The sequence below is a fragment of the Catonella massiliensis genome, assembly GCF_016651435.1.
GTDB classification, from domain to species: domain Bacteria; phylum Bacillota; class Clostridia; order Lachnospirales; family Lachnospiraceae; genus Catonella; species Catonella massiliensis.
In genome coordinates this window covers 1,267,441-1,325,111 of record NZ_JAEPRJ010000001.1, presented here as the reverse complement: position 1 = coordinate 1,325,111, position 57,671 = coordinate 1,267,441, and the positions used below count along the sequence as shown (strand labels likewise).

59 protein-coding genes (2 of these 59 only partly in view) are annotated in these 57,671 nt (G+C 38.2%); all 59 read left to right on the top strand.

All coding sequences use genetic code 11. The features are described 5' to 3' along the window. On the top strand, positions 1-105 hold the final stretch of the coding sequence (locus JJN12_RS05950) for a YARHG domain-containing protein (protein ID WP_208428824.1). 666 nt of this gene lie to the left of the window's left edge; only the last 105 of its 771 coding nucleotides appear in the window; the start codon falls outside the window, past its left edge; it ends in the stop codon at positions 103-105. Between the two features lie 136 nt (positions 106-241). Further along, complete coding sequence (gene pcp / locus JJN12_RS05945) at positions 242-883, top strand: pyroglutamyl-peptidase I (RefSeq protein ID WP_208428823.1); 642 nt, start codon at positions 242-244, stop codon at positions 881-883. A gap of 125 nt (positions 884-1,008) precedes the next feature. Continuing rightward, the gene (locus JJN12_RS05940; RefSeq protein WP_208428822.1) at positions 1,009-2,457 is read left to right on the top strand and encodes an ISLre2 family transposase; all 1,449 of its coding nucleotides are present in this window, start codon (positions 1,009-1,011) and stop codon (positions 2,455-2,457) included. A gap of 240 nt (positions 2,458-2,697) precedes the next feature. Beyond that, positions 2,698-3,039, top strand: a complete 342-nt coding sequence (gene rplS, locus JJN12_RS05935) for a 50S ribosomal protein L19 (protein WP_208428821.1) — start codon at positions 2,698-2,700, stop codon at positions 3,037-3,039. Between the two features lie 113 nt (positions 3,040-3,152). After that, positions 3,153-3,749, top strand: coding sequence for a signal peptidase I (gene lepB, locus JJN12_RS05930; RefSeq protein ID WP_208428820.1), 597 nt, complete (start codon positions 3,153-3,155; stop codon positions 3,747-3,749). A 17-nt stretch (positions 3,750-3,766) separates the two neighbouring features. Beyond that, on the top strand, positions 3,767-4,636 hold the full coding sequence (gene ylqF / locus JJN12_RS05925) for a ribosome biogenesis GTPase YlqF (RefSeq protein ID WP_208428819.1): 870 nt from the start codon (positions 3,767-3,769) through the stop codon (positions 4,634-4,636). 4 nt (positions 4,637-4,640) lie between these two features. Continuing rightward, the gene (gene lepB / locus JJN12_RS05920) at positions 4,641-5,357 is read left to right on the top strand and encodes a signal peptidase I (RefSeq protein WP_236013714.1); all 717 of its coding nucleotides are present in this window, start codon (positions 4,641-4,643) and stop codon (positions 5,355-5,357) included. After that, the gene (locus JJN12_RS05915) at positions 5,357-6,109 is read left to right on the top strand and encodes a ribonuclease HII (protein WP_208428818.1); all 753 of its coding nucleotides are present in this window, start codon (positions 5,357-5,359) and stop codon (positions 6,107-6,109) included. Before lepB (JJN12_RS05920) ends, JJN12_RS05915 begins: the two co-directional genes overlap by 1 nt. A gap of 8 nt (positions 6,110-6,117) precedes the next feature. Then, positions 6,118-6,417 (top strand): EscU/YscU/HrcU family type III secretion system export apparatus switch protein, encoded by a 300-nt coding sequence (locus JJN12_RS05910; RefSeq protein ID WP_208428817.1) that lies wholly within the window; start codon positions 6,118-6,120, stop codon positions 6,415-6,417. Then, positions 6,359-6,778 (top strand): YraN family protein, encoded by a 420-nt coding sequence (locus tag JJN12_RS05905; RefSeq protein ID WP_236013713.1) that lies wholly within the window; start codon positions 6,359-6,361, stop codon positions 6,776-6,778. Before JJN12_RS05910 ends, JJN12_RS05905 begins: the two co-directional genes overlap by 59 nt. 80 nt (positions 6,779-6,858) lie before the next feature. After that, positions 6,859-7,740 (top strand): glucose-1-phosphate thymidylyltransferase RfbA, encoded by an 882-nt coding sequence (gene rfbA, locus JJN12_RS05900; RefSeq protein ID WP_208428815.1) that lies wholly within the window; start codon positions 6,859-6,861, stop codon positions 7,738-7,740. Positions 7,741-7,754: 14 nt separating this feature from the next. Beyond that, entirely contained in the window at positions 7,755-8,672 is a 918-nt protein-coding gene (locus JJN12_RS05895) for a S1 RNA-binding domain-containing protein (protein ID WP_236013712.1), read from the top strand. 29 nt (positions 8,673-8,701) lie between these two features. Continuing rightward, complete coding sequence (locus JJN12_RS05890) at positions 8,702-9,025, top strand: hypothetical protein (RefSeq protein ID WP_208428814.1); 324 nt, start codon at positions 8,702-8,704, stop codon at positions 9,023-9,025. 41 nt (positions 9,026-9,066) lie between these two features. Beyond that, positions 9,067-10,233 carry a galactokinase gene (locus JJN12_RS05885; RefSeq protein ID WP_208428813.1) on the top strand — a complete coding sequence of 389 codons (1,167 nt, stop codon included), beginning with the start codon at positions 9,067-9,069 and terminating at the stop codon, positions 10,231-10,233. Beyond that, positions 10,233-10,940 (top strand): arginase, encoded by a 708-nt coding sequence (locus JJN12_RS05880; RefSeq protein ID WP_208428812.1) that lies wholly within the window; start codon positions 10,233-10,235, stop codon positions 10,938-10,940. Before JJN12_RS05885 ends, JJN12_RS05880 begins: the two co-directional genes overlap by 1 nt. 47 nt (positions 10,941-10,987) lie before the next feature. Beyond that, the gene (locus tag JJN12_RS05875) at positions 10,988-11,926 is read left to right on the top strand and encodes a polysaccharide deacetylase family protein (protein ID WP_208428811.1); all 939 of its coding nucleotides are present in this window, start codon (positions 10,988-10,990) and stop codon (positions 11,924-11,926) included. 13 nt (positions 11,927-11,939) lie between these two features. After that, positions 11,940-12,791 carry a polysaccharide deacetylase family protein gene (locus JJN12_RS05870; RefSeq protein ID WP_208428810.1) on the top strand — a complete coding sequence of 284 codons (852 nt, stop codon included), beginning with the start codon at positions 11,940-11,942 and terminating at the stop codon, positions 12,789-12,791. A gap of 13 nt (positions 12,792-12,804) precedes the next feature. Next, positions 12,805-13,656 (top strand): bactofilin family protein, encoded by an 852-nt coding sequence (locus tag JJN12_RS05865; RefSeq protein WP_208428809.1) that lies wholly within the window; start codon positions 12,805-12,807, stop codon positions 13,654-13,656. Next, the gene (gene pyrH, locus JJN12_RS05860) at positions 13,656-14,360 is read left to right on the top strand and encodes a UMP kinase (protein ID WP_208428808.1); all 705 of its coding nucleotides are present in this window, start codon (positions 13,656-13,658) and stop codon (positions 14,358-14,360) included. Before JJN12_RS05865 ends, pyrH begins: the two co-directional genes overlap by 1 nt. 38 nt (positions 14,361-14,398) lie before the next feature. Further along, complete coding sequence (gene frr / locus JJN12_RS05855; RefSeq protein WP_208428807.1) at positions 14,399-14,953, top strand: ribosome recycling factor; 555 nt, start codon at positions 14,399-14,401, stop codon at positions 14,951-14,953. A 48-nt stretch (positions 14,954-15,001) separates the two neighbouring features. Further along, the gene (locus JJN12_RS05850) at positions 15,002-15,733 is read left to right on the top strand and encodes an isoprenyl transferase (RefSeq protein ID WP_208428806.1); all 732 of its coding nucleotides are present in this window, start codon (positions 15,002-15,004) and stop codon (positions 15,731-15,733) included. A 3-nt stretch (positions 15,734-15,736) separates the two neighbouring features. Continuing rightward, positions 15,737-16,567: a phosphatidate cytidylyltransferase gene (locus JJN12_RS05845; protein ID WP_208428805.1), complete on the top strand. Its 831-nt coding sequence runs from the start codon at positions 15,737-15,739 to the stop codon at positions 16,565-16,567. Beyond that, positions 16,567-17,733 (top strand): 1-deoxy-D-xylulose-5-phosphate reductoisomerase, encoded by a 1,167-nt coding sequence (dxr, locus tag JJN12_RS05840; protein ID WP_208428804.1) that lies wholly within the window; start codon positions 16,567-16,569, stop codon positions 17,731-17,733. The genes JJN12_RS05845 and dxr overlap by 1 nt, the downstream gene beginning before the upstream one ends. A gap of 14 nt (positions 17,734-17,747) precedes the next feature. Then, positions 17,748-19,046, top strand: coding sequence for an RIP metalloprotease RseP (gene rseP / locus JJN12_RS05835; protein WP_208428803.1), 1,299 nt, complete (start codon positions 17,748-17,750; stop codon positions 19,044-19,046). Between the two features lie 3 nt (positions 19,047-19,049). After that, positions 19,050-20,126 (top strand): flavodoxin-dependent (E)-4-hydroxy-3-methylbut-2-enyl-diphosphate synthase, encoded by a 1,077-nt coding sequence (ispG, locus tag JJN12_RS05830; protein WP_208428802.1) that lies wholly within the window; start codon positions 19,050-19,052, stop codon positions 20,124-20,126. 1 nt (position 20,127) lies between these two features. Further along, the gene (locus JJN12_RS05825; RefSeq protein ID WP_208428801.1) at positions 20,128-24,522 is read left to right on the top strand and encodes a PolC-type DNA polymerase III; all 4,395 of its coding nucleotides are present in this window, start codon (positions 20,128-20,130) and stop codon (positions 24,520-24,522) included. Positions 24,523-24,695: 173 nt separating this feature from the next. Then, on the top strand, positions 24,696-25,478 hold the full coding sequence (udp, locus tag JJN12_RS05820; protein ID WP_236013711.1) for a uridine phosphorylase: 783 nt from the start codon (positions 24,696-24,698) through the stop codon (positions 25,476-25,478). A 121-nt stretch (positions 25,479-25,599) separates the two neighbouring features. Next, complete coding sequence (locus tag JJN12_RS05815; protein ID WP_208428800.1) at positions 25,600-26,751, top strand: BMP family lipoprotein; 1,152 nt, start codon at positions 25,600-25,602, stop codon at positions 26,749-26,751. 264 nt (positions 26,752-27,015) lie between these two features. Then, complete coding sequence (locus JJN12_RS05810; protein WP_334298338.1) at positions 27,016-28,515, top strand: ABC transporter ATP-binding protein; 1,500 nt, start codon at positions 27,016-27,018, stop codon at positions 28,513-28,515. Then, positions 28,508-29,572 (top strand): ABC transporter permease, encoded by a 1,065-nt coding sequence (locus tag JJN12_RS05805; RefSeq protein ID WP_208428798.1) that lies wholly within the window; start codon positions 28,508-28,510, stop codon positions 29,570-29,572. Before JJN12_RS05810 ends, JJN12_RS05805 begins: the two co-directional genes overlap by 8 nt. A gap of 2 nt (positions 29,573-29,574) precedes the next feature. Then, positions 29,575-30,507, top strand: coding sequence for an ABC transporter permease (locus JJN12_RS05800; RefSeq protein WP_208428797.1), 933 nt, complete (start codon positions 29,575-29,577; stop codon positions 30,505-30,507). Positions 30,508-30,516: 9 nt separating this feature from the next. Further along, on the top strand, positions 30,517-30,936 hold the full coding sequence (gene cdd / locus JJN12_RS05795) for a cytidine deaminase (protein WP_208428796.1): 420 nt from the start codon (positions 30,517-30,519) through the stop codon (positions 30,934-30,936). A gap of 17 nt (positions 30,937-30,953) precedes the next feature. Then, a complete protein-coding gene (locus JJN12_RS05790) occupies positions 30,954-31,667 on the top strand; it encodes a Crp/Fnr family transcriptional regulator (protein WP_208428795.1) in 714 nt (237 codons plus the stop codon). 38 nt (positions 31,668-31,705) lie between these two features. After that, the gene (gene deoD / locus JJN12_RS05785) at positions 31,706-32,413 is read left to right on the top strand and encodes a purine-nucleoside phosphorylase (RefSeq protein ID WP_208428794.1); all 708 of its coding nucleotides are present in this window, start codon (positions 31,706-31,708) and stop codon (positions 32,411-32,413) included. Between the two features lie 70 nt (positions 32,414-32,483). Then, positions 32,484-33,149, top strand: coding sequence for a deoxyribose-phosphate aldolase (gene deoC, locus JJN12_RS05780; protein WP_208428793.1), 666 nt, complete (start codon positions 32,484-32,486; stop codon positions 33,147-33,149). Then, positions 33,149-34,339, top strand: coding sequence for a phosphopentomutase (locus tag JJN12_RS05775; RefSeq protein WP_208428792.1), 1,191 nt, complete (start codon positions 33,149-33,151; stop codon positions 34,337-34,339). The genes deoC and JJN12_RS05775 overlap by 1 nt, the downstream gene beginning before the upstream one ends. A gap of 179 nt (positions 34,340-34,518) precedes the next feature. Beyond that, positions 34,519-34,758: a Fur family transcriptional regulator gene (locus JJN12_RS05770; protein ID WP_208428791.1), complete on the top strand. Its 240-nt coding sequence runs from the start codon at positions 34,519-34,521 to the stop codon at positions 34,756-34,758. Between the two features lie 104 nt (positions 34,759-34,862). After that, positions 34,863-35,708: a metallophosphoesterase gene (locus JJN12_RS05765; RefSeq protein WP_208428790.1), complete on the top strand. Its 846-nt coding sequence runs from the start codon at positions 34,863-34,865 to the stop codon at positions 35,706-35,708. Beyond that, positions 35,698-36,483 carry a segregation and condensation protein A gene (locus JJN12_RS05760; RefSeq protein WP_208428789.1) on the top strand — a complete coding sequence of 262 codons (786 nt, stop codon included), beginning with the start codon at positions 35,698-35,700 and terminating at the stop codon, positions 36,481-36,483. Before JJN12_RS05765 ends, JJN12_RS05760 begins: the two co-directional genes overlap by 11 nt. Positions 36,484-36,489: 6 nt before the next feature. Beyond that, positions 36,490-37,074, top strand: coding sequence for an SMC-Scp complex subunit ScpB (gene scpB / locus JJN12_RS05755; RefSeq protein ID WP_208428788.1), 585 nt, complete (start codon positions 36,490-36,492; stop codon positions 37,072-37,074). A 145-nt stretch (positions 37,075-37,219) separates the two neighbouring features. Further along, complete coding sequence (locus JJN12_RS05750) at positions 37,220-38,656, top strand: acyl-CoA carboxylase subunit beta (RefSeq protein WP_208428787.1); 1,437 nt, start codon at positions 37,220-37,222, stop codon at positions 38,654-38,656. A gap of 18 nt (positions 38,657-38,674) precedes the next feature. Next, positions 38,675-39,436 carry an OadG family protein gene (locus JJN12_RS05745; protein ID WP_208428786.1) on the top strand — a complete coding sequence of 254 codons (762 nt, stop codon included), beginning with the start codon at positions 38,675-38,677 and terminating at the stop codon, positions 39,434-39,436. Between the two features lie 51 nt (positions 39,437-39,487). Next, positions 39,488-39,856, top strand: coding sequence for a biotin/lipoyl-containing protein (locus tag JJN12_RS05740; protein ID WP_208428785.1), 369 nt, complete (start codon positions 39,488-39,490; stop codon positions 39,854-39,856). A 36-nt stretch (positions 39,857-39,892) separates the two neighbouring features. After that, positions 39,893-41,020 (top strand): sodium ion-translocating decarboxylase subunit beta, encoded by a 1,128-nt coding sequence (locus tag JJN12_RS05735; RefSeq protein WP_208428784.1) that lies wholly within the window; start codon positions 39,893-39,895, stop codon positions 41,018-41,020. Positions 41,021-41,172: 152 nt separating this feature from the next. Further along, a complete protein-coding gene (locus JJN12_RS05730) occupies positions 41,173-42,585 on the top strand; it encodes an oxaloacetate decarboxylase subunit alpha (protein WP_208428783.1) in 1,413 nt (470 codons plus the stop codon). 474 nt (positions 42,586-43,059) lie between these two features. After that, a complete protein-coding gene (locus tag JJN12_RS05725) occupies positions 43,060-43,788 on the top strand; it encodes an N-acetylmuramoyl-L-alanine amidase family protein (protein ID WP_208428782.1) in 729 nt (242 codons plus the stop codon). 199 nt (positions 43,789-43,987) lie between these two features. Beyond that, complete coding sequence (locus JJN12_RS05720) at positions 43,988-44,932, top strand: L-lactate dehydrogenase (protein WP_208428781.1); 945 nt, start codon at positions 43,988-43,990, stop codon at positions 44,930-44,932. Between the two features lie 178 nt (positions 44,933-45,110). Beyond that, positions 45,111-46,850 (top strand): sensor histidine kinase, encoded by a 1,740-nt coding sequence (locus tag JJN12_RS05715; RefSeq protein WP_208428780.1) that lies wholly within the window; start codon positions 45,111-45,113, stop codon positions 46,848-46,850. A gap of 27 nt (positions 46,851-46,877) precedes the next feature. Next, the gene (locus tag JJN12_RS05710) at positions 46,878-47,624 is read left to right on the top strand and encodes a response regulator transcription factor (RefSeq protein ID WP_208428779.1); all 747 of its coding nucleotides are present in this window, start codon (positions 46,878-46,880) and stop codon (positions 47,622-47,624) included. Position 47,625: 1 nt separating this feature from the next. After that, complete coding sequence (locus tag JJN12_RS05705; RefSeq protein ID WP_208428778.1) at positions 47,626-48,717, top strand: ABC transporter substrate-binding protein; 1,092 nt, start codon at positions 47,626-47,628, stop codon at positions 48,715-48,717. A gap of 151 nt (positions 48,718-48,868) precedes the next feature. Then, positions 48,869-50,152: an ABC transporter substrate-binding protein gene (locus JJN12_RS05700; protein ID WP_208428777.1), complete on the top strand. Its 1,284-nt coding sequence runs from the start codon at positions 48,869-48,871 to the stop codon at positions 50,150-50,152. 117 nt (positions 50,153-50,269) lie between these two features. Then, complete coding sequence (locus JJN12_RS05695; RefSeq protein WP_208428776.1) at positions 50,270-51,163, top strand: carbohydrate ABC transporter permease; 894 nt, start codon at positions 50,270-50,272, stop codon at positions 51,161-51,163. An 8-nt stretch (positions 51,164-51,171) separates the two neighbouring features. Continuing rightward, positions 51,172-51,999, top strand: a complete 828-nt coding sequence (locus JJN12_RS05690; protein ID WP_208428775.1) for a carbohydrate ABC transporter permease — start codon at positions 51,172-51,174, stop codon at positions 51,997-51,999. A gap of 49 nt (positions 52,000-52,048) precedes the next feature. Then, on the top strand, positions 52,049-53,248 hold the full coding sequence (locus JJN12_RS05685; RefSeq protein WP_208428774.1) for a Gfo/Idh/MocA family protein: 1,200 nt from the start codon (positions 52,049-52,051) through the stop codon (positions 53,246-53,248). Between the two features lie 8 nt (positions 53,249-53,256). Beyond that, positions 53,257-55,545 carry a glycosyl hydrolase family 95 catalytic domain-containing protein gene (locus tag JJN12_RS05680; protein ID WP_208428773.1) on the top strand — a complete coding sequence of 763 codons (2,289 nt, stop codon included), beginning with the start codon at positions 53,257-53,259 and terminating at the stop codon, positions 55,543-55,545. A 108-nt stretch (positions 55,546-55,653) separates the two neighbouring features. Next, positions 55,654-55,962: a 50S ribosomal protein L21 gene (gene rplU / locus JJN12_RS05675; protein WP_208428772.1), complete on the top strand. Its 309-nt coding sequence runs from the start codon at positions 55,654-55,656 to the stop codon at positions 55,960-55,962. 2 nt (positions 55,963-55,964) lie between these two features. Further along, positions 55,965-56,294, top strand: a complete 330-nt coding sequence (locus tag JJN12_RS05670; RefSeq protein ID WP_208428771.1) for a ribosomal-processing cysteine protease Prp — start codon at positions 55,965-55,967, stop codon at positions 56,292-56,294. Between the two features lie 4 nt (positions 56,295-56,298). After that, positions 56,299-56,589 carry a 50S ribosomal protein L27 gene (gene rpmA / locus JJN12_RS05665; protein WP_208428770.1) on the top strand — a complete coding sequence of 97 codons (291 nt, stop codon included), beginning with the start codon at positions 56,299-56,301 and terminating at the stop codon, positions 56,587-56,589. 81 nt (positions 56,590-56,670) lie between these two features. Then, positions 56,671-57,671, top strand: the 5' portion of a protein-coding gene (gene obgE, locus JJN12_RS05660; protein ID WP_208428769.1) for a GTPase ObgE. Its footprint extends 286 nt past the window's final position; 1,001 of the gene's 1,287 nt are visible here — the first part of the coding sequence; it begins with the start codon at positions 56,671-56,673; the stop codon falls past the right edge of the window.

Sequence of the window (57,671 nt, the reverse complement as noted above, 5' to 3'; positions counted from 1 at the left end):
TCTAAGAGTTGGTATACACCTTCCATAAGACCGGAAGATTTTAATGAGCATTGGCTTAATGAATATGAAAAAGCAAATGCTAAACTTATAAAGAGCTTTGAATAAAATTTACAAAAACGTATTGTGCAGATACTTAATATTGCATAATACGTTTTTGCATTGTATAATTTACAATCTAGGGATTTAACCTGTTCATTAAACCTATAAACTAGCATACCAGTTACTCATAAAGGAGGTCACCATGAAGCTGTTACTCACAGCCTTTACACCATTTGGAGGAGAAAGCATTAATCCTGCTCTGGAAGCAGTAAAAGAGGTTAAAGATAAGATAGCTAATCTGGATATAATTAAGCTTGAAGTTCCAACTGTATTTAATAAGTCTATTCAAACTGTAATAGAAGCTATGGAAAAAGAAAAGCCTGACTTTGTGCTCTGTGTAGGGCAAGCAGGTGGGAGAGCGGGTATTACTCCTGAAAGGGTTGCAATCAATGTAGATGATGCCAGAATCCCAGATAATGACGGTAATCAGCCTATAGACAGAACTATTTACCTTGACGGAGAAAATGCATACTTTTCCAACCTTCCTGTAAAAGCTATGGTTGAAGCTATAAAAAAAGCAGGATTAACATCAAGCCTTTCCAATTCTGCTGGCACCTATGTGTGCAATCACTTGATGTATGGTGTGTTATATCATATTGATAAAATATATAAAGGAATGAAGGGAGGCTTCATCCATGTTCCGTATATACCCGAGCAGACAGTAGATAAGCCTGATAAACCTTCCATGCCACTTAATGACATTGTGAGAGGACTTGAAGCTACGATAAGTGCAATTGCTGAAAACAAAGAGGACATAAGTGTTGTAGGTGGTGCTGAGTGTTAATATAAAAGTTAGTGTATAATTATAATTGGCAATAGCAAAAAAAGAAGGGGTTGCCCCCTTCCCAATCATACAGTTTTATTTTATTATTGATTTGAGAAAAAAATAACATAAAGGAAAAAAACTGTATGACTAATGCTATTGTAAAAGAAAAAAAGATTTCATTCAAGACCTTAGAGAAGAAAATTTTTGAAGAGGCCTGCAAGCTTGCCAGGGAACACACTAAAATCATACTTGAAAACTATGATGATATTCTTTCAAAAGAGAGGGATACTTCTAAATATAGGAATAAAGGAAAGAGAAAGACTTCGATAAGAACCGTATATGGAGATGTCGAGTATGAAAGAAGGGTGTACCAGACAAGGCTTAGAGATGGAACGAAAGCCCATGTTTATCTTCTTGATGAACAAATGGGTATGGAGAAGATAGGCTTAATATCTACTAATCTTGCAGAGAAGATCGCCAATTCAGTTACGGAACTCCCGTACAGGGCATCTGCTGAGATGTTAAGCTCTTCTACAGGACAGACCATAAGTGCGGGAGGCGTGTGGAATATAGCCCAGAAGCTTGGCCAGAGGATAACATCAGAGGAAGACCTTGATGTGAAGAAGATGAAGGCAGGCAGACCTGATGGGAAAAGGGAAATCGGAGTTCTTTTTGAGGAAATGGATGGAGTATGGCTTTCGATGCAGGGCAGAGGGCATAAACGCATGGGTAAAAAGGAGATGAAGGTCTTTACCATGTATGAAGGCTGGGATGCGGAGAAGGAAAAGGAAGGGCGCAGCACTCTAGTGGAGAAAGTGGTGTTTGCAGGCATGGATGGAAGCAGCGGATTCCACAATAAAAGAGAGGCCGTGATACAGAAGAAATATAACCCTGACGAAATAGGCAGGCGTATCTTAAATGGAGATGGTGGCAGCTGGATAAAAGAGCCTTATGATGACGAGGCGGTGTTTCAGCTTGACAGATACCATATTTATCAGGAAATTTTAAGGAAAATAAGCAGTAAAGCTGTACAAAAGGATATACGAAGGCTCTTTGATTCTGAGAAGATTGAAGAAATGTTTGCTTATATACGTGAGTATATAAGAGTAAGTAAAAGCGAAGATGAAAGCGATAAAACCTGTAAAAAAGCCGAGGAACTGTACGCCTACCTTCACAATAACAGAGAAGGGCTGCTGCCGTACTACAAGCGGGGAATAAAACTCCCAGAACCTGTAGAAGGCATCATTTATAAAAACATGGGTATACAGGAAACACAAAACTGTACACTGATAACGCTGAGAATGAAGCACAGGCGCATGAGATGGTCAGAATCAGGAGCTGATAACCTTGCGAAGCTTCTGTGCAGGAAAGAAAACAAAGACCTTATAGAGACCGTCTGCCGTTACTCTGGGGAATTGATATTTGATGAGAGTCAGAGCGAGATAAAAGAGCCTCTCAGCGCTTCAAAATCACCGTTACGAGACGGTAAAGGGCTTCCATATATGGAAGTAGGCAGAGGAAGCCTTCCACTAACCGGTACGCCATTAACAGCAGGTAGAAAGGCATTAAGAAATTTTATACTTGGCAACTAAAGAAAAAATATCTGTTCAGTGCATAATCTGGGCTTGTTTGTGATACAAAAAAATAAAAAAACAATGATAAAAGAAAAAGGTAAGGAAATTTGCCAACGAGTACTTGACACAAACAATATAAAAATAAGTCTTGATTTATTGATAAAATTATGTTAAAGTAAATTGTTATGTAATTCGGATGGTCCTCTGACGCCTCATAGTGAGAGTGCTAAGAACATCTATGATAAAAGGAGAATAGAAATGAACGAATTAATCAGAGAGATTGAAAAAGAACAGCTCAAATCAAACGTGGATGAATTCAGAGTAGGTGATACTGTTAAAGTTCACGCAAAGGTAAAGGAAGGTCAGAGAGAAAGAATTCAGATCTTCGAAGGAACTGTACTTAAGAGACAGGGTGGCGGCGCAAGAGAGACTTTCACAGTTAGAAAGCTTTCAGGCGGCGTAGGTGTAGAAAGAACCTGGCCTGTACATTCTCCAAACGTTGACAGAATCGAAGTTGTTCGTCACGGTAAGGTAAGAAGAGCTAAACTTACATTCCTCCGTGGAAGAGTTGGTAAGTCAGCTAAGCTTAAAGAGGTATAATTGTTCTAATCGAACAGAGCGTAATCAAAAGGAGCAACTACTTGCAGTTGTTCCTTTTTTATTGTATCATAGAATCGGAGTTTAGTAACCTGGCGTAATTGGAAGGAAAATATATGGCTAGAAAATCTTATTTTCATAAAAAGGCTCGTATCGAGACGACGCCAACAGTGAAAAAGATAATTAAAGAGATAATTGTATGGCTGTTACTTATTGTATTAACTATTACAGCTTCTTACTTTATAACAACTAATATCTTTGTAAAGACTGCAGTTGCAGGAGTTTCCATGGAGCCTACTCTTATGGAAGGTCAGGTGGTAATCGTCAACAAGATAGAGTATTACCTAAAATCTCCAAGGAGAAACGATGTAATAGTTTATAAACAAAGTAACAGAGAGCATAGTTACTATGAAATAAAGAGGGTTATAGGACTTCCCGGTGAGACAGTTAAGATTAAAAACGGAATAATATACATAAACGATGAAGCCTTAAAAGAAAAGGTAAAGACAGAGACAATCGAAAACGCAGGTCTTGCAGAAGAAGGTATAAAACTGGATGATAACGAGTATTTTGTACTTGGAGATAATAGAAATGACAGTGAAGACAGCCGATTTGCAAGTGTGGGCAATGTACTTAAAAATGAGATACTCGGAAAAGCTGTTGCAACAGAAAAGCCATTTACTCTTGTGGACAGCTTAAATTTAGCCGATTAATAATATGGAGGATAGATATGCCTGATTTACACTGGTATCCCGGTCATATGACAAAGGCAGTTCGTCAGATGAAGGAGGATATAAAACTAATAGATATAGTTATTGAACTTGTGGATGCACGCATACCTATAAGTTCCAGAAATCCAGATATAGACAGCCTTGCAGCAGGCAAATCAAGGGTGATTATACTGAACAAGGCTGATATGGCGGATGATAGAGAGACAGAAAACTGGGTTAAACATTTTACCGATGAAGGTATGATTGCAGTTAAGCTTAATTCAAGAAGCGGTAATGGTATGAAGCAGGTCAAAGATGCCATAGCAAAGGCAGCCGAGGCTAAGATGGCAAGAGATAGAGCCAGGGGGATACTTAACCGCCCTGTAAGAGCCATAGTTGGTGGTATTCCCAATGTTGGCAAGTCCACCTTTATCAATTCATTTGCAGGAAGAGCAGTTACAAAGACAGGAAATAAGCCTGGTGTCACAAAGGGTAAACAGTGGATAAAGCTTAATAAACAGGTTGAATTGCTTGATACTCCGGGTATACTTTGGCCAAAGTTTGAGGATAGAAAGACAGCCGAGCACCTTGCTTTTATAGGCTCTATTAAAGATGAGGTAATTGAAAAAATGGAGCTTGTCCTTAACCTTATAACAGAGCTTGAGGAGAATTATTGTGGACTTGTAGCTTCTTACTATGGATTTGATAACTGTGAAAAGACTGAAAATAAGATTGATTTTGCCGTAAAGACTCTTGAAGAAGTTGCTAAGAAAAGAGCTCTGCTTAAAAAAGGCGGCGAAACAGATACTGATAAGGCTTCTAAGCTTATTCTTGATGATTTTAAAAACGGAAGACTAGGTAAAATAACCCTCGAAAATGTAGGAGAATAGCTAAATGGCTGATAACAAATATGATCAGAACAAGGATATGATCGAAGACAGTTTGGATTTTTGTAAGGATATACAAAGATACTATGAACTCGAGGAAGTAGACAAGCTGGATTTTAGAGGTTATTCACATAGAAAGGAAAGCCCAAAGGAAACAAAGGTTGAAACTATTGTTGTAACTAAAGAAACCAACAATGATGAAGCAGGACTGAGGGTTTATACTAAAATAGTAGCTATAATACTGTTTGCATTGATTTTTGTGAGAATTGTCAATGCATATATAGTTGAAGAAACCATAGTCAGCGGTACATCTATGAACCCTACCTTGCAGGGTTCAGATACTTTGCTGATAGATAAAATCTTTTATAAAATAGGTGATTTAAAAAGGTTTGACGTAATTGTTTTTGATTATAATGAGTCTGCCTTATATATAAAAAGGATTATAGGCCTCCCGGGTGACAGGATTAAGATAAATGACGGGCATGTATATATCAATGGGAGTTTACTAAATGATGATCCTCTTATAAATGATAAGATGACTTATGCAGGTATTGCTGAAAATGAAATAACGTTAGGGGAAGACGAATACTTTGTCTTAGGCGATAATAGGAACAACAGCTACGATTCCAGATATGAACAGGTTGGGGTTGTAAAAGGTAAATACATAATCGGAAGAGTATGGCTTAGGATTTTCCCTATTTCAAAGTTTGGGAGTGTTAATTAATGAAAAATATTTCGGAGATTAGGGATGAATGTGCAAGATGTGGCATTCATAACTTGGGTGAATTTGTTACTAACTATAGTTTAGATGAGAGAAGTGGTGTAAAAAAGCTTGTCGAGAAGGCAAGGAAGATGCTTGCAGATTACGAACTTGAAATAATGAGAATCAATTCGATGTCAAAGTTTGAAAGGCAATTTTGTGAACACGGATACATTTGCGGTGTTGATGAGGTAGGCAGGGGACCGCTTGCAGGACCTGTGGTTGCGGCTGCTGTAGTATTTCCCAAAGACCTAATCATACCTTATGTAAATGATTCCAAGAAACTTACTGAAACTAAGAGGGAAGAGCTTTTCAATCATATAATGTGTGAGGCTATCAGCGTAGGCTTTGGCAGTGTAGACAATAGCAGAATAGATGAAATCAACATTTTGGAATCGACTTTTGAAGCGATGAGGCAGGCTGTATCGGAGTTAAATGTTAAGCCTGACATAGTTTTAGTAGATGGCAACAAGAAGATACCGGGCCTTGATATCACACAGCACGCCCTGGTCGGAGGAGATGCAAAATGTCTCTCAATAGCTGCAGCCAGCATAGTTGCAAAGGTTGTAAGAGACAGGTACATGAAGGAAATGGATATAAAATATCCAATGTATGATTTTGCATCAAACAAAGGCTATGGCTCTAAAAAGCATATAAACGGAATCAAAGAATTTGGAATTTCTCCTATACACAGGAGAACCTTTGTACATAATTAGGAGTAAACATGGAAAAGAAAAAAGATGTAAAAACCGCTGTAGCCCTTGCGTACGATACAGAAAGCGGAGATGCGCCTTATGTAATAGCGGCTGGAAAAGGAGCTTTGGCTGAGAAAATAATTGCTGAGTCAAAAAAGAGTGATATACCGCAGTATGAAGACGAAAAGCTTGCCAAATCCCTCTCTCAGCTTGAAATTGGTGAGAATATACCACCTGAGCTATATGAAGTGGTGGCTCAGGTACTTCTCTTTGTGGATAAAATGGATAGAATCAAGTCAGCTGTCGCTGAAAAGAGAGATAGGAAGTGATAATATCAACAAACGTATACTTGGAAAAGAACAGGAAAACAAAGCAGTAGACTATCTGCTATCTAAAGGATATACCATTTTAGAAAAGAACTATCTTAGAAGAACAGGTGAAATAGACATAGTTGTTAAAAGTCCTGATGATTATCTCGTGGCTGTAGAGGTCAAGTACAGAAGCTCAGATAGATTTGGAAGCCCCTTTAGTGCGGTAAATTATACAAAGCAGAGGAAAATATATAAAACCCTGCTTTTTTACATGAGTGAGCATAATATACCAATGGATGCAAAATGCAGGTTTGACGTAGTGGGGATATACGGAGATAACAGACTTGAACATTTAATTAATGCTTTTGAAGCCTGTTAACTCCTTGTCAAATAGTAAGTTATGGCTTATACTGTATAGGAAAGTTTTGCAAAATAAAAAAACTATTTTTGGGGGAATTTATGAAAGGTATTATTCTGGCCGGTGGTTCAGGCACAAGGCTGTATCCACTTACAGAGGTTACAAGCAAACAGCTCTTACCTGTTTATGATAAACCGATGATATTTTATCCTTTATCCACGCTTATGCTCGCAGGGATAAGAGACATTTTGATTATATCAACTCCTAGAGACTTACCTAACTTTGAGAAACTCTTGGGGGATGGTTCGGAATGTGGTATTAGGTTGTCATATAAGATTCAGGAAAAGCCAAATGGACTTGCTGAAGCTTTTATTATAGGTGAAGAATTTATAGGAAAAGACAGTGTCGCAATGATTTTGGGTGATAATATTTTCTACGGTAACGGTTTATCATTAAACCTTAAGAAGGCAGTAGACTGTACTGAACATGGTGCTGCTGTATTTGGATACTATGTGGATGATCCTGAGAGATTTGGAATTGTTGAATTTAATGATAAGGGTGAAGCCGTATCCATCGAAGAAAAGCCTGAACATCCTAAATCAAATTATTGTGTGACGGGTCTTTATTTTTATGATAATTCAGTGGTAAAATATGCTAAGTCGCTTAAACCGTCAAAAAGAGGCGAGCTTGAAATTACTGACTTAAACAGAATCTATCTTGAAGAAGGAAGACTTAATGTAATTACCCTTGGAAGAGGCTATGCGTGGCTTGATACAGGTACTGTGGACACTCTTTCAGATGCAACTGAGTTTGTTAAAGTCATAGAAAAGAGACAGGGTGTTATGATTTCAGCAATAGAGGAAATAGCCTATAAAAATGGGTGGATAAGCAGGGAAAAGCTGCTTGAAAGTGCTGATAAATATGGGAAATCATCTTACGGTGCCCATCTTATGAAGGTTGCTCTTGGCAAGATTTTATATTGATAAGGAGAAGATAAATGTCGGATAATGAGAAGATGGAGAGTATGGACGACTATTTGGAGGAACTTGAAAAGTCATTTCATAGGCTTAAAAACGGTGATATGGTAAAAGGTCCTGTCATTGGAATAGGAGAAACCGAAGTAACTGTAGACCTTGGCTCCTACGCTGAAGGAATTGTTCCCATAGATGAGCTTAGCAATGACCCTAGGTTTTCTATTAAGACAGACATAGCAGTGGGAGATGTAGTAAATGCCATGGTTATTTCACCTGACAATGGGATAGGGCAGGTACTTCTTTCTATAAAACGTGCAGATAACATACTGGCTTGGGATTTCCTCGAAGAAGCAAAAGAAAACGGTCAGGTATTTAACGTAAAGATTACTGAAGCAGTCAAGGGTGGAGTGGTCACTTATCTAAAAGGCATAAGGGCATTTATACCTGCTTCGGGACTGGCGCTAAACTATGTTGAAGATACAGAGAGCTTTATCGGAAAGCATATTTCCGTAAGGATAATAGAAGTCGATGAAGATGATAAAAAGCTAATTCTTTCTGCAAAAAGTGTGCTAAGAGAAGAAGAAGCAAAAAAGACAGAAGAAAAAATGTCTAAGATAGCTATAGGAACAGTAGTTACCGGAAAGGTTGAAAGAATTGAGAACTATGGAGCCTTTGTAAGACTACCTGACGGACTTTCAGGACTTGTTCACATCTCGCAGATGTCTGAAAGAAGAATAAAACATCCTAAAGAAGTGGTTAGTGAAAATGATGAAGTAAAGGTAATGATTACTGAGATTAAGGATGGTAAACTAAGTCTTAGTATGACAAGAGCAGCTGAAAGCGAAGCCACAGATGATATCGACTCTACTCCTGTAGAATACAGTACAGGGGATGCACCAACCACAAGCTTTGCTGATTTATTAAAGGGAATCAAGCTGTAATACATTATAAAATAATAAAGGAGTTAGCTATGAGTAAGGAAAAAGTTGAGAAGTATAAAATGGAAAAAGCAGGAAGAAAGCTTAGTCTTAAGAAAGAGAAACGTATAAAAACACTTATTGGATGTGCCTGTGTTGTTGGTGCTGTTGTCTTGGCGGGTGCGGTAGGATATTACTCCGGTAACAAAAACGGCTATAATAATGGTTATACTGATGGCTTCACCTTTGCGGGACAGATTTATCAAAGCGCTAATGCGTCAAGCAGTGCTATTACTTCAGGCGCAGCAGTAGACACTAACAAAGCTGCAAGCGCTTCGGATGGCGCAGTCAAAACCGAGAAGAAATCAGGAAAGTAGTTTTTACTTAGTGTCTTTATAGAGTATTAAAGGAGAATGGTATGAAGGACAGACTTTATGAAGGATTTAGGAAATATTATGGAGATTCCAATGGGGCAGAGCTTTTCTTTTCACCGGGACGTGTGAATCTGATTGGAGAGCATACTGATTATAACGGCGGGCATGTATTTCCTTGTGCCCTTACCATGGGAACCTATGCCCTGGTAAGGAAACGAGGTGACAATAAGATGAACTTTGTTTCGCTAAACTTTAACAATGCTGAAGTTACAACTGTAGAACTTCCTGAGCTTTCATATCAGAAAAAGAACGGCTGGGCTAACTACCTGATAGGAGTGGTTTGGGCATTCTTAGGGAAAGGATATAAGATTGATAAGGGCTTTGACCTTGCTATGCTTGGTAATATTCCTTCGGGTGCCGGACTTTCATCTTCTGCATCCATAGAAGTCCTTATGGGTACAGCTCTTAAATATTTGTACGATATTGATATCGACATGGTAGAGATAGCAAAGATAGGACAAACTTCAGAAAACCAATTCAACGGTATGAACTGCGGTATTATGGATCAGTTTGCAGTGGCTATGGGCAAAAAGGACAACGCCATATTCTTAGATACAGCGGACTTGTCCTATGAATATGCGCCTGTGAAGCTAAAGGACGCCAAGGTGCTTATCACAAACAGCCATGTAAAGCACAGCTTGGTAGACTCTGCCTACAATGACAGAAGAAATGAAAGTACAGCTGCGCTTAAGGCACTTCAAACCAAGCTTAATATCTCCGGACTTGGCGACTTAACAGAGGAAGAATTTGAAGAGAACCAATATCTTATAACCGATGAGGTTCAGAGAAAAAGAGCAAAGCACGCGGTTTATGAAAATCAGCGTACAATAAAGGCTGTAAATGCTCTTAAAAATAATGATATTGAGACCTTTGGCAAACTTATGAATGCTTCACATATATCGCTAAGAGATGATTATGAGGTATCTTGCCCAGAGGTTGACAAGTTGGTCGAGATTGCTTGGAATATACCTGGGGTGATTGGCTCAAGAATAACAGGCGGTGGTTTTGGTGGCTGTACAGTCAGTATAGTTAAAAACGATGCAATTGAGAATTTTAGAAAAGAAGTCATTTCAAAGTATAAAGAGGCTACAGGTATCGATGCTGAGATATACGAGGCAGAGATAGGCGATGGTGCAGGAAGGATTCAGTAATGCTCTGTCTTCATAATTTTACCGGAGTCTATGAAAAGCAGGATTTTTACAAGGATTATCCTCATAAGTTATTTGATGACAAAGCTTTATGTGGAGTAAGGGGATATATGGATGAAGAAGCTAGAAAATATCTTCTTGAGGAAATAAAAGTGAGGTCAAAGCTTACTTCCATCCACCTCCTAGACTCCGGTAATTATCACCACTTAAGCCGGGTTTACCTTGATTTGATTAAGGAACCCTACAATCTTGTGGTGTATGATAACCATACGGATATGCAGTTTTCAGCCTTTGGAAATATATTGTCCTGTGGTTCTTGGATAGCTGATGCATATGAAACTCTTCATAATCTTAATAAAATTATAGTAGTTGGAGCAAAAAGCAGCTACATAGAGGAATGTGCATTTAAAAAAGACAAGAGAGTTGTTTTTGCAGATAGTATAAGTGATGTATATTTAGAAAGCCTGCTTCCTATCTACATTTCGATAGATAAAGATGTGCTTTCTGCAAATGAATTCATATCTGACTGGGATCAGGGAAATATGTCACTAGCTGTGCTTAAGAAAGAGATGGAATTTTTAACAGACAGATTCCGCATTATAGGAACAGATATCTGTGGGGAGCCTGATATCTGCGACGATATCAATATTAGTTTAAGTAATAATATAAATAAAGAATTGGTAAATATATTTGTAGATATTTTATATTAAATATGATACAATGAGATGATACCATTTTTGTTTAGGAGTTAGGTTTGATGGATAAGGACAATAAAGACGAAAAAAATGAGAATAGTCACATCTCTAGAAAGCTCTTAATCCTGATTGTTGTTATCCTGTTTCTTATACCAACTGTTTTATGCGTTGTATTGTTTGTAAAATACAACAAATTAAGCGATGAGATTGATAGAATCAGACAGCTTAAAATAGAGCGTATCCTGGTTGCACAAAAGAGGAATTCTGAAACAGAGATGCTTGCATCTATGTTAAGATTTGCTCAGTTTGAAGCCGATAAGAAAAAGGCTCTCATGCTTAAAGCAGAAGAGGAAGAACGAATAAGGACAGCAAGAGGAAGAGTTTATCTTACATTTGATGACGGACCTTCTGAAAATACGGAAGATGTTCTCAAAATACTAAAGAAAAATGATATTAAAGCTACTTTTTTTGTCATTGGAAGGACCGATAAGAAGTCTCTTGAGATGTACAAAAAAATAGTAAATGATGGCCACACGATTGCAATGCATTCGTATACCCACAACTATGGCTTGATATATGCATCTCTAAAGAATTTTAAGAAAGATTATTATGCTATAAGTGATCTCATTTACAATACTACAGGAGTAAGATGTAAATATTACCGTTTCCCGGGTGGAAGCAGTAATTCTGTATCAAAGATTGATATGAGCTTACCTATAAAATTTCTTAGAGATGAGGGTGTTGAGTATGTAGACTGGAATGTGATGAGTGGAGATGCTGTACGAATATCTTTGTCTGACAAAGTGCTGTATAAAAATGTCATGGCTGGTGTTCATAGTATGAAAAACTCTGTAGTACTTATGCATGACTCGCTGGCTAGAGGAACCACGGTTAGAGCTTTACCGAAAATCATAAAAAGCTTAAAAAAAGAGAACTACCTTATATTGCCTATAGATGAGACTACTCCTGTAGTACATCATAGAATAAGGAAGTTTAGTTAAAGGAGAAAGAGTAGTGAGACACAACGAGAAGGCTGGAAATATATTTTCCTGCTTATCAGCTTTGTTGTTTGTAATTGTATCAGCTTTTGTTTTTAATGTTCTGATTGCGGACTTTGTATCACCGGACACAGCTATAGCAGCTAACCGCAACTTTAGTGCCATTAAGACTGGTAAAGCAACAAAGAAATCCACAAATAAAACAAGTAAAACAAAGAAAAAGATACATCAAAAAACAGCATATTTAACTTTTGATGACGGGCCAAGCGTTAATACCGATAAAGTCTTGGATATCCTTGATAGGTACAAGATAAAAGCTACGTTTTTTGTAGTAGGGAGAACAGATAAGGCATCAATTAGAAGGTATAAAGAGATAGTTAAAAGAGGACATAACATAGGTCTTCACTCTTTAACTCACAACTATAAACTTGTATATGCAAGTCTTGATTCATTTAAGAAAGATGTATATGCTATCAGGGATATAGTCAAAAAATACACCGGAGTTGATTCCAAGATATACAGATTTCCCGGCGGAAGCAGTAATGGAGTCGCAAAGATAAATATGCATAAAGCCATAAAGTGGATAAGGTCAGCAGGATATCAGTATTTTGACTGGAATCTTGGAGGTACCGATGCCGCATATCCGCCACCATCTGCCAATGCAATATACAATGCGATAGCTATGTATGCAGGAAGCAATACAGATAAGATTGTACTCCTGCACGATTCAAAGGATAAAGTAAATACCTTAAGAGCCTTGCCAAGAATCATTGAGCTTCTTAAAAGAGAAGGATATAGATTTGCCAAGATTACAAAGAACACAAAACCCGTTCACCACAGAGTGAATCCAAAATACAAAATAAAATAAATGGAGGTATGTTATGAGTTTTTTTAAGGATTTAAAGGAAGATGTTGGAGTTATGGGAGACTTTGAGAATGATGACAATCAGATGGTTGACACTTTAAGTGGCAGTAGTTCTGATGATTTTGATGAGTTTAATCTCTCTGAAGAGGACGCACTTGGTGTGGACGATGATATGATTGAAAAGATGCAGGATGAGGATAGCTTAAATCTTGAAAACGAAGAAGTGGCTGCCGAAGATAATGTATATTCTGAGCCTGAATATCAGGAGACTGCTTATGTAGAAGAGAGTGAGCCTGAAACAACAGATGAAGAAGAGACTTTCCCTGCTACAGAGAATAACCTTTATACAGGTGACATAGGAGCAGATACTGTTACTGTTGAAAGCCATCCGGGCGAGATTGCTGAATCTGACGGAAGCACAACAGTTATATCAAAGGGAACTGTGATACAGGGAAGCATTGTTTCTGACGGTTCTCTAGATGTATATGGTACTGTTAACGGAGATATCAGCTGTCTTGGCAAGCTTTCAATCTCAGGTGCAGTTAAGGGTAAATCTTCAGCTGCTGAGGTATACTTACATACTAACAAGCTTGACGGCGGAATTACAAGTAAGGGCTGCGTTAAGATTGCTGCAGGTACTGTGGTTATCGGTGATATTGCTGCTTCTTCCTGTGTAGTTGCAGGTGCAGTTAAGGGCAACTTAGATGTAAATGGACCTGTTGTTGTTGATTCTACAGCTGTAATCAAAGGTAATATCAGCTCTAAAGGAATCCAGATTAACAGTGGTGCAGTTATTGACGGTTTCTGTGCACTTCCTTATGCATCAGTTGATATTGATTCTTTCTTTGGTGATGAGGTTGACGCTTAATGGATAGATATAAAAGAGTACTGTTAAAGTTATCAGGCGAAGCTCTTGCAGGTGACAAGAAAATGGGTTTTGATGAGGCTACCTGCATTAGAGTTGCAAAACAGGTAAAAGAGCTGGTTGATAACGGAATACAGGTAGGAGTTGTTATTGGTGGAGGCAATTTTTGGAGAGGCCGTACCAGCAATACAATTGACAGGACGAAGGCCGACCAGATAGGGATGCTGGCTACTGTTATGAACTGTATCTATGTGTCTGAAATATTTAGATATGTGGGTATGAAGACCTCTATTCTCACACCTTTTGAGTGCGGCAATATGACTAAGCTTTTTTCAAAAGACAGGGCTCTTAAGTATTTTGAGAAAAATATGGTTGTATTTTTTGCAGGAGGAACAGGACATCCTTATTATTCAACCGATACAGGAGCTGTGCTTAGAGCTATTGAGACTGAGGCAGACATCATATTGCTAGCTAAGGCTATAGATGGTGTTTATGACAGCGACCCTAAGTCTAACCCTAATGCAAAGAAGTATAAAGAAATCAGCATTGAAGAGGTGCTAGATAAAAAGCTTGCTGTAATTGATCTTGCAGCTACAATCATGTGTCTTGAGAACAAGATGCCTATGCAGGTATTTGGACTAAATGAAGAAAATAGCATCATTGACGCTGCGAATGGAATCAATAACGGTACAAAGGTTACGGTATAATACAGACTAAATATAGAATAAACCCGGGGAGGTTACTTATGTCAGAAGCAACAAAAATGTATGAAGACAAGATGAATAAAACGCTTAATAATCTTAGTGAAGAGTACATTACTATAAGAGCGGGGAGAGCAAATCCTCATATTCTTGATAAGATAAAGGTTGATTATTATGGACAGCCATCACCTATACAGTCGGTTGCCAACATTTCAGTTCCTGAGGCGAGAATCATCCAGATTCAACCTTGGGAAGCAAGTCTTATCAAGGCTATTGAGAAAGAGATTAATATGGCAAACCTTGGTGTAATTCCTAATAATGACGGTAAGTCTATAAGGCTTGTTTTTCCTGAGCTCACAGAGGATAGACGTAAAGAGCTGTCTAAGGATATCAAGAAAAAGGCTGAAAATGCCAAGATAGCCATAAGAAATATAAGAAGAGATGCTGTCGATCACTTCAAAAAGCAGGAAAAGGCTAACGAGATTACAGAGGATGATCTTAAAGGCCTTGAAGATGAGATTCAGAAGATAACAGATAAATTTTCTGATGAAATCGACAAGATGACAGAAGATAAGATAAAGGAAATAATGACAGTATAATATTAAATGGGGGTTCGGTTTATCCGCACCCTCTTTTTGGGATAAGATATGGGTGAAAAAGAGAAGATTCCTAGGCATGTGGCCATTATACTTGACGGTAATGGAAGATGGGCAAAGAAACGCAGCTTACCTAGAACCTTTGGCCATCTTAAAGGCTGTGACAATGTAGAGCCTGTATGTAAGGCTGCATTTAATCTGGGCATTAAATATGTTACTATGTATGCTTTTTCAACTGAAAACTGGAAGCGTCCACAGGATGAGGTTGATGAACTTATGAAGCTGCTTGCAAAATATATGAAGGATGCAATGAAGCTCTCTGTAAAAAACAATATGAGAGTTAGGATAATAGGCGATAAATCAAGGCTTTCAGATGAACTTAACTCACTGATAGCTAAGCTTGAAGATATATCTAAGGATTTTACAGGCTTACAGCTTCAGATTGCCGTTAACTATGGCGGTAGAGACGATATTAGAAGAGCTTTTAAGAATATACTTATATCTGCTGAAAAAGAAGGCTTGACTTATCAAGAAGTTATAGAAAAACTGTCTGAGGATACCATAAGCGATAACCTGGATACTGCGGATATTCCTGATCCTGATCTTATGATTAGAACGAGTGGGGAGCAGAGATTGTCTAACTATCTTATTTGGCAGCTTGCTTATGCTGAGTATTTTTTTACAGATACTCTTTGGCCTGATTTTGGGAAAAAAGATTTAGAAGAAGCCATTGAATTCTACAGTGGTAGAGACAGAAGATTTGGCGGTATTAAGAAAGGATGAACTATGTTTCTGACTAGACTTATAAGTGGAATTCTGCTTTTAGTATTTACATTTGTGACTATGTATTTTGGTGGGCAGTTATTGCTTGTTGCCTTATTTTTGATATCATTGATTGGTTTATATGAGCTATATAAGGTTATGAAATTTGAAGATACTACACTTGCTGCAGTAGGATACTTAGGCGCATTTGCGTGGTATATAAATATTGATACAAGACCAAATGCTATAATTGATTTTAAGGTGCCTGAGCTTATGATATTTTCAATTGTGGTTGTGGCGGCACTTTTGGTCTTCGTAGTAAAATATCCTAAATATACTGCAAACCAGCTATTTAGTACGATTTTTGGTATATTTTATATACCTGTTATGATATCTTTTATATTTAAGACCCGTGAGACCATAGCATTTGGACAGTGGCTTGCATGGATGGCATATGTAAGCTCCTGGGGCTCTGATACCTGTGCATATGTTGTTGGAAGACTCTTTGGTAAACATAAGCTGGCACCGGTACTAAGTCCTAAAAAGTCGGTGGAAGGCGCAATTGGTGGAGTTCTAGGTTCTGCACTTATAGGCGTTATATTTGGACTTATTATGAGTAATTATACAGGAAAATCAGAAAACCTTATTGTGATATTTGCAGTAATTGGAGGACTGGGCTCTGTTATCTCTCAGATAGGTGACCTGGCTGCATCAGGAATTAAGAGAAATTATGATATCAAGGACTATGGACATTTAATACCGGGACATGGTGGCATTCTTGACAGATACGACAGTATGATAATCACTGCACCCATAGTTTATTTTCTCTCACTTTACCTGGTAGGAAGGATATAATGAAAAGAATATCTATTTTAGGTTCCACAGGCTCTATTGGGACTCAGACGCTTGACATAGTAAGGCTTAATGAAGATTTGAAGGTAACTGTACTTACCGCGAATAAAAACATTAATCTAATTTTCACACAAATTTTAGAATTTTGCCCTGAATTTGTCTGCATTTTTGATATAATAGAAGCAGGCAAACTTAAAGATATGCTTAAGGTTGCTATCGCTGAAAAAAAACTAAGTAAAATGCCTGAGATAGTAACGGGAGTAGAGGGGCTGATTGAAGCGGCTGCTTACGAGAACTCTGATATAGTTGTTACAGCTGTTGTAGGCATGATAGGTATTAGACCTACGATAGCAGCTATAAATGCTGGAAAGGATATAGCCCTTGCCAACAAAGAGACTCTCGTTTGTGCAGGCCATATCATAATAAAGCTTGCCAGGGATAAAGGGGTTAATATCTATCCTGTGGACAGTGAACACAGTGCTATATTCCAGTGTTTACAAGGAAAGGCAGATAATAGGATAAGAAGACTCCTGCTTACAGCCTCAGGTGGCCCATTTTTACATACTCCTAAGGAAGAGTTAAAGGATGTGACTCTTGAGAGGGCTTTGAAGCATCCTAACTGGTCGATGGGAGCAAAGGTGACAATTGACTCATCAACCATGGTGAATAAAGGGCTTGAGGTCTGTGAGGCAAGATGGCTGTTTGATACTGAGCCTGACAAAATAGAGGTGGTTATTCAGCCTCAAAGCATAGTACACTCAGCAGTAGAATTTGAGGATGGCAGCGTAATAGCTCAGCTTGGAGTCCCTGACATGAAGCTTCCCATATCCTATGCACTTACTTATCCTCATAGAAGATTTGTATCAGACAATTACCTTGACCTTTTTGCCATATCAAAGCTTGACTTTATTAAGCCTGATTTGGAGAAGTTTAAGGGCTTAAGCCTTGCCTTTATGGCTATTACCGAGGGAGGAAGCCTCCCTACTGTCTTTAATGCGGCCAATGAGGTGGCTGTGGCATTATTTATACAGAAAAAAATCAGATATTTAGATATCGTTAATATCATAGAAGAAAACTTAAATAAACACATAAAGATAGAAGATCCTAGCGTGGATGACATAGAAAGAATCCAAGGCGAGATTCTTCTTGGTGTAAAAAGCAGTATGTAAGGAAGGTGAACGATTTGAACATAGTTTGGGCTATTTTAATATTTTCATTAGTAGTAATTATTCATGAATTTGGACATTACTTTTTTGCAAGACTTGGAGGAATCAAGGTAAATGAGTTCTCACTTGGTATGGGACCAAGGCTTTTCTCCTTTGATGCAGCAGGGACAAAGTGGTCTGTGAAGCTACTGCCAATTGGCGGTTCCTGTATGATGGAAGGTGAGGATGAGTCAAGTGATGATGAAGGTGCCTTTGCCAATAAGTCTGTGTGGGTAAGGATATGGACGGTTTTCGGAGGACCATTATTTAACTTCATCCTTGCATTTTTACTTTCCCTCTTTGTAATCGGCTCGATAGGAGTAGACAAAAGTAATATTGTTAGCGTAACAAAGGGCTATCCCGCTGAAGAGGCAGGACTTAAGGCAGGAGATGTCATTACTAAGATAAACGGAACTTCCATAAATATCGGAAGGGAGGTTTCAAGCTACTTTGTATTTCATCCACTATCTAATGAGGACGTGAAGATAGAGGTAAAAAGAGGAGATGAAAAACTTGATTTTACTGTAAAGCCTCAGGAAAAAGAAAAGTTTTACATGGGATTTACCTATTCTCCGGGAGATGGTGAGGCAGCCATTGACAGCCTTACAGATGACAGTGCACTAAAGGCTGCAGGCGCAGTCGCAGGTGATGTCATCACTGCTGTAGACGGAACTGTCATCAAGTCAGGAACTGAACTTAATAACTATTTCGTTTCTTCTCCTTTAGACGGAAAAGAAGTAAAGATTACACTTAAGAAGGCTGATACAGGAAATACAGAGGAGATAACAGTAACTCCTAAAAGTGCAGGTTCTTCTTATACCTTGGGACTTGTAAGCAATACTGCAAGAGAAAAGCTAGGAATAGGCGGTACCCTATATTACTCATTGAACGAGACCAAATATGTGGTGGTTACAACCATCGAATCTCTTAAAATGATGGTTACAGGAAGAGTAAAGCCTAAAGAAATAGCGGGTCCTGTCGGTATAGTAAATATGATTGGCAATTCCTACGAGCAGAGTAAGAATGATGGTATTATGGTCATCCTCATTAGTATGGCAAGCATAAGTATACTTATATCAGCCAACCTTGGAGTTATGAATCTACTTCCTATCCCTGCTTTAGACGGTGGACGACTTGTATTCCTCATAATAGAAGCAGTAAGAGGCAAGCCTGTTGACCCGGACAAGGAGGGAAGAGTACACTTTGTTGGCTTTGTTCTCCTTATGTTGCTTATGGTAGCAGTATTGTTCAATGATATTTTGAGAATTATAGGATAAATTATGGTAAATGAAATCAAGACTACAAGAGTAGTGAGGATTGGAAACAGGGTTATCGGTGGCGGTAATCCTGTTTTAATACAATCAATGACAAATACTAAGACAGAAGACGTGAAGGCTACAGTGGCTCAGATTAAAGAGCTTGAGAGGGTAGGCTGTGACATAATCAGATGTGCAGTTCCTAATATGGAGGCAGCCCTTGCCTTTAAGGAGATTAAAGAGGCTATAAATATTCCTTTAGTAGCTGATATCCACTTTGATTACCGCCTTGCTATAGCGGCTATGGAAAACGGAGCTGATAAAATCAGAATAAATCCTGGAAACATAGGCTCAGAGGAGAAACTAAGGGCTTTAATAGATGTTGCCAAAGAGTATCAGGTGCCTATAAGAGTTGGTGTAAATAGCGGTTCTCTTGAAAAGGAAGTTCTTGAAAAATATGGCAAGGTTACCAGTGAGGCTCTCGTAGAAAGTGCATTAAACAATGCTAAACTTATAGAAGATATGGATTATCATAACCTCGTTATAAGCATAAAATCATCAAATGTAATGGAATGTATCAAGGCTCACGAGTTAATTGCAACGAAGACCGATATTCCTTTGCATGTTGGCATCACAGAGTCAGGCTCTCTTATTTCGGGCAATATCAAGTCGGGTGTAGGACTTGGAATCATCTTATATCAGGGTATAGGAGATACCATCAGGGTATCACTTACAGGCAACCCTGTAGAAGAGATTAAGTCTGCCAAGATGATACTTAAGGCTCTTGGGCTTAGAAAGGGCGGAGCTGAGATAGTTTCCTGCCCAACCTGTGGCCGTACTGATATTGACCTTATAGGTCTTGAAGAAAAGGTGAATAAACTGCTTGAGGAGTATATGGAGTTAGACATAAAGGTTGCTGTTATGGGCTGTGTGGTAAATGGTCCGGGCGAGGCAAGGGAAGCGGACCTTGGTATCTGCGGAGGCAAAAACGCAGGTCTCATCATTAAAAAAGGAGAAATTGTTAAAAGACTTCCTGAGTCTGAGCTTCTTATGGGACTTAAGGAAGAGCTTGATATATTAAAAGCTAAGGAAGGAAAGTAAGATGGATTTTCATGAGGCTTTTAACAACCTGGTTATAAATGAAGAGCTTGAAAGAGCTTATAATGAAATATCGGTTGAAAAGGTAGTTGTATCAAAGACAAGAGGTGAAATTACAGTAATAATAAAGGGCCTATCTCCTCTTAAAAGGAGTCATATTGTTTCTATGCAGTCTGCACTTAAAGGCCAGATATTTACTTCTAAGGAGCAGACAGTAATAATTGAGGAAAGATATGACTTATCGGATTATTTGGTCAAAAATATATTTGAAAAAAATAAGCCAAGTATCCTTGAGGAATTAAATGAACAGGGTAGGATATACTACAATATTCTAAATAAAAGTAAGATAGATTTTGATGATACTGCGATATATATAGAAAATGAGGATAATTTCATAATCAGGGAAAAACTAAAGGAAATATCCGCATGGCTTGAGCTTATATTTCTAAAAAGATATAACAAGGAAGTCTCCATCCACCTTAAGTTTAGAGAGATAAGTGAAAAGGAAAAAGAAGAAAAGGACAGCTTTACCATAGAGGAAATACTTGCTACAAGGCCTCAGGCAGAGCAGACTTCTAAGCCTAAGGCTAATAACAAGCCTATGTCAGAAGATAAGGGTAAGAAAGCATTTAGTGCACCTTCGGGCTTTAAGAAGAAGTCAATCCCTCTTGATCCTTCTGTAATTTACGGTAAAAACTTTGATGGAGCATCTGTTTTGTTAAAGGACATTACAGAAGAGCAGAGAAGCCTCATTGTTAGAGGCAGAATCCTTAAGCTTGATGAGAGAGAAACAAAAACAGGAAGATTTATTATTTCTATCGTAATCACTGATTTTACGGATAGCATTACCTGCAAAATATGGGCATCCCCTGAAGAAAAGGGAGAGCTTAAGAAAAGGCTTTCTCCAGGTGCCTTTATTAAAATAAGTGCAGATGTACAGATGGACCCTTTTGATAATGAGCTTACCTTAAGTAAGGTGGAGGGCATCAAGGAAACAGAAGATTTTACAGTAAAGCGTATAGACAAGAGCGAAAAGAAGAGGGTTGAGCTTCATCTTCATACAAACATGAGTGAGATGGACGCTGTAATTGATCCAGGCACACTTCTTAAAACCCTATCTGCTTGGGGACATAAGGCTGTTGCAATTACTGACCATGGAGTAGTTCAGGGCTTTACCAATGCTCTTCATGCAAAAGACAAGCTTAAAATGAATGATTTTAAGCTTATTTATGGTGTGGAAGGCTATGTAGTAGATGATGTTTCTCCTGCTGTAAGGATGGACAAAGGACAGAAGTTCACAGATCCTGCTGTTGTTTTTGATATAGAAACAACAGGCTTTGGTCCTAAAAACTGTAGGATAATAGAAATTGGAGCTGTAAAAGTAGAGGATGGAAAAATTGTTTCAAAATTTTCTGCCTTTGTTAATCCCAAGCAAAGCATACCTGAGGAAATAACCAAGCTCACAAGCATTACTCAGGAAATGGTTATAAATGAGCCTGAGATTGACATTGTTCTTCCAAAGTTTTTAGAATTTTGTAAAGGCTGTTTTTTAGTTGCACACAATGCATCCTTTGACACGAGCTTTATATTTGAAAATATGGAGAGGCTTGGACTTAAGGGGGAGTTTACCATAGCGGATACAGTAACCATGTCAAGGGTACTTCTTCCGGGACTTAAGAACTATAAGCTTGATACAGTGGCTGAGAGACTGGGAATTGTACTAGAGCACCACCATAGGGCAGTTGACGATGCTGGCTGCACTGCTGAAATCTATATCAAACTCTGTGAGCTTGCAAATGAGAGGTTTGGTAACTCACTCCTTAGCAATTTTAATACTAAAGAGGGATTTGATACTGAAACAATCAAGAAAATGGGTACCTCCCACATCATTATCCTGGCAAAAAATGACATAGGCAGGATAAACCTCTATAAACTGGTTTCACTTTCTCATCTTACCTATTTTCAGAGACGTCCAAGAATTCCAAAAAGTCTTTTGATGAAGCATAGAGAGGGACTGATACTTGGTTCAGCCTGTGAGGCAGGAGAGCTTTATCAGGCAGTTCTTAGAAGGCATGGTGAGGATGAGATTGAAGCTTTGGCTAAGTTCTATGATTATTTTGAGATTCAACCGCTTGCCAACAACAGCTTTATGATTGAGAATGATAGAGTCCCTGATATTACAGATAAAGAAGATTTAAGAGAAATAAATAGAAAAATAGTAAGTCTTGGTGAAAAATATAACAAACCTGTTGTTGCTACTTGTGATGCACATTTTCTAAATCCTGAAGACGAGATATACAGAAAATATCTCTTATGGTCGAAGGGAATGAAGGATGCAGACAGGCCTTTACCTCTCTATCTTAGAACTACGGAAGAAATGCTTGAAGAATTCTCCTACTTGGGTAAGGATAAGGCAGAAGAGGTGGTAATTACCAATACCAATCTTATAGCAGATATGATTGAAATAATCTCGCCTGTAAGACCTGACAAATGTGCTCCTGTCATTGAGAATTCTGACGAGGAGCTTAGAAGAATCTGCTATGATAAGGCCTACGAAATATATGGAGAGGACCTTCCTAAAAAGGTAGTAGACAGGCTAGAGCATGAGCTTACATCAATCATATCTAATGGCTTTGCGGTTATGTACATAATTGCTCAAAAGCTAGTGTGGAAGTCAAATGAAGATGGATACCTCGTTGGCTCCAGAGGCTCAGTAGGCTCCTCATTTGTTGCCTTTTTATCTGGTATTACAGAGGTTAATTCACTATCTGCACATTATTACTGCAATCATTGTCATTTCGTTGACTTTGACTCTGAGGAAGTAAGGAGCTACTCAGGAAGAAGCGGCTGTGATATGCCTGATAAGCTGTGTCCTGTATGTGGAGAGCCGCTTGTAAAGGATGGACACGACATACCTTTTGAGACCTTCCTAGGCTTTAATGGAGACAAGGAGCCTGATATCGACCTTAACTTTTCTGGTGAATACCAGGCAAAGGCACATGCTTATACTGAGGTTATCTTTGGTGAAGGGCAGACTTTTAGAGCAGGCACAATCACAGGTGTGGCGGATAAGACAGCCTATGGCTATGTACTTAAGTACAATGAGGAGCATGACAACATAGTTATGCGGAGGTCGGAGATAGAAAGAGTTTCTCTTGGCTGTATAGGAGTAAGGAGGAGTACAGGACAGCATCCCGGAGGAATAGTAGTTCTTCCTCTTGGAGAAAATATCAATACCTTCACACCTGTTCAGCATCCTGCCAACGACATGAGTACACCTATAATTACAACACACTTTGATTATCACTCAATTGACCACAATCTTTTGAAGTTAGATATACTGGGACACGACGATCCTACCATGATAAGGATGCTTGAAGACCTTACAGGAGTGAATGCACAGGGGATAAGGCTTGATGATGAAAAAGTGCTTTCACTCTTTCATGGGCTTACGGCATTAGAAATAGAAGCGGAGGACCTGGATGGTTATGACCTTGGAAGCCTTGGTGTACCTGAGTTTGGTACGGATTTCGTTATGCAGATGCTTAGAGAAACCAAGCCTCAGACATTTTCAGACCTGGTTCGTATATCAGGTCTTTCTCACGGAACTGATGTATGGACAGGTAATGCACAGACTCTTATAGCAGAAGGGAAATGCGAGTTAAAGACTGCAATCTGTACAAGAGATGACATTATGATATATCTCATAGATATGGGGCTTGAACCGGGACATGCCTTTAAGATAATGGAAAGCGTGCGTAAGGGCAAGGGGCTCACCCCAGAATGGGAGCAGGAAATGACAGAGCACAACGTTCCTGACTGGTATATCTGGTCTTGTAAGAAGATTAAGTACATGTTTCCTAAGGCACATGCTGCAGCCTATGTAATGATGGGCTTTAGAATAGCCTATTTCAAGGTATATCATCCACTTGCCTATTACTCTGCATTTTTTAGTATAAGGGCAAAGGCATTTGACTATGGTTTATTCTGCTTTGGTAAAGAAAAGCTTTTAAGCGTTATAAAAGAAATAAAAAAGGTAGAAAAAAGACATAGAAATAAAAAAGATGAAGATGTGCTGGGAGATGCCTACATAGTACTTGAGATGTATGCAAGAGGCTTCGAATTTATGCCAATTGACATATATAGGGCAAAACCGAAGTATTTTCAGATTATAGATAACAAGATAATGCCTGCTCTTGTAAGCATAGAAGGACTTGGAGATAAAGCAGCCTATGCCCTCTATGAGGCTGCTAAAAAGGGCAAATTTCTCTCAAAAGACGACCTTAAACAAAGAGCAAAAGGCACTACTCAGACAGCAATAGACAAGATGACGGAACTTGGTATTATAAATGAACTGCCGAACTCCAGTCAGATATCTTTATTTGACTTTATGGGTTAATTTTTAGCCATTTGGCGTAAATCATTAATTGATTTTGGTACAATAATTTCAAATACTTGTTAAAAGTGGACAAATGTCCTTTATTAATTGATGAAAAAAATATAAAATCTAATTAATAATTAAACAATATTATACAAACTTCACAAAGAAAAGAAAGTTGTTTGGAGGAAACCATGATTGATTATGCTGAGGGTTCAGGCAAACAGTATCATACAGGCTTAGCTAAAGGCGATGTAGGAAGATATGTTATTCTTCCCGGAGATCCTAAAAGATGCGCAAAGATAGCAGCCCACTTTGATAACCCCGTACTTGTGTCTGATGTTAGAGAATATGTGACATATACAGGAACCTTGGACGGTGTCAAGGTAAGCGTTACCTCGACAGGAATAGGTGGTCCATCCGCAGCCATTGCAATTGATGAGCTTTCAAAGTGCGGAGCAGACACCTTCTTAAGAGTTGGAACCTGTGGAGGTATGCAGGATGAGGTTATGGGAGGAGATATTGTCATTGCAAGCGGTGCCATCCGTATGGAGGGTACGAGCCGCGAATTTGCTCCTATAGAGTACCCTGCAGTTGCCAACATTGATGTAATGAATGCCATGATAAATTCTGCAAAGGCGCTTAATGAAAGATACCATGTTGGAGTAGTTCAGTGTAAGGATTCATTCTTTGGACAGCATGAACCTGAGATTATGCCTGTTAGCTATGAGCTTCAAAACAAATGGCAGGCTTGGCTTAGAATGGGCTGTCTTGCTTCTGAAATGGAATCTGCTGCCTTATTTATTGCCGGAAGCTTTCTTAGGGTAAGGGTAGGCTCTTGTTTCCTTGTTGTAGCCAATCAGGAAAGGGCTAAGAAAAATCTTCCAAATGAGCAGGTACACGATACAGAGGCAGCCATCGCTACTGCCGTAGGTGCCATAAGACTATTGATTAGTCAAGATAAGGACAACAATTAATCTGCCATACAGTGAAAAGATAAGTACAATTTTTGACTGTTAAATCAAGACTTTTTAATATTTGGTTACTGCTGCCAAAAGGCAGTATAACATAAAACTTTCTTAAAAAAGGAGAAAAGAAATGAAAAAAAGACTTTTATCAATGGCTCTGTCTGCAGTTATGGTGCTTTCATTAGCAGCTTGTGGCGGACAGGCAAAGGATTCCGCAAGCACAAAGAGTGCTTCAAAGACCACCTCTACTACAAGTACAGCTAGTACTACAAGTGTAGCTAGTACTACAAGTGCAGCCGGAAGTGCTTCATCAGCTAAGTCAGGCAGCACCACGACTGCTAAGTCTGACTTAAAGGTTGGCCTTATTACTGATGTGGGCGGTATCCATGACCATTCATTTAACGAGACCTCCTGGAAGGGACTCGAGAAGGCTAAGACAGATTTTGGTGTAGAGATTAACTACCTTGAGTCAAAGACTGATGCTGACTACTCAAGTAACATCGAAAGCTTTGTTGATGAAGACTATGACCTTATTGTATGCGTTGGCTTCAAGCTTGCTGAGGCTACAAAGAAGGCTGCAGAGTCTCATCCTGATAAAAAGTTTGCCATCATTGATGATGCTTCCAATGCATCACTTCCAAACGTTACCTGCCTTACCTTCAAGCAGGAGCAGGCTTCTTACCTTGTTGGCTATGTAGCAGGTCTTGTTACAAAGAAGAATAATGTAGGTTTTGTACTTGGTATGGCAAGTGAAATGATGAACAAGTTCGGCTATGGCTACCTTGCGGGTGTATATGCAGCCAATCCAAAGGCAACAGTTCAGCAGATAGATGCAAATAACTTTGCAGACCCTGCTATTGGTAAGACAAGTGCAACAACAATGATTACCAATGGAGCAGATGTTATCTTCCACGCAGCAGGCGGTACAGGTGTTGGTGTTATCCAGGCCTGCCAGGAGAATAAGATATCAGCCATCGGTGTAGATACAGACCAGAGCTCATTAGCTCCTGATACAGTTATCACATCAGCCATGAAGAGGGTAGACAACGCTGTATATGATTCAGTTAAACAGCTTGTAGAGGGTACTCTTAAAGGCGGAGAAGTTGTATATGACCTTTCAAAGGGTGGTGTAGACATAGCACCTACTACCAAGCTTCTTTCTGAGGACGTACTTAAGAAGGTAGAAGAAGTTAAGGCTAAGATATTAAGTGGAGAAATCGTTGTTCCTGGTACAAAGGCTGAATTTGAAAAAGAATATGGCGATAAGTACGAATTAGACTAATCCAACTGTCACCTGATGGTTTCTTTACCTTTTATTTGTAGTTATAGTTATTTAATAGCTACAGAGCTGTTAAAGAAAGGTAATTTCTGCAGCTACCGCTTGCATTCTGCGGTAGTTGCAGATAATTGATAATATCATGTTTTGAAAACAGTGTTTTATATCTAACACATTATTTTGAGAATATGATAGTCAAAATATCAGAAAATGGGAGGTAAGGCTGTGGGCAGTGAAAGTCATATTGATGAAAATGTCATTGCTGTTAAAATGGAGAACATAGTAAAAAAATTCGGAAGTTTTACTGCTAATGACGGAATTAATCTAACTGTGCATAAGGGTGAGGTTCATTCCATACTTGGTGAAAACGGTGCAGGAAAAAGTACTCTCATGAATGTACTCTACGGTATGTACAGACCTACTAGCGGACAGATTTATATTAAGGGTGAAAAAGTAGATATATCAAGCCCTAAACACGCCATAGAGCTTGGTATAGGTATGGTACATCAGCATTTTATGCTTATACAGCCATTTACCGTTACAGAAAACATAGTCTTAGGTATTGAGCCGGTTAAAGGTGTTAAGATTGACTACAAGCTTGCAAAGAAAAAGGTGCTTGAGATATCTGAAAAATACGGTATGCAGGTAGATCCTGATGCCAAGATTGAAGATATTTCGGTGGGAATGCAGCAAAGAGTTGAGATACTTAAGGTGCTCTACAGAGGTGCTGACATACTTATTCTTGATGAGCCTACAGCTTCACTTACACCGCAGGAAATAGACGAACTTATGGTAATTATTAAAAATCTTACCAAAGACGGCAAGAGTATAATAATCATTACGCATAAGCTTAAAGAAATAAAAGCCTGTTCAGATAACTGTACAATCATCCGCCAGGGAAAATATATCAATACTGTCAAAGTGGACGAAGTAAGCGAGTCTGAGCTGGCAGCCCTTATGGTAGGCCGTGATGTCAATTTTAAGGTAGAAAAGAAGGAGCAGGAACCTGGTGCAGAGGTCCTCTCGGTAAAGAATGTGAGGGCAAGAGACTATAGAGGAGTAGAGATACTTAAAGGCTTTGATATATCAGTTAGAGCAGGTGAAATTGTTGGTCTTGCAGGTGTTGATGGAAATGGACAGACAGAGCTGGTTGAGATATTAAGCGGTCTTAAAAAGGCTGATTCCGGTGAAATTACTATGAATGGCAAGGATATCTTCAACAAGACACCTAACGAAATATTTAAGGATGGTCTTTCAAGTATCCCTGCAGACAGGCAAAAACATGGACTTGTCCTTGAGTTTTCAATCGAAGATAATCTCATTTTACAGCATTACAATGAGGCACCATATTCAAAAGGCTTTATACTTGACCGTAAAGTTATACGAGAGCACGCAACCAAGATGATGGATAAGTTTGACATCAGGCCAAGAGGTGCTGAGGCTAATCCTGCTGGAAGCCTTTCAGGAGGCAACCAGCAAAAGGTTATAATAGCTAGGGAGGTTACCAACGATAAGGATTTACTTATAGCAGTTAACCCAACCCGAGGTCTTGATGTCGGAGCTATTGAGTTTGTGCATAAGTATATTGTTGAGCAGAGAAATAAGGGAAAAGCGGTACTGCTTGTTTCCTTTGAGCTTGATGAGATTATGAACCTCTCAGACAGAATAGTTGTTATAAGCGGCGGTAAAGTAGCAGGAAGTATGCTGGCAAAAGAGGCAAAAGAAGGTGAACTTGGATATATGATGGCAGGAGGTGAGCAGAGTGAATAAGAAAAAGAGCATTTTACAAAGCAATTTCCTATATACCGTTATAGCCATTATAATCGGTTTCCTTATTGGTGCCATCTTCTTGGTTATCGCAGGCATAAGCCCTGCTGTGGCCTATAGTAAGCTGATTTCAAGTGTATTTAGTAAGCCAAAGTTCTTGATGTATACCTTGGTTTATTCAGCACCTATCATACTAACAGGTCTTTCGGTAGCATTTTCCTTTAGAACCGGTGTATTCAATATAGGTGCTGAAGGACAGTTTGTTGTTGGAAGCATAGCAGCTACTCTCGTTGGAATTCTTGTGAAACTGCCCGCAGTTATCCATGTTCCTCTATGTATAATAGCGGCCATGGCAGCCGGAGCCTTCTGGTCATTCTTATGCGGCCTTATGAAGGTAAAGCGTGGTATTCACGAGGTTATATCATTTATTATGTTTAACTGGATAGCATTTTATCTATCTAATTTCGTAGTTAACCTTAAAGATATAAAGGTCGAGGGAGGCGAGGCCTCAAAGAACCTTGAAGACAGTGCAAGGATACTTTTTCCTGCAACCTGGATTGACAGCATTAAATGCCCTGATGCCAACTGGGGTATAGTTATAGCTGTAGTTACTGCTGTAGCTATTTGGGTTATTATAGAGAAGACCACTCTTGGTTATAGGCTGAAAGCAGTGGGATTTAATAAGCATGCTGCTGATTATGCGGGAATAGATGCGAATAAGTCAATTCTTACCGCACTTTGTATATCAGGAGCACTTTCTGGACTTGGTGGTGCGGTTCAGATTATGGGACAGAGTGGTAGACTTGTACAGTTTGCAGGTCAGGAAGGCTATGGCTTTGAGGGTATTTCTGTAGCCCTTATTGGTAGCTCTAACCCTATAGGATGTATATTTGCTGGGTTATTCTATGGAGCCATGAAGTTTGGAGGATCTAAGCTAAATATGGTTCAGGTTCCTTCACAGATTATTAGTATAATCATGGGCTGTGTAATTATTTTCATAGCTATTTCACACGTATTCAAGTACTTGTTTCTTAAAGTTACCAAAAAGAAGGAGGCATGATAATGAATTTTCTAATCCAAAACCTTGGTCTTTTGATTAATGCAGCTTTAATAGCTACACCTCCACTTCTTTTAGCAGCTCTTGGCTCTTGTTTCTCGGAAAGAAGCGGAGTAGTTAACATCGGAATTGAAGGCATGATGACAATAGGTGCTGTTACCGGAGCAATAGCAGCCCTTACCACCAAGAACGGAATCTTGGCATTCATCATTGGAGGCCTGGCCGGTGCTGTATTTGGTCTCATTCATGCGGTAGTTTGCATTCATTTTCATGCGGACCAGACCATTGCAGGAACAGCCATCAACTTTATAGGACCCGGACTTGCTGCCTTTACCTGTATGGTACTTTACAATTCCACTGACAGCCCTGCAATTCCTTTGGAGGACAGGCTTCCTAAAATGTTCAATGATGTATTTGAAGCAGGAAGCTTTGGGGCAAATGTACTCAATGTATATTCTATGGCTTACTTAGTATTTGTATTCGCTATAATTGCTAACTTTGTATTCTATAAGACAAAACTTGGAGCACATCTGCGTGCCTGTGGAGAACATCCTGTAGCCTGTGAATCACTTGGTATCAATGTTTACCTTGTAAGATATATCTGTGTAATCCTTTCAGGATTTTTAGCAGGACTTGGGGGAGCCTTTTGTACACTTGCAACAGTTAGCCAGTTCAAGCCTACAGTTATTGTGGGACAGGGCTTTATAGCCATAGCAGCCGTTATCTTTGGCAAGTTTTCTCCTATGGGAGCACTTAAAGGCTGTCTTATCTTTGGTATATGTAATGGTATCAAAGCACTTGCAAGTCAAGGCAATATGGTATCGCCTAACCTTATTTCAATGATACCTTATGTAGTTACAATCTTAGCCCTTATCTTCTTTGTAGGAAGAGCAGATGCTCCTGCTGCCAACGGTAAACCTTATATAAGATCAAAGTAAGGAGGGTGTATGGACTACAAAGAATTGGTAAAAATGGCACTTGAAGCCAGAGAAATGTCTTATTCTCCATATTCTAACTTTAAGGTAGGAGCTGCCCTCCTCACTAAGAATGGCAAGGTATATAAGGGCTGTAATATTGAAAATGCAGCTTATTCACCTGGAAACTGTGCAGAAAGAACAGCTATATTTAAGGCTGTCAGCGAGGGGGAGAAAGACTTTGCGGCCATTGCAATAGTAGGTGGTCCCGCCGATAACAACGAACTAACCATCTGTCCGCCTTGTGGGGTTTGCAGACAGGTCATCAATGAGTTTGTAGACTGTGAAGAGTTTGACATTGTACTGGGAACAAATAAGCCTGAGGATATGAGGGTATTTAAGCTTAAGGAACTTCTGCCACTTGGATTTGGGCCGGGAGACCTTGCCAAATAAAATTATGGGAGTTCACTATGAGTGATTTGGATAATGTATGGAAATATCTAAGTAAGGACAGTCACGAATACTTAGAACAGTTCTTAAAAAATGCACCTAGGTGGCTGCTTGAAGAATTCAGAGAGGTTTCACTGCCAAAGGATACAGAATTTGTCACTGAAAATGATAATGCAGGAACTGTATATATATTGCTCACAGGGATCGTAAAGGGAAGTGACTTAAGGGTATTTCCTATAGCATATGACTTTATGAGATTCTACCCGATAGAGGTCTTTGGTGGCATGGAATTTGTACTGGAAGAAGAAACCTACAGAACTACTCTTGTAACAGTTACAAACTGCCGCTTTCTTAAGCTATCAAGAGAGCATTTCGCCAAATGGGTATCAAATGATATAAATGCAATGAAGATGTTTACTGAAGCTATGACAAAATATCTCTTAGAGCAATGTAGAAAGGAAAGATTGTTTCTTTTCCTTCAGGGTGAAGATAGAGTTCTGCTGTTTTTACACGACTTCTATGAGAAAAATCATCTGGGAGATAAAGTAATTATCAACATGAGCAGAAATGATTTGGCAAGAGGAACCGCACTTTCAGTGAGGACTGTTAACCGTACTGTGAAAGACTTCATAGAAGAAGGATTGTTAATGAAAAAAGGCAGAAAACTGGTGCTGCCATTTGAGAAGTATAAAGAAATCAAAAACAGGCTTGCTGATAAGATTGAAATAGCCTGATTTATTACAAATCAAACAAATCAAAGGAGGATGTTACTATGCCAATACCAACACCACATATCAGAGCCAAAGAGGGAGATTTTGCAAAGACTGTGCTTATGCCGGGAGATCCACTTAGGGCAAAGTATATAGCCGAGACCTACCTTGAGAATCCGGTTCTTGTTACAGATGTTAGAAATATGCTTGGTTTCACAGGTACTTATAAGGGTAAGAGAGTATCTGTAATGGGCGGAGGTATGGGTATGCCTTCAATCGGAATTTACTCTCACGAGCTTTTTAACTTTTATGGAGTAGAAAATATAATAAGAATTGGTTCCGCAGGCTCTATAAGCGAAAGCTGTCCTGTTAGAAGCGTCGTAATAGCACAGGCTGCCTGCACCAATTCCTCTTGGGCCAAGCAGTACGAGATACCGGGAACTTATGCTCCTATTGCTAACTACGGACTACTTTCATCAGCTGTAGAGATAGCTAAAAAACAGGGAACACCTACAGTTGTTGGAAATGTACTTTCTTCCGATCCTTTCTATTGCGACCTTAAGGATCCTCATAGTGCTTGGATAAAGATGGGCGTTCTTTGTGTTGAGATGGAAGCAGCCGCCCTTTATATGGAAGCTGCAAGGAGTAAGAAGAATGCCCTTGCTATACTTACAATATCAGACAATATTATCACAGGTGAAGAACTAAGCTCTGACGAAAGACAAACAGGCTTTGGAAAGATGATGGAGCTTGCACTTGAATTAGCTTAAGTTTTAATATTCGACTATTGTAGAATAGTTTTCTACAATAGTCGAAACTATATTGAAAGGATGGTTTTAAATGACACAAAAGGAAATGCTAACCCATGTTGACCACACTTTACTTACACAGACAGCTTCATGGGAAGAGATTAAACAGATTTTAGATGATGCTATGAAGTATAAGGTTGCATCTGCCTGTATACCGGCAAGTTATGTAAAAGAAGCTTCCGATTATGTTGACGGAAAGCTTGCAATCTGTACAGTAATAGGCTTTCCAAATGGTTATGACACCACTGCATCCAAAGTGTTTATGGCTAAGGATGCCATAAATAATGGTGCCATGGAAGTAGACATGGTCATCAACATTGGCTGGCTGAAGGATAAAAGATACGATGAACTTGAAGCAGAGATTAGAGCGATAAAAGAAGCTGTAGGAAATAAGATTCTTAAAGTAATAATTGAGACCTGCCTGCTCACCGATGAAGAGAAAATAAAGATGTGTGAGATTGTAACCAAGGCTGGCGCTGATTACATTAAAACCTCTACAGGTTTTAGCAAAGCAGGTGCTACCTTTGATGACATTAAACTCTTTAGTGAGCATGTCGGTAAAAATGTAAGGATTAAGGCTGCCGGTGGTATATCAAGTCTTGAGGATGCGTATAAGTTTCTTGAGCTTGGTGCAGACAGACTGGGTACAAGCAGGATAGTAAAATTAGTTAAAGGACAGGAGGCGACAGGATATTAATGATTAGATTTAAGCGTGTATTTTTGATAGTTATTGACTCTATGGGCATTGGAGCAATGCCGGATGCAGAGAAGTTTGGCGATGTTGGTGTAGATACCTTGGGACATATATCTGATACAGTTGAACATTTTAACATACCTAATCTTAGAAAATTAGGACTTGCCAATCTAAAGCCACTTAGCAAGGTAGAGCCTGTTGATAAGCCTCTTGCTTATTATTGTGCACTTAAAGAAAAGAGTAACGGCAAGGATACTATGACAGGACACTGGGAGATGATGGGAATCCACACTACAACTCCTTTTGTAACCTTTACTGATACAGGCTTTCCAAAGGAGCTTTTAGATGAATTATCAAAGCGCTGTGGGAAAGAAATCATAGGAAACAAGAGTGCTTCGGGAACTGAGATTCTTGAAGAGCTTGCAGAAACAGAGATAAATGAAGGCAAGATGATAGTGTATACATCTGCTGACTCTGTGCTTCAGATATGTGGAAATGAGGAGACCTTTGACCTTGCCAATCTTTATAGATGCTGTGAAATAGCCAGAGAGCTGTGTATGAAGGATGAATGGAAGGTTGGAAGAGTTATTGCAAGACCTTATGTAGGCAAGAAGAAGGGTGAGTTTAAAAGAACTGCGAACCGCCATGATTACGCAGTTAAACCTCCTATTGATACTGCTCTTAATGCGCTTAAAGATGCCGGCCTTGATGTGATTTCCATAGGTAAGATAAACGATATCTTTGTCACAGAGGGTATCACAGAGGCATATAAGTCTAACAGCTCGGTTCATGGTATGGAGCAGACTATAGAAGAAGCAAAGAAAGACTTTAAGGGGCTTTGTTTTGTAAACCTTGTTGATTTTGATGCACTTTGGGGACATAGAAGGGATCCTATAGGCTATGGTGATGAGATAGAGAAGTTTGACGTAAAGCTTGGAGAACTCTTAGATGTGATGCGTGAAGATGACTTACTTATAATCACTGCCGACCATGGCAATGATCCTACCTATACAGGAACCGACCATACCAGAGAAAAGGTGCCTTTCCTTGCATATTCAAAGAGCTTAAATGGATCAGGCAGCATACCTGAAAGAGAGACATTTGCAGATATGGGAGCTACCATTGCTGAGAATTTTGGAGTTAAGATGCCTGAGGGAACCATTGGAACTTCAATGCTTGAAGAATTAGTATAGTTCGATATTGACAATCATTTTCAAATGTTTTAATATAGTATATATGTGTTCTAAGTGAATATTATATTCTATTGCAAATATAATTGCTATGGACTATGTGATACGGGTGTCAGATATTTTTGACACTTGTATCATTATGTGCTTTGACACTTGTATCATTATATTAAGGGGTTGTTGATATGACGAGTGAACAGGTTATTGAGAGACTGAAGTTAGACGGATGCCGGATTACTAAACAGCGCAGGCTTATCATTGATGTTATCATGAACAATGACTTTAATTCCTGTAAAGATATTTATTATCAAGTTGCTGAAAAGGATAAGACAGTCGGTATGGCAACTGTATACAGGATGATAAGGCAGCTTGAGGATATGGGAATAGTACACAGGATAGATACAATCGAAGTAGTTAATTTATAATTTAGCACCGATTATGATAATTTTAAATTTAATATATCATAGTCGGTGCTTTTATGTTACAATGGTTATCTGGCGGCATAGGATTAATGGAAAGGGGATAATGTTTGGTCTTAGGTAAAGGATTATATATAAAAAAATATCAGGTATACTCACCGAAGTTACCTTTATCCTTTGATGGATTTAGATTTATATTTATTTCGGATTTACATGGAAAAAAATATGGGAAAAACAATACAAAGCTGCTTGAGATGATATATAAAGCAAAGCCTGACTGTATACTAATAGGCGGTGATATGGTTGTTGGTGGAATAAGCAGGAGATGTAAGGAGGGTTATAGACCTCTTTCAAAAGAAACAGTTAATACTTCTATAGATTTGATAGCTGAACTTACACCTAAGTACACTGTTATTCATGCGCTTGGCAATCACGAGGAGAAGCTTCATCCTGCACTTTGGGATGAATATAAATCAAAGCTTAAAGAGCTAAATGTAAAACTACTGGATAATGAAAAATTCAGCTTTCATAGAGAAAATGATGACTGTATAGACATTTACGGACTAAGTTTGGGTAAAGAGAATTATCCAAAATTTAGAAGAAATAAATTATCGTTAGATAGTGTGGAAGAAAAACTCGGAGCAAAGGGTGGCAACTACACTATACTTATGGCACATTCACCGCTTTATTTTGAGACTTACAGCAGGTGGAAGGCTGACCTAACCCTTTCAGGGCATTTACATGGCGGGATTATGCGTCTGCCACTTGTTGGGGGAGTGATAGGGCCTGACTTTTTTATATTTCCTAAATACTCAGGAGGCTTTTATACAGAAAATGGCAGCAATATGATAGTTTCCTGTGGTGCAGGCACCCATACCATCAACTTAAGGGTGTTTAACCCACCCGAGATTACTCTTGTAGAATTGAAATTTGGAGAGAAATTACATGGGAATTGAAGTTAAGCTTGAAGTATTTGAAGGTCCTCTTGACCTCTTGCTTCATCTCATTGAGAAAAATAAAATAGACATTTATGATATACCTATAGCTGAGATTACAGACCAGTACATGGAATATGTCAATCAGATGAAAACGGCTGACCTTGATACGATGAGTGACTTTCTTTTGGTTGCAGCACAGCTTATAAACATTAAGTCACGGATGTTGTTGCCAAAGGAAGAGAAGGAAAACGGCGAGGAGATTGATCCAAGAGAGGACCTTGTAAAGAGGCTTATTGAATACAAGATGTATAAATACTCTGCTGAGCTTCTTAAAGGAAAAGGAGATTTTGCTTCCTCCTACCTCTTTAAGGAGCCTACCATCCCTAAAGAGGTTGCTGAATATGCGCCAAAGCCTGAAATTCAGGAAATTATAGGTGACTTGACTCTTGCGAAGCTACATAACATTTATAATTTTGTTATCAAAAAACAGACAGATAAAACCGATCCTATCAGAAGCTCGTTCGGAAAGATTAAAAAAGAGCCTATAAGCCTGTCTGAGTCTATTGGTGAGCTTCAAAGCTTCGCAAAAGAGCATAAATCCTTTAGCTTTAAGGAATTTCTTATAAACCAGCCTTCAAGACTGCACGTAGTTGTGAGCTTTCTTGCTGTGCTTGAGCTTATGAAGGTTGGAGCCATAAAGGCAGTTCAGGATGATAATGTTTCGGACATTTTGATAGAATTTGTTGAAGAGAAGATGTTTACCAAAGAAGATTATAAGAACATGGGAGAGTAATAAGTCGTGGAATTGAAGATACTTAAGGCTAAGATAGAGGCCATACTTTTTGCAATAGGCAAATCAGTAAGGCTTACAGCTATTGCCGAAGCGGTCGAGCTGGATGAAGATACAGTTAAGAAGGTCATCCATACTATGATGGATGAATATGAAGATGAGGGGCATGGAATCAGTATAATAGAGCTTGAAGATTCATTTCAAATGTGTACCAAGGCAGAGATGTATGAAACTCTAATAAAGGTGACTAATGTGCCTAAAAAGCACAACCTTACAGATGCTTTGCTTGAAACCCTTTCAATAGTTGCTTACAAACAGCCTGTAACCAGGGCTGATATTGAAGCTATAAGAGGAGTTAAGTCAGACCATGCAGTTAACAAGCTTATTGAATACGGACTTATTGAGGAAGCAGGCAGGCTCCAGGCACCGGGTAAGCCTTTAGTTTTTGGTACCACAGAGGATTTCCTGCGCTCTTTTGGCATAAAGTCACTTGAGGATTTGCCTGTTATTGGACAGGAAGCAGAAGATGAGTTTAAGCTTGAGGCTGAAAAAGAAGCTCAGCTTTCATTTGAGGATTTAGAAAAAATTGACTAAAATACCTATTTTTTTATAAAAAACTTAAAATACACTTGTACTTTTCCAGTTATAAGTTTATAATTATAATCGGCGGTAAATTGGATGTTTTGATATTCAGTTTATTCCTGATAAAAACCAAACTTAAGTTAATGGAGGGCTAAGAATGGGTAATGCAGTAGTGCTGTCGGCGAGAGATAGAATACTCTCTTTGCTTGACGAAAACAGTTTTGTTGAAATTGGTGCTTTAGTAACAAAAAGAAGCACAGATTTTAACCTTAGTGAAAAAGAAGTTCCCGGTGACGGCGTAATTGCAGGCTATGGTCTTATAGACGGTAGTCTTGTTTATGTTTATAGCCAGGACAAGGATGCTCTTGGCGGAACAATGGGTGAAATGCACGCCAGACAGATAGTCAATGTGTATGATCTCGCTACCAAGGTTGGTGTTCCTGTGGTTGCAATCACAGATTGTGCAGGCATGAGGCTTGAAGAGTCTACAGATGCACTTGATGCATTCGGTAAGGTATATGCAAGACAGGTGCTTGCAAGCGGTGTTATTCCTACAGTTACCGTAATTCTTGGAACCTGTGGCGGTGGCTCTGCTATTTCGGCCGCAATTAGTGACTTTGTTATCATGACACGTGATAATGCAAAGTTATTTGTAAATTCACCTAACGCAGTTGATAATAACTATACAGCTAAGTGCAATACAGCAGGAGCAGCTTTTCAGGCTGAATCAGGCAATGTAGACATCGTGGCAGAGGATGATGTAGAAGCTCTTGCAAAGGCAAGAGAGCTTATTTCTGTACTTCCATCAAACAACGAGAATACCGGAGTTATTTGCGAGTGTGATGATGACCTCAATAGGGTAACAGCTGGTTTAGGTACACATGTTAAAGATACTGCGGCAGCACTTCGTGAAATATCTGATAACAACTGGTTCTTAGAGTTAAAGGCTGATTGCGCAAAAGAAATGGTTATTGGTTTCATCCGCCTGAACGGAGCAATTGTAGGAGCTGTGGCAAACCGTAGTGAAATCCTTGGTGAGGATGGTAAAGCTGCTAAAAAGTTTGACAGTGTTCTTACGATGGCAGGTGCATATAAGGCAGCTCATTTTGTAGAATTCTGTGATTCATTTTCAATCCCTGTGCTTACACTTACATCTGTAACAGGCTTTGCCTCATCAGTAGGAGAAGAGCGTTCTATAGCAAGAGCTTTATCACAGCTTACAGCAGCATTTGCCAATGCGACTGTACCTAAGGTAAACCTTATTGTAGGTAAGGCATACGGAAGTGCTTACATTACTATGAATTCAAAGCATATTGGTGCAGACCTTGTATTTGCTTACAGTGATGCTGAAATTGGTATGATGGATGCTAAGCTTGCTGCGGAGATTATATATGACGGCAAGGATGCTGCCACAATCAGTGAAAAAGCGGGAGAGTATGCAGCTCTTCAGAACAATCCTGTATCTGCAGCAAAGAGAGGCTTCGTAGATAGCATCATCGAGCCTGCCGCAACAAGAAAGCAGCTTGTATATGCTTTTGAGATGTTATATACAAAGAGGGAATTTCGTCCAAATAAAAAACACAGCACAATTTAATATAGAGAGGAAGTAAATATGCAGAAAAGACTAATATTATTAGTGCTTAGCGTTTTCTCCTGCTTTATGCTACTTAGCGGCTGTGCGGGCAGCTCTAAGACTGACAGCGATACTTTATCTTATAACAAAGAGACTGTTATGCAGGCAGGTAGCTTCTTTGCCGAACAGTGGGCATCAGGAGAGCTTGAAAATACAATTAGCAGTGCTCAGTTAGGCAATAAGGCTAAAAAGAGCATCATTTCTATGATTGACAACCTTAATTCCGTTAAGGAAGAGGTTGGAGCTTTCAAGTCAGTTGATGAGTCAAGCGCTAATATCGTAGAAGGAAAAGATTACGTTAAGTACGAGGAAATGATTGATTTTGAAGGAGGTAAGGTTAAGTTTACCGCCACCTTTGATGAAGACAGCATGGACAGCGGTTATATTCCTACAAGTCTAGCGGCAGAACAACAGATAACTGTTGCCGAAAAGATGGAAAAGGCAGCCCTTAATACAGTTTTTGGTATGGCTTTCATCTTCCTTGTTCTTATTTTCATTAGTTTTGTAATAAAGGCATTAAGCCTTGTTCCTAAGTTCCTTGCTAAGAAGGAGCACACGGATGCAGAACCAGATACGCAGATTGTAGCAGAGCCTACAGTACAAAGTGAAGAATTAAGTCAGGCAGAGCTTACTGCTGTTATCACAGCAGCCATAATGGCTTACACAGCTGATAATTCTTCTGTGTCTGCTGACGGTCTTGTGGTCCGCTCAGTAAAGAGAAAAGGTAATAGTACCTGGTAATAGCTTATAAAGCATAATTTTATTTTAATATTTTGAAAGGATAATCACATTATGAAAACATATACAATTACTGTTAATGGAACAGCTTATGAAGTTACTGTTGAAGAGGGTGCGGGAAGCGGTGCGGCTCCTGTAGTTAAGAGTGCAGCTCCTGTGGCTGCTCCAAAGCCTGTAGTAGCAGCTCCTGCATCAAGTGGTGCCGTAGGTGCAGTTAAGGTTAATGCTCCTATGCCTGGTAAGATTTTAGCTGTAAAGGCAAATGCCGGACAGGCTGTTAAGAAGGGTGATGTAATCATCGTTCTTGAAGCTATGAAGATGGAAAATGATATAGTTGCACCTCAGGACGGAACAATCGCTTCTGTTTCCTGTGCAGTTGGTGATTCAGTTGAAGCAGGTGCTTTACTTGCATCCCTTAACTAATCTGATAACTGTACATTAAAACGGAGGTAATTATCTATGAGCTATGTTACAAATATGCTCGAGAACCTGGCAGCACAGACAGCATTTGTCAACATGTCATGGGGAAATATTCTCATGATATTCATTGCTCTGGTGTTCTTGTATCTGGCTATAGCAAAGGGATATGAGCCGCTGCTTTTGGTTCCTATTTCATTTGGTATGCTACTTGTTAATATCTATCCGGATATTATGAAAGAAGGCGGACTTCTCCATTTCTTTTTCTTACTGGATGAGTGGAGTATTCTTCCTTGTCTTATATTCTTAGGTGTAGGTGCTATGACAGACTTCGGACCTCTGATTGCTAATCCTATTAGCTTCATCATGGGTGCAGCAGCACAGTTTGGTATCTTTGGTGCCTACTTCTTTGCTATATTACTTGGATTCAACGATAAGGCAGCAGCAGCCATAGCTATTATAGGTGGTGCTGACGGTCCTACATCAATCTTCCTTGCAGGAAAGCTTGGGCAGGCTGAGTATATGGGACCTATAGCCGTTGCGGCATACTCTTATATGTCACTCGTTCCTATCATTCAGCCACCTATTATGAAGCTTTTTACAACTGAAAAGGAAAGAAAAATCAAGATGGAGCAGCTTAGACCTGTAAGTAAGCTTGAGAAAATATTCTTCCCAATAGTTGTTACAATAGTTGTTTCACTCATTCTTCCAACTACAGCTCCTCTTGTAGGGATGCTTATGCTTGGTAACCTCTTTAGGGAGAGTGGTGTTGTTAAACAGCTCCAGGAAACAGCAAGTAATGCCCTTATGTACATAGTTGTTATCCTTCTTGGTACTTCAGTAGGTGCTACAACTTCAGCAGAGGCATTCCTTAAGCTTGATACACTAAAGATCGTAGGTCTCGGCCTTATTGCTTTTGCAGTTGCAACAGCTGCAGGCGTACTCTTTGGTAAGCTCCTTTGCCACCTTACAGGAGGTAAGATTAATCCTCTTATTGGTTCTGCAGGAGTTTCTGCCGTACCAATGGCAGCCAGAGTATCACAGAAGGTCGGTAGAGAGGCAGACCCTTCTAACTTCCTTCTTATGCACGCTATGGGACCTAACGTAGCAGGTGTTATAGGAACTGCGGTTGCGGCAGGTGTATTTATGGCAATTTTCGGAGTTAAATAATATGATGGTATTAAGATAATATTGCTAAGCAGCCATTATTTGTTGAATGATGAGCAGGCTATGAATAATATCTACGATTACAGAAGTAATAAACTATGCTAATCCGATATCATTAATCATTGTAATATTGAATATTAAAAGGAGAATAACATATGTCAGAACAGGGTAATAAGGGAGTTAAGATTGTCGAAACTGTCCTTCGTGACGCACATCAGTCCCTGATAGCTACAAGAATGACAACAGAAGAAATGCTTCCTATCATAGACAAGATGGATAAGATTGGTTACCACGCTGTTGAGTGCTGGGGAGGAGCTACATTTGATGCCTGCCTTCGTTTCTTGAAGGAAGATCCATGGGAGAGACTTCGTAAGCTCAAAGCGGGCTTCAAGAATACCAAGCTTCAGATGCTTTTCAGGGGCCAGAACATCCTTGGCTACAACCATTATGCAGATGATGTGGTAGAGTACTTTGTACAGAAATCACTTGCAAATGGTATTGATATAATCAGGATATTTGACTGTTTCAATGACCTTCGTAACCTTCAGACTGCGGTAAAGGCAGCAAAGAAGGAAGGCGGTCATGCGCAGATTGCCCTTTGCTATACCTTAGGAGAATCATATACTCTTGATTACTGGAAAGAAAAGGCTAAGGCTATTGAGGAGATGGGTGCTGATTCTCTTTGTGTAAAGGATATGGCTGGTCTTCTTGTGCCTACAGAAGCAACCAAGCTTGTTTCTGCTCTTCGTGAAGGAACTAAGCTTCCTATAGATATGCACACTCACTATACATCAGGTGTTGCAGCCATGACTTATATGAAGTCTGTTGAAGCAGGAGCAAATATCATAGATACCGCCATCAGCCCACTGGCTATGGGAACCAGCCAGCCGGCTACAGAGGTTATGGTTGAGGTATTTAAGGGGACTGAGTACGATACTGGTCTTGACCAGAACAAGCTTGCTGAAATTGCAGATTATTTCCGTCCGCTTCGTGAGAAGTATCTTGCATCCGGTCTTATGAATACAAAGGTTCTCGGTGTTGATATCAAGACACTTCTTTATCAGGTACCTGGCGGCATGCTTTCAAACCTTGTATCACAGCTTAAAGAAGCTCATGCTGAAGATAAGTACAAAGCAGTACTTGAGGAGATTCCAAGAGTAAGAGCTGATTTTGGTGAGCCTCCTCTTGTTACACCTTCATCTCAGATAGTTGGTACACAGGCTGTATTAAATGTACTTCAGGGCGAGCGCTATAAGATGATAACCAAGGAATCAAAGAAGATACTTGCAGGAGAATTTGGTGAGACAGTTAAGCCATTTAATCCGGAGGTTGTGAAGAAGGCTATAGGCGATCAGGAGCCAATTACCTGCAGACCTGCAGACCTTATCGAGCCACAGCTTCCTAAGTTTGAGGAAGAGGTTAAAGAGTGGAAGCAACAGGATGAGGACGTTCTTTCGTACGCACTCTTCCCACAGGTTGCAACTGAGTTCTTCAAATACAGAAAAGCTCAGCAGACTAAGGTGGATAGTACAGTTGCAGATACTGCCAACGGAGCATATCCGGTTTAACTATCAAAATATATTAAATTTTTTAAAAAGGCGGTTAGGAATATCTTAATCGCCTTTTAGTGTAAACCTGCTAAACAGCATATGTTTGTAATGAGTTAAGTCTTTGAGTTTGCTTGATTTGTGTATAGCAGAAGGATAGTGTACATTACAATGCGATATATGGAATGGATTGTATTATTATACAAAATAATAGCTTGACATTTATTTTTTTTTGATATATTATGCAGACAAATGAACTTTAATTATTGCTTATAACCTTATTATGTGAGGAGGTTAGTAATGAATGCATTATTTTTGATTTTGAATCTGATATTAGATGGGTTGTTGATATTTATTGTATACAGAATATACAAATATATGAAAACAAGGCTATAAAAGACGGAATATGATTCATTACTATCCGTAGTTATAGGTAAAAAATTAATATACACATGTAATTGTGTTTGTATACTGTATAAATATTTAGGGGAGAATATGAAAAAATTATTAAGTATGTTTTTGGTATTGGCTATGCTTTTTACTATATGTTCTGACAATATTTACATAGCTAATGCTGCTACTAACAAGAAAAAAGTAATCTGTATAGATGCAGGTCATCAGACAAGGGCAAACCTTGAAAAGGAGCCTATCGGTCCGGGAGCAAAGACTACAAAATTCAAGGTCACAGGTGGAACTAGCGGACTTTGGACAAAGCAGACCGAGTACGCCCTTGCGCTTAAGGTAGCTAAAAAGTTGCAGAAGATTCTTAAGAAACGTGGCTACAAGGTTATTATGTGCAGAACCAAAAATGATGTAAATATTAGCAATTCAGAAAGAGCAGCCATTGCCAATGAAGCCAAGGCTGATGCATTTATCAGAATCCATGCAAACGGAGCTGCAAACAAGTCTGTAAACGGCGCAATGACAATCTGCCAGACTAAAAAGAACCCTTATAATTCTGATGTTTACTCAAGCAGTAAGCTTTTATCAGATAAGGTATTAGACGGAGTAGTGGCAAAATCAGGCTGTAAGAAGCTCTACGTATGGGAAACTGATACTATGAGCGGCATCAACTGGTCTAAGGTCCCTGTAACCATAGTTGAAATGGGATATATGACTAACGAAAAGGAAGATAGGGCGCTTAATACAGCCTCCTATCAGAAGAAAATGGCTGAAGGAATGGCTGATGGGATAGATGCTTATTTTAAGGATTTAACAAAGTAATACAGATGATAAAAGACAGGTATCAAAATATAGTTTGATATCTGTTTTTTATATATTCAACTAAAACATTACATAATAGAATTCATTCGCAATTAAATTTGTCGCAATTAAGTTTTATATCTTTATTTTAAAACATGTCTATCATTAATTTAAGTTAAATGATATAATGAGAACAGATTTCAAAGAGAAAGGAGATTTTATGATTAACTTTAGAAAAGCAGTTATGGTTGGTTGTGGTTTTGTTGGTTCAGCTTCCGTATTTGCACTTATGCAGAGCGGACTTTTTTCAGAAATAGCAATGATAGATGCAGACATGGATAAGGCAGAGGGAGAGGCTATGGATATTAGCCATGGTATCCCTTTTGCAAAGCACATGCGCGTATATGCAGGAGATTATGATGATGTAAGAGATGCAGGAATAGTTATTGTAACCGCTGGTGCAAATCAGAAACCTGATGAGACAAGACTTGACCTCGTTCATAAGAATGTTGGCATCTTTAAGAGCATCATTCCTGAGATAGCAAGCAGGGATTTTAAGGGAATACTTTTAGTTGTTGCAAACCCTGTTGATATACTTACAGCAGTAGCACAGAAGCTATCAGGACTTCCTGAAAACAGGGTTATCGGTTCAGGTACAGTACTTGATACAGGCCGTCTTAAGACAAGGCTAAGTGAGCATTTGGGTGTGGATTCAAGAAGTATACATGCCTTTATAATCGGAGAGCATGGCGACAGCGAGATTGCAGCCTTTAGTTCTGCCAATGTATCGGGTATCCCTCTCAATAATTTCTGTGAGATGAAGGGACACTTCAATCATGATGAATCAGAGAAGTTTATAGCTGAGGATGTTAAAAATGCTGCCTATGAAATCATTCAGAGAAAAAGAGCTACATATTTTGGTGTAGCTATGGCTGTAAAGAGAATCTGTGAGTGTATAGTAAGAGATGAAAAATCCATTTTGCCAGTATCAACCATGATGCATGGAGAGCAGGGGATAGAGGGAGTAGTTCTTAGTATGCCTTGTGTAGTAGGCGGCGATGGTATCGAAACTCAGGTGCCTATTAAGCTTGATGAAGATGAAGTTAAGAGACTTAGAGAATCTGCAGATATTCTTAAGGGTATAATGGCAGAGCTTGATATTTAATTATTTAAGAGTGATACCAATATAAAGGCTGTCTGGGAATGTTTTTCTCAGATGGTCTTTTTATATTATAACAGCAACTAAAATAGTTTTTAATCAGATTATAGCAAAATATTGATGAAATATATGACATTTTATGATACAATTAGCTTAGTTTTTGTGTTGAAAGGTAGAGAATTGTATGAAACTCAGAAAAAGAACCTTAAAAAAAGAGTTGATGAGAACTCTTTTAGGTACAGCTATTGTTATTTTTTTTCTGGTTGGCGGGGTACTCTCTTTCTTTATGTTAAAGCAGTCTCTTAAATATAGAATTGATGATCTCAACTTCTATCTGAATAGCATAAAAGGTCAGATTGATGGATATATGGGATTTCTTGAAGATAGTGTACTTTCGCTAAGAAGAAGTGAGGAAATAGAAAGATTTTTGAAAGAAGGAACAACTGATAAAGACAATATCTCTCGTGTGCTTGACAAGAGTGTAAACCTTTTTTCATCCAGTAATTTGGTAGGAGATATTTATCCGTTTGTTAAAGACTTATATATTGTTAGCAATAATAAAAAAATGGTGGGAACGCATTTCTATTATACTTCATATTTGAATGAAAAAGACAAACAATATAGAATTAAAAATATCCTTGAAGAATATATCTCTGAAAACAGAAGATTTTCGTATTATACTACCGGAGATGACTTAGAATTATATTTTACTATATATGATGAGGAGTTGGAAAAGGAAGGCTATGGTATAGCTGTCCTATCAAAAACAGCTATAAATTATATAGTTAATATTTTGGAAGAAAAGTATACAAGTTTTGCTTATATGTTTAAGGATGAAACTGATAAGATTTTAATGGGAAGGAGTATACCTTTGATATCTAGTTTGGATATTAAAGGAAACAATGGAGATGTAGAATATGAAAATCATACTTATATTTATAATATGTCTAAAAATAGCTTTGGATTGTCTTCTTGTATGGTTGTACCATATAGAAGGTTATTTATAATGGCAGTGGAAGACTTTGGAACCATAATATTTATTTTTATTTCATTGATAATAGGTATAATTCTTGTAATCCTATATATTTCTGACAAACTGGTATCGCCATTATCTACTATTGTTCTAAAAATGAAACAGGTAGGTAAGGGAGATTTTAGAACAAAACTTGACACCTATGAAATATTAGAATTGGATGAAATAAGTGTGTCTTTCAATGAGATGACTGACAAAATATCACATCTAATCAAGGAGGTGTATGAAGCCGGATTATTGATAAAGGAAGCAAGAATTAAATATTTACAGGCACAGATTAATCCTCACTTTATGTTTAATGTGCTTTCTATGATAGCTATTAGGTTGAAATTAAATAAGGATGAGGAACTATATAAAATGGTTCAAGCGTTTGCAGGACTTATGAGAGGGAAATTGTTTAGAAAAGATGAAATTGAGATAAGGATAAATGAAGAAATAGAAATAGCGGAGTTTTATTTATATCTTTCCAAAGAACGATTTAAGAATAAGGTGTCGTATGAAATTAATTGGGAAGATGAAAAGCTAAAAACTCTTTTTATACCTAAACTCTGTATTGAACCTGTAGTGGAAAATGCAATGATTCATGGTATTGAGCCCAAAGATGATAGAGGTTATATCAATGTAAAAATTGAGCAACAAAATAATGAGGTTTTATTAATTACTGTTGCCGATAATGGAGTTGGGTTTGATAAAGACAAAGTAATTAGCGGTGAAAAGGAAGGAAGTCCTAAAGTTGGCTTGATGAATATTAACAGATTGATAAACAATTTATATGGTTCAGAGTATGGAATCGAGGTTGAAAGTAAAATAGGTAAAGGGACAAAAGTTATTATCAAATTGCCATATTTAGAGGAATCTTGTCATAATTTTAAGAACTCTGAAATATTTTAACAAAGATATTAGATTGGAGGAAATTCAATGCTTAAAGTAGTCATTGCTGATGATGAACCTTTTGTACGAGAAGGCTTAAAAAGCTTAATAGATTGGGAAAAAATCGGTGTTAGGTTAGTAGGAGATTTTGAAAATGGGAAGGATTTAATAGATAACTTGCCTGTGTTATTGCCCGACATAGTTATTACGGATATCCAAATGCCGTCTGTAAGCGGATTGCAGATTGCAAAATATATAAGTGAAAATTATAAAAATGTTATAGTTATACTGCTTACCGCATATTCAAAGTTTCAGTATGCAAAAGAAGCCATAGAGTACGGAGTAAAACATTATGTTGTAAAAAATGACTTACTAGATGAACTCCCTTTAATACTAGCAAAGATTGTTTCTGAAAACGCAGAATCTGAGAATCAAAGTGATTTGAACAATGATGATGCAAACATTGAAAACTGTGCGTATGTTATACAAAATATAGAAAAGTATATCGAAGAAAATTTAGATAAAAAGCTATCCCTTACTGATATAGCTGAATCTATACATATGAATAAAAGCTATATTAGCAGAATGTTCAAAGAAAAAGCAGGAGAAAATTTATTTGATTATATAAATAAGAGAAAAATAGAAAAGGCTAAGCAACTGATAAAAAATAATGAATTAAGAATGTATGAAATAGCATTAAACGTAGGCATGGAGGATACAGCATATTTTTCACGAGTTTTTAAAAAGTATGAGGGAATTTCGCCAAGTGAATATCAAAAAGAGCTAAGAGGATAGTATGATGAAAGTAAAGTTGTTATTTTTAACAGTGTTAATTGTGTTTTCTATGTGTAGTTGCAATAAACCAATAAGTCAAGAAAATAAAGTTAATATAACTCTATTACATGGATTTGGAGGAGCTAGTAAAGAAGATATCATTATGAGAAAGATATATAAAGAATTTGAAGAGAAGAATACTGATATCAGCTTAACACTGGTATCAGTTCCTTCGTTTAATCAAGTTCTTGAAAAAGCAAAAGATCTTCTTGTAATTGGAAAGGCTCCAAATATAATATACAATGGTAATTCTGATTCGAGCACTGTTTATAAATTTATGGTAGAGAAAGGTTATGCCTTGAATCTAATGCCTTATATAGAAAATGATAGTGAATTAAAAGAGAATATATCTAAAATAGTTCTAAATACATGGAAGGAAGCTCCCAATGCTCTTTACACTGTCACTGATATACTTGAAACAAAAGGATATTGGTACAACAAAGAAATATTTAAGCTTGCAGGAATAGAAAAAATTCCTGGGGATTATAATAGCTTTGTAACTATGGTTAAGAAAATTAATTATTGGTCTAAAGAACATTCTAACTCAACTGTTGCAGTCCAATTGACTGACAATCTTGTAAATAGCTTAACGGAATCTCTCAATGGTAAAAATAATAAAGCTATTTCAATTGAGATTGGTGATTTTCTTAAGCAAAATAACATTAAAAAAGTTGATTCCCTGTATAAAGATGAATTAAGAAGTTTTAATGTTGGTCATAGTGCTGTTTACTTTGGAGAGATACATGAAAAAAGGAATATCACTAATAATATGAAGGCTGGATTTGAGAGTTTTCCAATTGGCAAAGGCTTGAATAAATTTTCTCTATTTCCAAGTTCAGGATATATCATCAGTAATTGGGGAAGTAAGGTTCAAGAGGAAGCGAGTATTAGGTTTATAAAATATATGCTAAGTAAAGAAGTACAAGAAAAACTATTAACAGAGCTTTACAAATTGCCATCCAATCCTAATATAGATATAGAACTTGTCAAAGATAAGGATATTGAAGTATACAATGCATATAAAGAGATTTTAAGTAAAAATAATCCAAATTAAAGTAAAAATAATACATATTTTGTACTAAAAACAAGTATAAATAGTCCAAAATCATGTAAACCAAGTCAATCGTAAAATTATTCAAACCAATCTATAATAGAATCAGACTTAGGCAGAAGCCTAAAATGTTTTATAGAGAAGGGAGAAACATATGAAGTTTAAGAAATTTGTCGCATTGGGACTTGGTTTGGTAACAGCTGTTTCAGCACTTACAGCATGTTCTGGTGGAGCTAGTGGTTCAAAGGACACTAAGGAAGGTGATATTTCAGGAGAGATAAGGTATGCTTTCTGGGATAAAGGACAGGCACCATATTTCGAAAAATGTGTCGCGGAGTTCAATAAGCTTTATCCAAATGTAAAAGTAACACTTGAAAATAGTGGATGGGAAGAATATTGGAAAAAGTTAGAAGCGGGGGCAACAGGTGGCAGCAGTGCTGATGTATTTTGGTTGAATGGACCAAATATAACAAAATACGCAAAGGGAGATGTGCTTCTACCTATTGACGACAAAATTAAAGAAGCAGGAATAGATCTTTCAAATTATCCGGAAGCTCTGTTAAAGCTTTATAATGTAGATGGTGTACAGTATGCAATACCAAAGGATTTTGATACTATTGGAATCTGGTACAATAAAAAACTTTTTGATGCTGCAGGAGTTCCATATCCAAAAGATGATTGGACTTGGGATGATTATGTAGCTACTGCGAAGCAGCTCACAAAGGAAGATAAAAGTGTATACGGCACTGCTGTACAATATAGAGACCAAACAGGAATTTATAATACTATTTTCGCATCAGGAGGATATGTTATTTCTGATGACAAGAAAAGCTCAGGTTATAACAAGGCAGAGACACAAGCCGGTGTACAACTTTTAATAGATCTCCAGAAGGAAGGAGTGACACCTTCACAGGCTTCTCTTGAAGAGACTGAAGATTATGTTCAGTTTTTATCCGGAAAGATAGCTATGCTTATGAATGGTTCTTGGTTCTTAAATCAGATTATTGGCTCAGAAGTTCAGGATGATATTGATGTAGTAGCATTACCTTCAATAAATGGTAAAAAGGCAACAGTTATTCATGGACTTGGAAATTGTATTGCTAAGAGCACTAAGAATCCTGAAGCAGCTTGGAAATGGGTAGAATTTCTTGCTAGTGAACAGGCTAATAAGCTATCTGCAGAAACAGGTGCTGCAATACCTGCATATAAAGGAACCTCTAAAGATTGGGTAGAGAAAAATCCTAAATATAATTTGTCGATGTTTATTAAGGCAGCAGAGGAATACTCATATCCTTATCCTGTGTCACTTAATACTGGAGAGTGGACACAATATCAGGCAGATAACTTAAAGAAGGCATTTAGTTTAGAAGTTAGTGTAAAAGAAGCTTGCGATAAACTTGCGAAAGAAATGAACGAAGTATTAAAAAATGAAAAATAAAGGCAAACAATGTTCAGAAAGGTAAGCTTTTTGCAAAATATTTGGATTAGTCCAAGTCGATAAAGGTGGGGCGTACTGTTTCGAGTACGCCCTGTTTCTATAAAGTTAGGAGGCACAATGAAAAAAACTTCTATTAAGCTGAATAAAGAGTGGCTCACAGGATATTTAATGATTTTTCCTGTTGTTGCAGGACTATTAGTATTTTATATATATCCTATATTTAAAGTAATTATTGATAGTTTTTATGAGGTTGGCTCGTTTAATAAACGTTCATTTGTGGGACTTGATAATTACTTAACTATGTTTAATGATCCTAAAATGTGGTCATCATTATTTAATACCTTTAGCTATGTAATAGTAATAGTTCCAGGAACCATAATAATTTCACTTATACTTGCAGCTTTACTCAATACCAAAATTAAAGGAAGAGGATTCTTTAGGGTTGTATATTTCATTCCAGCTATAACAATGGGTGCGGCAGTTGCAATGATATGGAAATGGATGTATAACAGTGATCACGGAATTATAAATGCAATCTTAAATGCACTTGGTTTTGATTCAGTAAATTTCCTTACTAATCCTAACACAGCTCTTCTTTCGATATGTTTGGTTAGTATTTGGATAAATGTCGGATATAATATGATTATACTTCTTGCAGGCATACAAGGAATTTCAAAAACATATTATGAAGCAGCATCCATTGATGGAGCAAGCCCGGTAAAACAGTTTTTTGGAATAACTTTACCATTGGTCACACCTACACTCTTTTTTGTACTCATAACCAATTTGATAGGAACTTTTCAAACATTTGATACTATATATATGATGATAAAAGAAAGTGGTATAGCTATGGAGGCGACTCAGAGTATGGTTATGTACTTTTTCAGAAATGCATTTTCATATTCTAAAAAGGGCTATGCCTCTGCTCTTGCGGTCTTCCTTTTTCTAATAATAATGCTTGTTACCCTTATACAGATGAAGCTTCAGAAAAAATGGGTAAATTATGAATAGGAGGGTATATGAATAAAAAATATAATATTGGGAAGTTTTTTGTATACATAATATTAATTGGTGGAGTTGGCATTACAGTTTTTCCTTTTATATGGATGATATTAACATCATTTAAGAGCCAAATTGAATCAATTAAAATACCAATTACTATTTTCCCAAAGGAATGGTTGATAAAGAATTACTTTGCTGTTTTTAAAGCAATTCCCTTTGGTAGAATGTACTTAAATACTATAATTAATGCTGTTGTAATTGTATCTGTACAGCTTCTATTCTGCTCAATGGCAGCTTATGCATTTGCAAGACTGAAATTTCCCGGAAAGAATGTTATTTTTACAATATTACTCTCTGTACTTATGATACCTTCGTCATTTTTTATACTACCACAGTATCAAATTATTCAGGGCTTAGGTTTGTTAAATAGCTTACCTGCTCTATTTTTACCAAACCTCTTCAGTATATTTGGTACATTTTTGTTAAGACAGTTCTTTAAATCATTACCAGATTCGCTCGAGGATGCAGCAAGAATTGATGGGTGTAACAGGTTTATGATATACTATAAAATAATGCTTCCTCTTGTTAAGTCAGGTCTTGTAGCACTTGGTATATTAACTTTAAGATTTGCTTGGAATGATCTGATGTGGCCACTCATAGTTAATACATCTGAGCAAAAAATGACACTTGCTGCAGGTCTTTCCAGCTTACAGGGGCAATATGTAACTGATTATCCTCTTATGATGGCTGGAGCAGTTATGTCAGTTGCACCACTTTTAATTCTATTTGCAATTTTTCAGGAACAGTTTATTGAAGGAATTGCTTTATCGGGAGTTAAGGGGTAAAATATAATTTAAACAGAAGAACATTAGATTAAAATAGGAGAATATTAAAATGGAAAAATTAAGATTGGCTATGATTGGTCTTGGAAGCAGAGGAAGAGGACTTCTTAAAACAGCGTATCTTGAGCATCCTTTAGCTCAGTTTACAGCCATTTGTGACAAGTATGAAGACAGATGCAAGGAATGTGCTGATATTGTGGAGCAGGCGGGATTTCCACGACCTAAGACTACAACAAATTATAAAGAAATCCTTGAAATGGAAGATGTAGATGCTGTTATTCTTTGTACTTCATGGGATAAACATATTGATATATGTATAGAGGCAATGCATAAAGGCAAGGCTGTAGGCTGTGAGGTTGGTGGAGCTTATTCTCTTAGAGAATGTTGGAAAATAGTTGAAGCCTATGAGGAGACAAAGGTTCCTGTAATGCTCCTTGAAAACTGTGTATATGGTAGAGATGAAATGCTTGTAAGCCATATGAAAGAACTAGGGCTTCTTGGAAGGATAGTTCATTGTGAGGGAGGCTACAAGCACGACCTTAGAGGCGAAATAGCTTTTGGCAAGGAAAACCGTCATTACAGGCTAAATAACTACATACATAGAAATACAGAGAACTATCCGACTCATGAATTAGGTCCGATAGCAAAGCTGCTTAACATTAATAAGGGAAACCGTATGCTTAGCCTTACATCAGTTGCTTCGGGCTCCTTTGGACTCAGTGAGTATATCAAAGAAAAAAAGAGTGATGATGAAGAACTGATAAATACAACCTTTAATCAGGCTGATATTGTAAATACAATAATTAAATGTGCAAATGGAGAGACCATACTTCTAAGCCTTGATACTACACTGCCTCGGTACTATTCAAGAGGCTATACCATTCACGGCACAAAGGGTATGTATACCGAAGATAATCATTCCATTTTTTTGGATAACGAATATAGTGAGAAGGAGCATTTTGAGTGGAGCAAGCATTGGAACAATGTTGAGGAGTATCACAAAAAATATGAACATCCGCTCTGGAAAGAATACCTTGAAAATGGTGTCAAAAAAGGTCATGATGGCATGGATTATCTGGTATTTTCAGATTTTATTGACTGTGTATTAAATAAAAAAGAGCCTAATATAGATGTATACGATATGGCTGCCTGGATGAGTATTTCAGTGCTTGCAGAACAGTCAATAAATATGGGAGGAGCACCTGTTGCAATTCCTGATTTTACAAATGGAGCTTGGATAAACAGAAGATAGGGCGAAATATGAAAAAATACAATCTAAAATACGGAGAAGCTGCAAAGTTTCGTTATGACGGACTTCCGCTTGGCAGCGGAGATTTTGGCGCAAGAGTAAATTCATATGAGGCTTATGAGGACATAAGCCTCAATCTTGATACTCTTTGGTCGGGTGAAGAAAAAAATAAGATGAATCCACTGTTTAGCCCAGACAAACTGGAAGAGATAAGGGAGCATATCTTAAAAGAAGAATACAAAGAAGCAGAGGAGATTAGCAAGAGATATGTGCTTGGCGACTGGACTGAGTGCTATCTTCCTGCAGGTAATCTAATAATAAAGTACTTGGATGAAGATGAGGCTAAAACTTCATTTTACAGGGAACTATCTCTTGATACTGCTGTTTACAAAATGGAGGCTGGGAATAATTCCTCTAAGAGACATCTGTCTGCTTTTGTAAGCTTTTGCGACAGCACTTTAGTAGCCCGTTTGGAGGGTGAAAACAGAGGACTATCTCTTCAAGTATCTCTTGATAGTAAACTGCATTATTGCCTAAATAGCAGTGAAAACAGGCTTACTCTTAAGGGCAGGGCGCCAATCTATGCGGCTCCAAATTATTTTAACGTACCTGAACCTATAAGATATGAAGATGGCAAAGGTCTTAACTTTGTACTCATGCTTGAAGTTTTAATACATTCAGGTGAAATGCGGATAAAAGATGATAAGCTCATTATTAATAATGCTGACAAGGTTGAGCTTTATTTAACAGGTGATACTGATTACAAGAATAAAGAAAACTTAGAAGAATTCTGTAAAAACAGGCTTAAAAAGGTAAGGGAACAGGGCTTTGACAAATCTTTAACAGAACACAAAGAGGCTTTTACTCCTCATTTTAAAACATTTGAAATTTCTCTTTCAGATTCAGAAAATAAGGATACAGTTAAGGCTATTAAAGATGCCAAAGATATAGATGACGGCTACATATATGAGCTAATGACTCAATATGCAAGGTATTTGCTAATTACATCATCAAAGCCCGGAACCGAATGTGCCAATCTACAGGGAATATGGTCAGATATTTTAAGAGCGCCTTGGAGCTCTAACTACACTGTTAATATCAATACTGAAATGAACTACTGGATAGCTGAGTCCACAGGTCTTTCTGACTTCCATAGACCTCTCTTTGAGCTTTTAGAAAAGGTAAGCAAGAGGGGGGAGGAGACAGCTAAGAAGATGTATGGAGCAAGAGGCTGGGTAAGCCATCACAATGTGGATTTATGGGGACACTCTACCCCAGTGGGCTTAAATGCAGGTGATGACAACCCATCTGTGTATGGTCTTTGGCAGATGAGTGGCGGCTGGCTTTGCAGACACCTTTTTGAGCATTATCTCTATGAACAAGATGAAGATTTCTTAAGGGATACTGCTTATCCTATTATTGATGGAGCAGTGAAATTTTACCTTGACTATTTGAGAGAGGTAGATGGATATTTAGTTACCATACCATCAACCTCCCCGGAAAACTACTTCGTAGATGATAAAGGAGGAGTTCATGCTCTAACCTATGCATCTACAATGGATATAACCATAATTAAGGAGCTATTTGCTAACTATCTTACTATACAGGATATCTTAGGTCTGGAGAAAGATAAGGAGGTCTTAAATACACTTAAGAAGCTCCCGCCTTTTAAGATAGGGAAAACCGGCGCTTTATGTGAATGGTTCGTTGACTACGCCGAAAATGATGTGCATCATAGGCATGTATCCCACCTTTATGGCTTGTATCCGGGCAATCTAATCAAGGATAAAGAGCTTAAAAAAGCCTGCGAAACTTCCCTTAACAGGAGAGGGGATGATGGAACAGGCTGGTGTATAGCTTGGAAAGCCTGCCTCTATGCAAGGCTTAAAGAAGCAGAAAGTGCATTAAACCTCTTAAAGAATCAACTCCGTTACACGGTTGAAGAGAATATTATGGTGACAGGAGGAGGAACTTATCCTAATTTATTCTGCGCTCATCCGCCTTTCCAGATTGATGGTAATTTTGGCTTTGCTGCTGCTGTGATTGAAATGATACTCCAAAGTGATGAAGAGAGGATTGAACTCTTGCCTGCCCTGCCAAAAGCATTTAATACAGGGTTTGTAAAAGGCATACGAGCAAAGGGAGGCTATAGTCTTGATGTGGACTGGGAAAATGGCAAGGTAACTCATATAGTTATAAGAGCCAAAAAGTATGGGAGTGTGAAGCTTTGCTACAATGGAAATATGGAAAACCTGATATTTGATAAGGATTCCTTGTCAAAAGAAATAAAAATTTGTTGACATCCCTCTCTCTGTATGCTAAACTATATTTTGTGCCGCACTGTGTGGGTAGAAGTTTGTCCAAATGACAACACCTAAGCAGGCGAGAATTATAATAGGAGGAGCCATATGTACGCAATTATTGCAACAGGTGGTAAGCAGTATAAGGTAGCTGAAGGTGATGTTATCCAGGTTGAAAAGCTTGGTGTAGCAGCCGGAGAGACTTATACCTTTGATCAGGTTCTTGCAATCGGTGGTGACAAGTTCGTTCTTGGAAACCCTGTAGTAGCTGGTGCTACTGTAACAGCTACAGTTGAAAAAGAAGGCAAGGGACCTAAGGTTATTGTTTACAAGTATAAACGTAAAAGTGGATACCACAAGAAAAACGGACACAGACAGTTGTACACAAAGCTTAAGATTGAAAAGATTAACGCTTAATCATGATTAAGGTTGTTGTGTCGGTAGACAAAGATGGCGGTTATAAGGGTATAGAATTTTCAGGTCATGCATTATTTGCCGATTCCGGTAAAGATATTGTATGTGCCGCAGTTTCTATATTGGCTATTAATACGCTAAACTCTATTGAGGTCTTTTGTAAAGATGAATTCGATGCTTATGATGAGCCTAAAAAGGGCTATCTAAAAGCAGAGTTTAAGAGTAAATTAAGCGACAAGGCTGATTTACTTATGAAGTCTCTTATGCTTGGACTCGATGGAATATCACAAGAATACGGTAAAAAGTTCATTACTATATTAAGGCAGGAGGTGTAATGCGATGATAAGATTGAACCTTCAGTTTTTTGCTCATAAGAAGGGTGTTGGTTCTACTAAGAACGGCAGAGATTCTGAGTCAAAAAGACTTGGTGCTAAGAGAGCAGATGGTCAGTTCGTATTAGCTGGAAATATTCTTTATAGACAGCGCGGAACTCATATCCATCCAGGTACAAATGTTGGAATCGGTAAGGATGACACATTATTTGCTACAGTTGATGGAAAAGTTAAATTTGAGAGATTAGGCAGAGACAAAAAGCAGGTTTCTGTATATCCTGTAGCTGTTGCTGAATAATAACTGATAATTGGCCCCAAATCTTTGTAATACATAGATTTGGGGCATTTTTTAATGAAACAGGGATAAAGGAAGATAAAAATGTTTGCAGATAGTGCAAAAATATATGTTAAATCAGGTAATGGCGGGAATGGCCATGTAAGCTTCAGGCGCGAATTGTTTGTAGCTGCCGGTGGACCGGATGGCGGTGATGGCGGTGATGGCGGCGATGTTATTTTTGAAGTTGATAAAAATATAAACACACTTAATGAATTCAGATATGTTAGAAAGTATTATGCCAAGGATGGCGATGAAGGTGGAAGAAGACGTTGTCATGGAAAAGACGGCGAGGATATAATAATAAAGGTTCCTGAGGGAACTGTGGTAAAAGAGGCAGAATCCGGCAAGGTTATAGTGGACATGTCAGGAGATAACCAGAGAGAAGTCATACTTAAGGGAGGCAAAGGCGGTAAGGGCAACATGAATTACGCTACCCCTACAATGCAGGTTCCTACCTATGCACAGCCGGGAAAACCGGGCATTGAACTTACTCTGATTCTTGAATTAAAGCTTATTGCAGATGTTGGCCTCGTAGGTTATCCAAACGTTGGTAAGTCAACAATCCTTTCAAGATGTACCAATGCTAAGCCTAAGATAGCGAATTATCACTTTACCACATTACATCCTAATCTGGGAGTGGTAGACCTTGGAGGCGGTGCAGGCTTTGTAATAGCTGATATACCTGGACTTATAGAGGGAGCTTCTGAGGGAGTTGGCCTTGGTCATCAGTTCTTAAGGCATATTGAAAGAACCAGAATCATTGTCCATGTAGTTGATATTTCAGGTTCAGAAGGAAGAGACCCTATTGAAGACATAAAAAATATCAATAAAGAGCTCGGAAACTATAATCCTGAGTTACTTAAGACTCCTCAGATAATTGCGGCCAATAAAATGGATTTATTCTATGGAGATGAGGCTGATGAAAAGCTTAAAGAATTCCACGAAGCCTTTGATGGCGAAAATATTCCTATCTATCCTATTTCCGCAGTTTCAGGTAAGGGAATTAAAGAGCTTTTGTATGCAGTAAATGATATACTTAAGAC

What these genes read in the sequence shown, in the direction of transcription:
- pcp (WP_208428823.1), top strand. Translation starts at nt 242, where the DNA reads ATGAAGCTGTTACTCACAGCCTTTACACCATTTGGAGGAGAAAGCATT.
- JJN12_RS05940 (WP_208428822.1), top strand. Translation starts at nt 1,009, where the DNA reads ATGACTAATGCTATTGTAAAAGAAAAAAAGATTTCATTCAAGACCTTA.
- rplS (WP_208428821.1), top strand. Translation starts at nt 2,698, where the DNA reads ATGAACGAATTAATCAGAGAGATTGAAAAAGAACAGCTCAAATCAAAC.
- lepB (WP_208428820.1), top strand. Translation starts at nt 3,153, where the DNA reads ATGGCTAGAAAATCTTATTTTCATAAAAAGGCTCGTATCGAGACGACG.
- ylqF (WP_208428819.1), top strand. Translation starts at nt 3,767, where the DNA reads ATGCCTGATTTACACTGGTATCCCGGTCATATGACAAAGGCAGTTCGT.
- lepB (WP_236013714.1), top strand. Translation starts at nt 4,641, where the DNA reads ATGGCTGATAACAAATATGATCAGAACAAGGATATGATCGAAGACAGT.
- JJN12_RS05915 (WP_208428818.1), top strand. Translation starts at nt 5,357, where the DNA reads ATGAAAAATATTTCGGAGATTAGGGATGAATGTGCAAGATGTGGCATT.
- JJN12_RS05910 (WP_208428817.1), top strand. Translation starts at nt 6,118, where the DNA reads ATGGAAAAGAAAAAAGATGTAAAAACCGCTGTAGCCCTTGCGTACGAT.
- rfbA (WP_208428815.1), top strand. Translation starts at nt 6,859, where the DNA reads ATGAAAGGTATTATTCTGGCCGGTGGTTCAGGCACAAGGCTGTATCCA.
- JJN12_RS05895 (WP_236013712.1), top strand. Translation starts at nt 7,755, where the DNA reads ATGTCGGATAATGAGAAGATGGAGAGTATGGACGACTATTTGGAGGAA.
- JJN12_RS05890 (WP_208428814.1), top strand. Translation starts at nt 8,702, where the DNA reads ATGAGTAAGGAAAAAGTTGAGAAGTATAAAATGGAAAAAGCAGGAAGA.
- JJN12_RS05885 (WP_208428813.1), top strand. Translation starts at nt 9,067, where the DNA reads ATGAAGGACAGACTTTATGAAGGATTTAGGAAATATTATGGAGATTCC.
- JJN12_RS05880 (WP_208428812.1), top strand. Translation starts at nt 10,233, where the DNA reads ATGCTCTGTCTTCATAATTTTACCGGAGTCTATGAAAAGCAGGATTTT.
- JJN12_RS05875 (WP_208428811.1), top strand. Translation starts at nt 10,988, where the DNA reads ATGGATAAGGACAATAAAGACGAAAAAAATGAGAATAGTCACATCTCT.
- JJN12_RS05865 (WP_208428809.1), top strand. Translation starts at nt 12,805, where the DNA reads ATGAGTTTTTTTAAGGATTTAAAGGAAGATGTTGGAGTTATGGGAGAC.
- pyrH (WP_208428808.1), top strand. Translation starts at nt 13,656, where the DNA reads ATGGATAGATATAAAAGAGTACTGTTAAAGTTATCAGGCGAAGCTCTT.
- frr (WP_208428807.1), top strand. Translation starts at nt 14,399, where the DNA reads ATGTCAGAAGCAACAAAAATGTATGAAGACAAGATGAATAAAACGCTT.
- JJN12_RS05850 (WP_208428806.1), top strand. Translation starts at nt 15,002, where the DNA reads ATGGGTGAAAAAGAGAAGATTCCTAGGCATGTGGCCATTATACTTGAC.
- JJN12_RS05845 (WP_208428805.1), top strand. Translation starts at nt 15,737, where the DNA reads ATGTTTCTGACTAGACTTATAAGTGGAATTCTGCTTTTAGTATTTACA.
- dxr (WP_208428804.1), top strand. Translation starts at nt 16,567, where the DNA reads ATGAAAAGAATATCTATTTTAGGTTCCACAGGCTCTATTGGGACTCAG.
- ispG (WP_208428802.1), top strand. Translation starts at nt 19,050, where the DNA reads ATGGTAAATGAAATCAAGACTACAAGAGTAGTGAGGATTGGAAACAGG.
- JJN12_RS05825 (WP_208428801.1), top strand. Translation starts at nt 20,128, where the DNA reads ATGGATTTTCATGAGGCTTTTAACAACCTGGTTATAAATGAAGAGCTT.
- udp (WP_236013711.1), top strand. Translation starts at nt 24,696, where the DNA reads ATGATTGATTATGCTGAGGGTTCAGGCAAACAGTATCATACAGGCTTA.
- JJN12_RS05815 (WP_208428800.1), top strand. Translation starts at nt 25,600, where the DNA reads ATGAAAAAAAGACTTTTATCAATGGCTCTGTCTGCAGTTATGGTGCTT.
- JJN12_RS05810 (WP_334298338.1), top strand. Translation starts at nt 27,016, where the DNA reads ATGGAGAACATAGTAAAAAAATTCGGAAGTTTTACTGCTAATGACGGA.
- JJN12_RS05800 (WP_208428797.1), top strand. Translation starts at nt 29,575, where the DNA reads ATGAATTTTCTAATCCAAAACCTTGGTCTTTTGATTAATGCAGCTTTA.
- cdd (WP_208428796.1), top strand. Translation starts at nt 30,517, where the DNA reads ATGGACTACAAAGAATTGGTAAAAATGGCACTTGAAGCCAGAGAAATG.
- JJN12_RS05790 (WP_208428795.1), top strand. Translation starts at nt 30,954, where the DNA reads ATGAGTGATTTGGATAATGTATGGAAATATCTAAGTAAGGACAGTCAC.
- deoD (WP_208428794.1), top strand. Translation starts at nt 31,706, where the DNA reads ATGCCAATACCAACACCACATATCAGAGCCAAAGAGGGAGATTTTGCA.
- deoC (WP_208428793.1), top strand. Translation starts at nt 32,484, where the DNA reads ATGACACAAAAGGAAATGCTAACCCATGTTGACCACACTTTACTTACA.
- JJN12_RS05775 (WP_208428792.1), top strand. Translation starts at nt 33,149, where the DNA reads ATGATTAGATTTAAGCGTGTATTTTTGATAGTTATTGACTCTATGGGC.
- JJN12_RS05770 (WP_208428791.1), top strand. Translation starts at nt 34,519, where the DNA reads ATGACGAGTGAACAGGTTATTGAGAGACTGAAGTTAGACGGATGCCGG.
- JJN12_RS05760 (WP_208428789.1), top strand. Translation starts at nt 35,698, where the DNA reads ATGGGAATTGAAGTTAAGCTTGAAGTATTTGAAGGTCCTCTTGACCTC.
- JJN12_RS05750 (WP_208428787.1), top strand. Translation starts at nt 37,220, where the DNA reads ATGGGTAATGCAGTAGTGCTGTCGGCGAGAGATAGAATACTCTCTTTG.
- JJN12_RS05745 (WP_208428786.1), top strand. Translation starts at nt 38,675, where the DNA reads ATGCAGAAAAGACTAATATTATTAGTGCTTAGCGTTTTCTCCTGCTTT.
- JJN12_RS05740 (WP_208428785.1), top strand. Translation starts at nt 39,488, where the DNA reads ATGAAAACATATACAATTACTGTTAATGGAACAGCTTATGAAGTTACT.
- JJN12_RS05735 (WP_208428784.1), top strand. Translation starts at nt 39,893, where the DNA reads ATGAGCTATGTTACAAATATGCTCGAGAACCTGGCAGCACAGACAGCA.
- JJN12_RS05730 (WP_208428783.1), top strand. Translation starts at nt 41,173, where the DNA reads ATGTCAGAACAGGGTAATAAGGGAGTTAAGATTGTCGAAACTGTCCTT.
- JJN12_RS05725 (WP_208428782.1), top strand. Translation starts at nt 43,060, where the DNA reads ATGAAAAAATTATTAAGTATGTTTTTGGTATTGGCTATGCTTTTTACT.
- JJN12_RS05720 (WP_208428781.1), top strand. Translation starts at nt 43,988, where the DNA reads ATGATTAACTTTAGAAAAGCAGTTATGGTTGGTTGTGGTTTTGTTGGT.
- JJN12_RS05715 (WP_208428780.1), top strand. Translation starts at nt 45,111, where the DNA reads ATGAAACTCAGAAAAAGAACCTTAAAAAAAGAGTTGATGAGAACTCTT.
- JJN12_RS05710 (WP_208428779.1), top strand. Translation starts at nt 46,878, where the DNA reads ATGCTTAAAGTAGTCATTGCTGATGATGAACCTTTTGTACGAGAAGGC.
- JJN12_RS05705 (WP_208428778.1), top strand. Translation starts at nt 47,626, where the DNA reads ATGATGAAAGTAAAGTTGTTATTTTTAACAGTGTTAATTGTGTTTTCT.
- JJN12_RS05700 (WP_208428777.1), top strand. Translation starts at nt 48,869, where the DNA reads ATGAAGTTTAAGAAATTTGTCGCATTGGGACTTGGTTTGGTAACAGCT.
- JJN12_RS05695 (WP_208428776.1), top strand. Translation starts at nt 50,270, where the DNA reads ATGAAAAAAACTTCTATTAAGCTGAATAAAGAGTGGCTCACAGGATAT.
- JJN12_RS05690 (WP_208428775.1), top strand. Translation starts at nt 51,172, where the DNA reads ATGAATAAAAAATATAATATTGGGAAGTTTTTTGTATACATAATATTA.
- JJN12_RS05685 (WP_208428774.1), top strand. Translation starts at nt 52,049, where the DNA reads ATGGAAAAATTAAGATTGGCTATGATTGGTCTTGGAAGCAGAGGAAGA.
- JJN12_RS05680 (WP_208428773.1), top strand. Translation starts at nt 53,257, where the DNA reads ATGAAAAAATACAATCTAAAATACGGAGAAGCTGCAAAGTTTCGTTAT.
- rplU (WP_208428772.1), top strand. Translation starts at nt 55,654, where the DNA reads ATGTACGCAATTATTGCAACAGGTGGTAAGCAGTATAAGGTAGCTGAA.
- JJN12_RS05670 (WP_208428771.1), top strand. Translation starts at nt 55,965, where the DNA reads ATGATTAAGGTTGTTGTGTCGGTAGACAAAGATGGCGGTTATAAGGGT.
- rpmA (WP_208428770.1), top strand. Translation starts at nt 56,299, where the DNA reads ATGATAAGATTGAACCTTCAGTTTTTTGCTCATAAGAAGGGTGTTGGT.